Source organism: Gilliamella sp. B2889 (assembly GCF_026536885.1).
Taxonomy (GTDB): domain Bacteria; phylum Pseudomonadota; class Gammaproteobacteria; order Enterobacterales; family Orbaceae; genus Gilliamella; species Gilliamella apicola_E.
The window spans coordinates 230,686-288,356 of sequence record NZ_JAFNNF010000003.1 but is presented as its reverse complement, the minus strand read 5'-3'; the positions used below and the strand labels follow the sequence as shown (position 1 = coordinate 288,356).

45 protein-coding genes (1 of these 45 running past the window's edge) are annotated in these 57,671 nt (G+C 34.8%); 20 read left to right on the top strand and 25 right to left on the bottom strand.

Features of this window, described 5'->3' with window-relative positions; genetic code table 11:
* Positions 1-105 precede the first annotated feature (105 nt).
* Positions 106-729: an ADP-ribose diphosphatase gene (gene nudF, locus J3U09_RS06260; protein WP_267357553.1), complete on the bottom strand. Its 624-nt coding sequence runs from the start codon at positions 727-729 to the stop codon at positions 106-108.
* A 138-nt stretch (positions 730-867) separates the two neighbouring features.
* Here nudF and tolC point away from each other — a divergent pair, with 138 nt between their 5' ends.
* The gene (gene tolC / locus J3U09_RS06255) at positions 868-2,214 is read left to right on the top strand and encodes an outer membrane channel protein TolC (RefSeq protein WP_267357552.1); all 1,347 of its coding nucleotides are present in this window, start codon (positions 868-870) and stop codon (positions 2,212-2,214) included.
* A 62-nt stretch (positions 2,215-2,276) separates the two neighbouring features.
* Here the strand turns inward: tolC and J3U09_RS06250 are convergent, their stop codons facing one another.
* The gene (locus J3U09_RS06250) at positions 2,277-3,167 is read right to left on the bottom strand and encodes a LysR family transcriptional regulator (RefSeq protein ID WP_065734255.1); all 891 of its coding nucleotides are present in this window, start codon (positions 3,165-3,167) and stop codon (positions 2,277-2,279) included.
* A 215-nt stretch (positions 3,168-3,382) separates the two neighbouring features.
* Between J3U09_RS06250 and J3U09_RS06245 the strand changes: the two genes are divergently transcribed.
* Positions 3,383-4,210 carry an SDR family NAD(P)-dependent oxidoreductase gene (locus J3U09_RS06245; RefSeq protein ID WP_267357550.1) on the top strand — a complete coding sequence of 276 codons (828 nt, stop codon included), beginning with the start codon at positions 3,383-3,385 and terminating at the stop codon, positions 4,208-4,210.
* A gap of 196 nt (positions 4,211-4,406) precedes the next feature.
* Here the strand turns inward: J3U09_RS06245 and J3U09_RS06240 are convergent, their stop codons facing one another.
* Both J3U09_RS06240 and metG read right to left on the bottom strand, forming a co-directional pair.
* Positions 4,407-5,804, bottom strand: coding sequence for a hypothetical protein (locus J3U09_RS06240; protein WP_267357548.1), 1,398 nt, complete (start codon positions 5,802-5,804; stop codon positions 4,407-4,409).
* An 859-nt stretch (positions 5,805-6,663) separates the two neighbouring features.
* Positions 6,664-8,685 (bottom strand): methionine--tRNA ligase, encoded by a 2,022-nt coding sequence (gene metG / locus J3U09_RS06235; protein WP_220225077.1) that lies wholly within the window; start codon positions 8,683-8,685, stop codon positions 6,664-6,666.
* 244 nt (positions 8,686-8,929) lie between these two features.
* Between metG and apbC the strand changes: the two genes are divergently transcribed.
* Positions 8,930-9,997: an iron-sulfur cluster carrier protein ApbC gene (gene apbC / locus J3U09_RS06230; protein WP_267357547.1), complete on the top strand. Its 1,068-nt coding sequence runs from the start codon at positions 8,930-8,932 to the stop codon at positions 9,995-9,997.
* A gap of 63 nt (positions 9,998-10,060) precedes the next feature.
* Here apbC and J3U09_RS06225 read toward each other — a convergent pair whose 3' ends face one another.
* Positions 10,061-10,414, bottom strand: a complete 354-nt coding sequence (locus J3U09_RS06225) for a DMT family protein (protein WP_065734248.1) — start codon at positions 10,412-10,414, stop codon at positions 10,061-10,063.
* 170 nt (positions 10,415-10,584) lie between these two features.
* On the opposite strand from J3U09_RS06225, the gene J3U09_RS06220 reads away from it, so the two are divergent.
* Positions 10,585-11,748, top strand: coding sequence for a sugar transporter (locus J3U09_RS06220; RefSeq protein WP_267357545.1), 1,164 nt, complete (start codon positions 10,585-10,587; stop codon positions 11,746-11,748).
* Positions 11,749-11,769: 21 nt separating this feature from the next.
* On the opposite strand, the gene J3U09_RS06215 is transcribed toward J3U09_RS06220, so the two are convergent.
* Positions 11,770-13,668 carry an ABC transporter ATP-binding protein gene (locus J3U09_RS06215; protein ID WP_267357544.1) on the bottom strand — a complete coding sequence of 633 codons (1,899 nt, stop codon included), beginning with the start codon at positions 13,666-13,668 and terminating at the stop codon, positions 11,770-11,772.
* Positions 13,669-13,851: 183 nt separating this feature from the next.
* Here J3U09_RS06215 and J3U09_RS06210 point away from each other — a divergent pair, with 183 nt between their 5' ends.
* Complete coding sequence (locus tag J3U09_RS06210; protein ID WP_267357543.1) at positions 13,852-16,008, top strand: phage holin family protein; 2,157 nt, start codon at positions 13,852-13,854, stop codon at positions 16,006-16,008.
* A 41-nt stretch (positions 16,009-16,049) separates the two neighbouring features.
* Here the strand turns inward: J3U09_RS06210 and glyA are convergent, their stop codons facing one another.
* The gene (gene glyA, locus J3U09_RS06205; RefSeq protein WP_065562266.1) at positions 16,050-17,306 is read right to left on the bottom strand and encodes a serine hydroxymethyltransferase; all 1,257 of its coding nucleotides are present in this window, start codon (positions 17,304-17,306) and stop codon (positions 16,050-16,052) included.
* 291 nt (positions 17,307-17,597) lie between these two features.
* On the opposite strand from glyA, the gene J3U09_RS06200 reads away from it, so the two are divergent.
* Positions 17,598-18,005 (top strand): hypothetical protein, encoded by a 408-nt coding sequence (locus J3U09_RS06200; RefSeq protein ID WP_267357542.1) that lies wholly within the window; start codon positions 17,598-17,600, stop codon positions 18,003-18,005.
* Positions 18,006-18,238: 233 nt separating this feature from the next.
* Positions 18,239-19,165 (top strand): TIGR01212 family radical SAM protein, encoded by a 927-nt coding sequence (locus tag J3U09_RS06195; protein WP_267357541.1) that lies wholly within the window; start codon positions 18,239-18,241, stop codon positions 19,163-19,165.
* Between the two features lie 191 nt (positions 19,166-19,356).
* On the opposite strand, the gene J3U09_RS06190 is transcribed toward J3U09_RS06195, so the two are convergent.
* A complete protein-coding gene (locus J3U09_RS06190; protein WP_065562269.1) occupies positions 19,357-20,295 on the bottom strand; it encodes a DMT family transporter in 939 nt (312 codons plus the stop codon).
* 388 nt (positions 20,296-20,683) lie between these two features.
* Between J3U09_RS06190 and J3U09_RS06185 the strand changes: the two genes are divergently transcribed.
* The 3 genes from J3U09_RS06185 to J3U09_RS06175 are packed head-to-tail and all read left to right on the top strand — an operon-like array spanning position 20,684 to position 24,242.
* Complete coding sequence (locus tag J3U09_RS06185; protein ID WP_065734243.1) at positions 20,684-21,805, top strand: glycosyltransferase family 4 protein; 1,122 nt, start codon at positions 20,684-20,686, stop codon at positions 21,803-21,805.
* Entirely contained in the window at positions 21,798-22,601 is an 804-nt protein-coding gene (gene rfaP / locus J3U09_RS06180; RefSeq protein WP_267338224.1) for a lipopolysaccharide core heptose(I) kinase RfaP, read from the top strand. Before J3U09_RS06185 ends, rfaP begins: the two co-directional genes overlap by 8 nt.
* Before the next feature lie 15 nt (positions 22,602-22,616).
* Complete coding sequence (locus tag J3U09_RS06175) at positions 22,617-24,242, top strand: DUF2813 domain-containing protein (RefSeq protein WP_267357539.1); 1,626 nt, start codon at positions 22,617-22,619, stop codon at positions 24,240-24,242.
* A 61-nt stretch (positions 24,243-24,303) separates the two neighbouring features.
* On the opposite strand, the gene ettA is transcribed toward J3U09_RS06175, so the two are convergent.
* The gene (gene ettA / locus J3U09_RS06170; protein WP_267357537.1) at positions 24,304-25,971 is read right to left on the bottom strand and encodes an energy-dependent translational throttle protein EttA; all 1,668 of its coding nucleotides are present in this window, start codon (positions 25,969-25,971) and stop codon (positions 24,304-24,306) included.
* Between the two features lie 232 nt (positions 25,972-26,203).
* Between ettA and J3U09_RS06165 the strand changes: the two genes are divergently transcribed.
* Positions 26,204-27,055 carry a YcxB family protein gene (locus tag J3U09_RS06165; protein WP_065562274.1) on the top strand — a complete coding sequence of 284 codons (852 nt, stop codon included), beginning with the start codon at positions 26,204-26,206 and terminating at the stop codon, positions 27,053-27,055.
* Positions 27,056-27,108: 53 nt separating this feature from the next.
* Here J3U09_RS06165 and nfsB read toward each other — a convergent pair whose 3' ends face one another.
* A complete protein-coding gene (nfsB, locus tag J3U09_RS06160; RefSeq protein ID WP_065562275.1) occupies positions 27,109-27,753 on the bottom strand; it encodes an oxygen-insensitive NAD(P)H nitroreductase in 645 nt (214 codons plus the stop codon).
* Positions 27,754-28,333: 580 nt separating this feature from the next.
* Between nfsB and leuA the strand changes: the two genes are divergently transcribed.
* The 4 genes from leuA to leuD all read left to right on the top strand — a co-directional run bounded on the left by leuA (position 28,334) and on the right by leuD (position 33,110).
* Entirely contained in the window at positions 28,334-29,881 is a 1,548-nt protein-coding gene (leuA, locus tag J3U09_RS06155; protein ID WP_065734235.1) for a 2-isopropylmalate synthase, read from the top strand.
* A 61-nt stretch (positions 29,882-29,942) separates the two neighbouring features.
* Positions 29,943-31,022 (top strand): 3-isopropylmalate dehydrogenase, encoded by a 1,080-nt coding sequence (gene leuB, locus J3U09_RS06150; protein WP_065734234.1) that lies wholly within the window; start codon positions 29,943-29,945, stop codon positions 31,020-31,022.
* A 64-nt stretch (positions 31,023-31,086) separates the two neighbouring features.
* The gene (gene leuC / locus J3U09_RS06145; protein ID WP_267357534.1) at positions 31,087-32,496 is read left to right on the top strand and encodes a 3-isopropylmalate dehydratase large subunit; all 1,410 of its coding nucleotides are present in this window, start codon (positions 31,087-31,089) and stop codon (positions 32,494-32,496) included.
* Positions 32,497-32,507: 11 nt separating this feature from the next.
* Positions 32,508-33,110 (top strand): 3-isopropylmalate dehydratase small subunit, encoded by a 603-nt coding sequence (leuD, locus tag J3U09_RS06140; RefSeq protein ID WP_065562279.1) that lies wholly within the window; start codon positions 32,508-32,510, stop codon positions 33,108-33,110.
* A 215-nt stretch (positions 33,111-33,325) separates the two neighbouring features.
* Here leuD and J3U09_RS06135 read toward each other — a convergent pair whose 3' ends face one another.
* The 12 genes from J3U09_RS06135 to manD all read right to left on the bottom strand — a co-directional run bounded on the left by J3U09_RS06135 (position 33,326) and on the right by manD (position 49,217).
* Complete coding sequence (locus J3U09_RS06135) at positions 33,326-34,741, bottom strand: RNA polymerase factor sigma-54 (protein WP_416380049.1); 1,416 nt, start codon at positions 34,739-34,741, stop codon at positions 33,326-33,328.
* 6 nt (positions 34,742-34,747) lie between these two features.
* Entirely contained in the window at positions 34,748-35,473 is a 726-nt protein-coding gene (gene lptB, locus J3U09_RS06130) for an LPS export ABC transporter ATP-binding protein (RefSeq protein ID WP_065562280.1), read from the bottom strand.
* 1 nt (position 35,474) lies between these two features.
* The gene (gene lptA / locus J3U09_RS06125) at positions 35,475-36,029 is read right to left on the bottom strand and encodes a lipopolysaccharide transport periplasmic protein LptA (RefSeq protein ID WP_267330076.1); all 555 of its coding nucleotides are present in this window, start codon (positions 36,027-36,029) and stop codon (positions 35,475-35,477) included.
* 3 nt (positions 36,030-36,032) lie between these two features.
* Positions 36,033-36,599 (bottom strand): LPS export ABC transporter periplasmic protein LptC, encoded by a 567-nt coding sequence (gene lptC / locus J3U09_RS06120; RefSeq protein WP_267357530.1) that lies wholly within the window; start codon positions 36,597-36,599, stop codon positions 36,033-36,035.
* Between the two features lie 101 nt (positions 36,600-36,700).
* The gene (yccX, locus tag J3U09_RS06115) at positions 36,701-36,979 is read right to left on the bottom strand and encodes an acylphosphatase (RefSeq protein ID WP_267357528.1); all 279 of its coding nucleotides are present in this window, start codon (positions 36,977-36,979) and stop codon (positions 36,701-36,703) included.
* A gap of 318 nt (positions 36,980-37,297) precedes the next feature.
* Positions 37,298-40,465 (bottom strand): filamentous hemagglutinin N-terminal domain-containing protein, encoded by a 3,168-nt coding sequence (locus tag J3U09_RS06110; RefSeq protein WP_267357526.1) that lies wholly within the window; start codon positions 40,463-40,465, stop codon positions 37,298-37,300.
* A 775-nt stretch (positions 40,466-41,240) separates the two neighbouring features.
* Positions 41,241-42,935: a ShlB/FhaC/HecB family hemolysin secretion/activation protein gene (locus J3U09_RS06105; RefSeq protein ID WP_267357524.1), complete on the bottom strand. Its 1,695-nt coding sequence runs from the start codon at positions 42,933-42,935 to the stop codon at positions 41,241-41,243.
* Between the two features lie 315 nt (positions 42,936-43,250).
* Positions 43,251-43,934 (bottom strand): GntR family transcriptional regulator, encoded by a 684-nt coding sequence (locus tag J3U09_RS06100; protein ID WP_220225096.1) that lies wholly within the window; start codon positions 43,932-43,934, stop codon positions 43,251-43,253.
* A 132-nt stretch (positions 43,935-44,066) separates the two neighbouring features.
* Positions 44,067-45,548: a mannitol dehydrogenase family protein gene (locus J3U09_RS06095; RefSeq protein ID WP_267357522.1), complete on the bottom strand. Its 1,482-nt coding sequence runs from the start codon at positions 45,546-45,548 to the stop codon at positions 44,067-44,069.
* Between the two features lie 12 nt (positions 45,549-45,560).
* Positions 45,561-46,913, bottom strand: a complete 1,353-nt coding sequence (locus tag J3U09_RS06090; protein WP_220225098.1) for an MFS transporter — start codon at positions 46,911-46,913, stop codon at positions 45,561-45,563.
* A 57-nt stretch (positions 46,914-46,970) separates the two neighbouring features.
* Entirely contained in the window at positions 46,971-47,987 is a 1,017-nt protein-coding gene (locus tag J3U09_RS06085) for a Zn-dependent oxidoreductase (protein ID WP_267357520.1), read from the bottom strand.
* A 15-nt stretch (positions 47,988-48,002) separates the two neighbouring features.
* A complete protein-coding gene (manD, locus tag J3U09_RS06080) occupies positions 48,003-49,217 on the bottom strand; it encodes a D-mannonate dehydratase ManD (protein WP_220225100.1) in 1,215 nt (404 codons plus the stop codon).
* 424 nt (positions 49,218-49,641) lie between these two features.
* Between manD and J3U09_RS06075 the strand changes: the two genes are divergently transcribed.
* Entirely contained in the window at positions 49,642-50,208 is a 567-nt protein-coding gene (locus J3U09_RS06075; RefSeq protein WP_065734224.1) for an anthranilate synthase component II, read from the top strand.
* A 2-nt stretch (positions 50,209-50,210) separates the two neighbouring features.
* On the top strand, positions 50,211-51,947 hold the full coding sequence (pabB, locus tag J3U09_RS06070) for an aminodeoxychorismate synthase component I (protein ID WP_267357518.1): 1,737 nt from the start codon (positions 50,211-50,213) through the stop codon (positions 51,945-51,947).
* 58 nt (positions 51,948-52,005) lie between these two features.
* Here pabB and J3U09_RS06065 read toward each other — a convergent pair whose 3' ends face one another.
* The 3 genes from J3U09_RS06065 to J3U09_RS06055 are packed head-to-tail and all read right to left on the bottom strand — an operon-like array spanning position 52,006 to position 55,475.
* Positions 52,006-52,584, bottom strand: coding sequence for a PqiC family protein (locus J3U09_RS06065; protein WP_267357517.1), 579 nt, complete (start codon positions 52,582-52,584; stop codon positions 52,006-52,008).
* Entirely contained in the window at positions 52,584-54,221 is a 1,638-nt protein-coding gene (pqiB, locus tag J3U09_RS06060; RefSeq protein WP_267357516.1) for an intermembrane transport protein PqiB, read from the bottom strand. The genes J3U09_RS06065 and pqiB overlap by 1 nt, the downstream gene beginning before the upstream one ends.
* Before the next feature lie 15 nt (positions 54,222-54,236).
* On the bottom strand, positions 54,237-55,475 hold the full coding sequence (locus tag J3U09_RS06055) for a PqiA/YebS family transporter subunit (RefSeq protein WP_065562293.1): 1,239 nt from the start codon (positions 55,473-55,475) through the stop codon (positions 54,237-54,239).
* Between the two features lie 419 nt (positions 55,476-55,894).
* Here J3U09_RS06055 and recA point away from each other — a divergent pair, with 419 nt between their 5' ends.
* The 3 genes from recA to alaS all read left to right on the top strand — a co-directional run.
* Positions 55,895-56,941, top strand: a complete 1,047-nt coding sequence (recA, locus tag J3U09_RS06050; protein WP_065562294.1) for a recombinase RecA — start codon at positions 55,895-55,897, stop codon at positions 56,939-56,941.
* Positions 56,941-57,441: a regulatory protein RecX gene (locus tag J3U09_RS06045; protein WP_267357515.1), complete on the top strand. Its 501-nt coding sequence runs from the start codon at positions 56,941-56,943 to the stop codon at positions 57,439-57,441. Before recA ends, J3U09_RS06045 begins: the two co-directional genes overlap by 1 nt.
* A 196-nt stretch (positions 57,442-57,637) precedes the next feature.
* A protein-coding gene (alaS, locus tag J3U09_RS06040) for an alanine--tRNA ligase (RefSeq protein WP_220225106.1) crosses the window boundary here: on the top strand, positions 57,638-57,671 show its 5' portion. 2,600 nt of this gene lie beyond the right edge of the window; 34 of the gene's 2,634 nt are visible here — the first part of the coding sequence; it begins with the start codon at positions 57,638-57,640; its stop codon lies off the right edge, out of view.

Sequence of the window (57,671 nt, the reverse complement as noted above, 5' to 3'; positions counted from 1 at the left end):
ATCAACATCACAATTTTTTATTTTTAAATCATGATGTTATACTAAATTGTAAAATAAAATTTATTTTTAGGGAAGCAATAATTTCCTGAATTTAACAAAAATAGCTTATTTCCACTCATTTCTTAGTGTCGAATGATTAAGTTGTAACCATTGTAATGCAATAATTGATGCCGCATTATTAATTACGCCTTCTTCAACCCACTTATAAGCTTGCTCACGGCTGACTACATGAACCTTGATATCCTCGTTTTCTTCAGCTAAACCGTGCACGCCTTTAGCGGTTGAAGCATCAACCTGACCAACCAAAACATGTAACTTCTCAGTTAAACCACCTGGTGATGCAAGATAACTAATAATTGGCTTACATTGCCCAACAACAATACCCGCCTCTTCCAAGGCCTCTCGTTTTGCTACTTCTTCGATCGACTCATTCTCATGATCCATCATCCCGGCAATCAACTCTAACATCCAAGGCGAATCTTCTGTCTCAATTGCAGCTATTCGAATTTGCTCAATAAGCACAACTTCATCACGCTTATCATCATATGCTAAAAGCACCACAGCATGGCCACGCTCCAGAATTTCGCGACTCACCACCTCACTGACTGAACCATCAAATTTACGGTATTGAAAGCGGTATTCCAATAACGAAAAAAAGCCCTTATATAAAATGCGTTTAGTTAAATTAAAAACATCTTTCTTGTTATAAAGCACAGGTTTAAATTTCATATCAAATTCTCAATTTTAAGCTAAATTTTAATAAAAAGTGCGAATCACGAATAAGTATACTTTCTATATGCTAATTATCTGTTAAAATTATGCAATTGAAAATATTATTCTATTTTATTGCTTTTAAAGAGAAGATTAATGAAAAAAACTTTAACCTTTTTAATTGGCTTAGCATTAAGTCAATCTGTGTTTGCTGAAAACTTAGTACAGGTTTATGAACAAGCGAAACAAACCAACCCAGATCTACGCAGTTCATTAGCTGAAAAAGATAAAGCTTACTCAGCAATTTCAGGTTCTCGTGCAAGCTTACTTCCGCAAGTTGGCCTTAGTGCTTCTTATGGTGTAGCACATGGACGTCGAGACAATAGCGGTGTTAAAACTAAAAGCGGTAGCTTATACCAAGTTGGTGTATCACAAAGTATCTTTAATTTTTCTAATTGGAAAGCGTTAGATATCACCAAAAAACAAGCCACTATTGCGGATATCTCTTATCAATATCAAGGCCAAACATTAATTTTAAACACCTCAGTAGCCTACTTTAACGTATTAAAAGCTCTTGATGCATTAAGCTTTATCGATGCACAGAAAAAAGCAATTGGTCGTCAATTAGAACAAACTCGCCAACAACATCAAGTTGGGCTAGTTGCTATTACCGACGTACAAAATGCTCAAGCAAATTACGACTTAACTGTTGCACAACAAGTTAATGCATTAAATGATCTAAATAATGCGCTTGAAGCATTACGCCAAGTAAGTGGACGCTTCTATTCTCAACTTGCCAGCGTTGACACCAAAACCTTTAGAACTGAGCAACCAACTCAAATCAACACATTGTTAAAACAATCTGAAACCACTAATCTTAATTTATTAACAATGAAGTTAAACCAAGAGATTGCTCGCGACCAAATCAAAATGGCTCAATCCGGTTTTATGCCTACTGCTAGCTTAGAAGCATCAACAAACTTAAATAAAAGCGATAGTTATGGTAATACCAATTACGAGCGTCATACTGCCGGTAAAAAATATACTGGTGATAACAGAATTGGGGTTAGCGTAAGCTTACCACTATTCTCTGGTGGCGCAACAGTATCACAAGTACAACAAGCACAACACAGCTTCGTAAGCTCAAGTGAAAAACTTGAAAGTACTAATCGTAGTGTGATTAACCAAATCCGCTCATCTTACAACAACATCTCATCATCGATCAGTGCGATTAAAGCTTATCAACAAGCGGTTGTTTCAGCACAAAGCTCATTAGAAGCAACCTCTTCTGGATACCAAGTAGGAACTCGTACTATCGTTGACGTACTTAACGCAACAACACAACTGTATAGCTCAAAACGAAATCTTTCTGACGCTAAATACAACTATTTAACAAGTTTATTACAGTTAAAATATGCAGTTGGAACCTTAACGGCAAGTGATCTAGATTACCTAAACAATATGTTAGGTAAAGAAGTAAGCACACTTGCAACAATAAAATAATTCAATAAAAATTAATAAAAAAGCGATCATCAGATCGCTTTTTTTATTTATCCAAATACTTATTAAGTCATCGCATTAATAATAAAATCGATAAAAATATTGAGTTTAGGCAACCGTTGCTTATCGGCGGTATACAACAAATGGACTTCCCTCGCCGGCGGTAAAAAATTTTGTAAAACTGGGATTAATTTATTTTGTTTAATTGACTCTCTCAACGTCGACTCAGGTAACATCGTAATACCTAACCCTTCAAGGGCGGCCACAGCTAGTGCTGCCGTATTATTACTTTGAAATGATCCTGTAATTGGAACATTAATCAATTCACCATTTATCTTAAACGGCCACAAATTATCTTTTTTGTTTGAATTAACATATTGATAGATCAAACATTGATGTTTTTTCAAATCATCGGGTACCGCTGGCACACCATAACGAGCCAAATAACTTGGCGATGCAGCAAAAATAAGTTGCAAATCACTAAGCTTTCTCGCAATCAATCCCGAATCACTTAAAGAACCGATTCGAAACACCACATCAAAATCATCTTTAACTAAATCAACATAACGATCGTTTAACTGAATATCAATATTCACCTTCGGATAACATTTCATAAAATGGCTGATAACCGGAACCAAATTAAATTGACCATAACTCACCGGTGCACTAATTCTTAAACGACCTTTCGGCTCCTTACTATATGTTTGTGCTAATGTCTTAGTATTCTTAATCTCACTTAAAATAAATAGACATCGCTCATAATACTGCTTGCCAAACTCGGTCAAATTTTGCGATCGCGTCGTTCTATTTAACAACTTTAAGCCCAAATAATTTTCTAAAAACAAAATATACTTTGCGACCATTTGTGGAGAGGTATTTAAAGAGATTGAAGTTGCAGCAAACGATCCGGTCTTAACCGTTATCACAAAAGCTTCCATACACTTAACTAAATCCATATTATCAACCACCAGTTGTTAATAAATAAATTTTGACACTATTTATAGCCATTTTATATATAAATATAATACACATCCTTAATTAAAAAAAGAAAATACTCTAAACAAAAAATTGTTATCATATGTGCGAACTTTAATGTTCGCTAAACAATTTTAATGCGAGCGACTAAAATTGATTAATTAGAACATAGATACGGATATAAAAAGGATACGAAATGGAAATTGAAATAGAAATGGATATCGAAACAGAAACAGAAACTATTAACGCTGAAAAAAGATATACAGTCATCACAGGAGCTAGCTCAGGCATAGGTTACGCAACAGCAATCGCTTTTGCAAAAAGAAACAAAGACCTTATTATAATAGCAAGAAGAATAGAAAATTTAGAATCATTAAAAAACCAAATAGAAACAATCAACCCCGACATAGAAGTCATTATTAAAGTTTGTGATCTCACCGATATACAATCCATCTACACATTATTTAATGAACTAAGAAATTACTTTATCGAAACGTGGATCAACAATGCTGGTTTTGGACATTATGGTAGTGTAAGTACACAAGAGTTAACTAAAATTGAGTCAATGCTCCACCTAAACATAGAAGCATTAACCATCCTATCAACCCTTTATGTACGTAAATACCATAATCACGTCAACACACAACTGATTAACATCTCATCACGAGGTGGTTATACCATTGTACCTAACGCGGTAACCTATTGCGCCACCAAATTTTACGTCAGTGCCTTTACAGAAGGGCTTGCTCAAGAATTAATACAGACTAACGCAAAACTAAGAGCCAAAGTACTCGCCCCAGCAGCAACGCAAACTGAATTTGGCAAAAAAGCCAACAATGTCAGTGAATATAATTATGACAAAAGTTTTGCCAAATATCATTCTGCCGACCAAATGGCTGAATTCTTACTAGCGCTCTATGACAGTGATAAAACCGTTGGGGAAGTTGATACTAAAGATTTCTCATTCCAACTAAAAGACAGCCATTTTCCATATTCAGGCAACCCAGCAGAAAATCAAAAATAAAAAGTTGAATATGGAAGGAACAATAAAAGGATTTTGGGGTTCAAAAACCCCGTTCCTCAACTTTTTTTTACCGTATAACCTCATTTTAATAAATCCGCCCCAATTGAGGCGGATAGCTTAAACTTCGACACCACAAAATCGCTTTTTAATTGCCTGTACATCAACGATTCCCTAACCGAAGAAAAACAACTAAAAGCTAATCTGTCACACACATGCCAAATGGTGGAAGATTAGGATCATTCCAAAATATATTGCCATAATGCGAATTCACTACAAACTGACCACTAGCATGGCGATCACTAGTCCAATACCAAGCACCTCTAAAACTACCTCCAGAGTGTTGGTACAAATAGCCCCACTCAGTAAAAAACCCGGCACCAATACTACGCTGATAAAAATTACTCGGTGACGCAGGTGTTGCACCAACTGAACCTTGACAGTGAGAACCGGAATTAGTCCCTCGACAAGAAGCATTAGTTAAATCTTTAACCGCAGGCAGACGATAACCTATATCATCACACCAAGCTATTTGATTACTTAGAATCTTATTCACGTGCCCACGGTTAACGAACCATTGCTTTAACACAAAACCATACTTAACAACATCATTACCTTCACTATCCCGCCCGACTAACTCAAAAGTCTGAGGTAAAGCTGGTCTAAGCACACTTCCTGGATTATCTGAACTCCATTGAGACGATGTTGCAACGGGACCAGATAATGTAACACGGACACTTGTAGGTGATGAATCTGTCATCGTAGCAGTGATACCGCTATGAGAAACAGGAGCCCAAAGCAATGCTTGATTACTACCACCAATATCTAAATCAAAATACAAACCATCAGCCCCGGTTGTCGGAAAATTTAAATCATAAGATGATGGTGTAGCTGATTGAGTAAGAAACCCTTTATCAGGGTCCCAAATCAAAGCTGAACCACGGAAGTCGTGAGATTTACCATCTTCATTAAGATTACCAACGTGCAAGTTAGGCTTAGCAAAACAAATAACCGGCGACGCCTTAGGATTGACAAAGTAAGTCACATCACTTGCATTAAAATGACTACTGCGAGGAACACCATAACGTGTCATTAATGTGCCTTCAGTACTGGTTAATTTAATCTGATAAGGCGCATTACACATCGTTAACACAGTTTCACGTGATACCGACTGATTGTCCCTATCAACGATAGACAAACTTAAACTACCAGTCGCAGAAATATCACCATCGCCATCATCATCCCCCCAAAAATTATAAGGTGAACCGATAAGTGTACTCAGCGAGGCTGAATTAGTATCAACTGGCAGCATCATACCAATATCAGCAAAACTTTGACCAACTGCGGGTAACTCGATTGGCGTAATTGATGAAATGTTCGTTGAAGGCGTGTATTGAATACCATTAGATAACGTGATCCCAAGCAAACCATCAGTATTAACTGCACGGGTTTGCCCCCCGTCGAACGTCAAATACGGAACACTACCATAAATAACATTACTAGTTTTCGATGTTAATGCATGACTAAAAAAAGGGATAGACAGTAAAAGAACCAGAAAGATCTGCCGAAATAAATTGGATCGATAAAAAGATCCCACGAAGATCCGTAAAAGTCTAATAAACCTCGTGAAATAATGAATTTTAGAGAAAAATAAAAGTTGGAAGCTTAACTTTGACGAATTTAAATTATAGGTTGCCTGTTGCCTGTTGCCTGTTGAAAATTATAATGCATTTTAGACTACCTTGTCAAGTAATTTTTTGATTAATTTACAATTTTATGCTTTTCTATCAAATTTTAGCCTAGTAGCTAAAACCGTGTAAAAAGTATAGTGATTGGAAAAACACGATGCAACACTTTTTTTCGCTCATTTACGTTAACTTTTGTAAATTGGATCTAAAAATGATCTAAGCTATAATTATTTAACTATTGTTTTAATAGAATATATCACATTTGCAAATCTTTAAAATTAGAGCGATCGATCCTCAAAAATTTTATTTTAGGGCTTTGAATTAGAAATTTAGTAATTTTGATCATTTAATAATTTTTAAGTGACATTTAAAACCTCAAAAACCCCACTCCTCAACTTTTTTTGGTGAAAAAAACGGCTACTAAAAAGCGCCACAGTTTAAAGCGGAATTATTTATTAGAGGCAATATTTCAAAGCAGAATTTTAAACCCCAAAAACCCCGCTCCTCAACTTTTTTTGATGGAAAAACACAGCTACTAAAAAGCGCCACAGTTAAAGCGGAATTATTTATTTGGGACAATATTTCAAAACAGAATTTAGAACCCCAAAAACCCCACTCCTCAACTTTTTTTTGATATAAAACACCACAAAAGCCTTTTAAGTTGAGAGTTGAGTTGTTTATGCTGGGAGCCAATTTTACAATGCCAATATTATCCTAAATACATCTTAACAAGCATTTAACTTGTTAAGATGTCGATAATTCAGAGGATTACGAAATTCGCATTCCCGGTTTTGCCCCGCTATCTGGTGATAATAGGTAAACACCTTCACTATCATCTTTACCGCTTGCACAAAGTACCATGCCTTCTGAGATACCAAAGCGCATTTTACGCGGCGCTAAGTTAGCGATCATTATGGTTAGTTTACCGACTAAAACCGCAGGATCAGGATAGAACTGTTTGATGCCGGAAAATACGTTGCGAGTTTCATCGCCAATATCCAGTGTTAACTGCAATAATTTATCCGACCCTTCAACCACCGTGGCATTTTTAATTAACGCAACACGCATATCAACTTTGGCAAAGTCATCAAAATTGATAGTATCAGCAATAGGTTCTGCCACTTTTTCTTTGGCAGGTGTTGCTAAAACGCTTTTGGTTTCTTCAATCATAGCAGTAATTTTATCCATATCTATACGGTTAAACAGGGCTTTGAATTGGTTGATCGTGTGCCCAGTTAATGGTTTATCAATCGTGTCCCAGATTAATTGGCTGTTTAAAAACGCCTCACTGCGCTCCGCTAATGACGGCACGACTGGTTTTAAATAGGTCATTAAAATGCGGAATAGATGAATACCCATAGAACAAATATCTTGTAATGCTTGATCTTGTCCCTCTTGTTTAGCCACCACCCATGGCGCTTTTTCATCGATATAACGATTTGCTTCATCAGCCAATGCCATAATTTCACGAATTGCTTTACCGGATTCACGTTGTTCAAAATAATCAGCGATGACTTTTGATTTTTCAACGAATAAAGCATAAAGTTCCGGCTCTGCAAGATTGGCGGATAATTTACCACCAAAACGTTTACTGATAAAACCAGCCGAACGGGATGCAATATTCACCACTTTGTTAACTAAATCACTATTCACCCGTTGCACAAAATCTTCTAAATTTAAATCGATATCATCGATATGTGGCGAGAGTTTGGCTGCATAATAGTAACGCAAACAGTCAGGATCTAAATGTTTCAAATAGGTACTTGCTTGAATAAAGGTACCACGTGATTTTGACATCTTCGCCCCGTCGACAGTGACATAGCCATGCACAAAAATATTAGAAGGTTTACGATGTTCGCTACCGTCTAACATTGCCGGCCAAAACAGGCTATGGAAGTAGACAATATCTTTACCGATAAAATGGTAAAGTTCAGTGGTTGAATCTTTATTCCAAAACTGATCAAAAATCGGTTTGTTGTGTTTATTACAGTAATTGAGGAATGATCCCATATAACCGATTGGCGCATCTAACCAAACATAAAAATATTTGCCCGGTGCATCGGGAATTTCAAAACCAAAATATGGCGCATCGCGACTGATATCCCATGGTTGTAGGCCTGCTTCAAACCACTCTTGCATTTTGTTAGCCACTTGATCTTGCAATGTTCCTGATCGGATCCACGCTTGTAACATATCGGAAAACGCAGGCAAGTCAAAAAAGAAGTGCTCTGAATCTTTCATGATCGGCGTTGCACCCGATACCACTGATTGCGGATTAATTAAATCAATCGGATTATAAGTTGCACCACAAACTTCACAGTTATCGCCATATTGGTCTGGTGATTTACAGCGAGGGCAAGTCCCTTTAACAAAACGATCCGGTAAAAACATCTTTTTTTCGGGATCGAATAGTTGTGATATTACTTTGGTTTTAATATAGCCATTAGCCTTTAATCGTTTATAGATCTTTTCAGATATTTCCCGATTTTCAGGGCTATGGGTTGAGTGGTAATTATCGTAACTAATATTGAAACCGGCAAAATCACGTTGATGCTCAATTTTAACTTCATCTATCATCTGTTCCGGGGTGATGCCTAATTGCTGTGCTTTAAGCATAATTGGCGTACCATGAGCATCATCAGCGCAAATAAAATAGATCTCATTGCCACGCATACGTTGATAGCGTACCCATACATCTGCTTGAATATGTTCGAGCATATGACCTAAGTGAATTGCACCATTTGCATAAGGAAGCGCACAAGTTACTAATATTTTGCGTTGAGTTGTCATATCGAATTAATACCTTTTATTACATAATGGCGGAAATAGTACATCAATCGTGGGATTATCGCCAGATTTATGCCATAATTTGATAAAAATTCTTTATATACTTTGAGCGATATTGTGCAGGGAATGGTTATCATTCTATCAGAAAGAGTGATCACTCTTATCAAGTTAAAACAATATCGATAATCATATCTATTTGAAGCAATATGAGTATAAAACTTGTTGATAACAGTTAAGGCTAATAACCATGGAAGCAAAAAAAATTCTAGAGAATTTTACTCATCCCACTTTATCCAAAAATTTGATTGAGCTTGGCGCAATTACTCAATGTGAACAGGCTAACCAAGAACTGCTAATTAGCTTAGTGATGCCTTTTGCTTGGCAAACTGGCTTTGAAGACCTGAAAACAACAGTTACACCTCTGTTACTTAAGTTGGATGGGGTTGAAAAGGTTAATTGGAAGATTAACTATAATATTGCGACGTTAAAGCGGGCGAATAATAATCATCCTATCAATAATGTTAAAAATATTATTGCGGTAAGTTCGGGCAAAGGTGGAGTTGGTAAATCATCAACCGCGGTTAATTTAGCTTTAGCATTACAAAAGCAAGGGGCTAAAGTGGGGATTTTAGATGCGGATATTTATGGTCCTTCTATTCCTACCATGCTCGGCACCGAAAAAGAGCAACCAGTAACACCGGATAATAAACATATGTCACCAATTATGGCCTATGGTCTTGCGAGTAATTCTATTGGTTATTTGGTTGAGCCTGATAATGCTATGGTGTGGCGTGGACCAATGGCAAGTAAAGCATTGTGTCAGATTTTGGAAGATACGCTTTGGCCTGAACTTGATTATTTGATTATGGATATGCCACCTGGGACAGGAGATATTCAATTAACTCTAGCCCAAAATATTCCGGTTACTGCTGCTGTGATTGTGACGACGCCACAAGATATTGCTTTAATTGATGCCCAAAAAGGGATTGTGATGTTTAATAAGGTTAACATCCCTACCCTTGGTATTATCGAAAATATGAGTTATCACATCTGTGAAAATTGTGGGCATCACGAAGCGATTTTTGGTGAGGAGGGGGCTAAGCATTTGGCTGAAAAATATCATACGAAATTACTGGGTCAGATTCCTCTTCACCGTTTATTACGTCAAGATTTAGATTCCGGCAAGCCGACGGTTATTAGTCATCCTGATAGTGAGTTTACCCAGCTATATTGTCATATTGCCGCACAAGTTGCTAGTCAGCTTTATTGGCAAGGTGAAACCATTTTACCGGATATTTCATTTAAGGCGTTATAGTCGAAATGATATTGGTTGTTAGGCGTTAACAACCAATATCATCATGCGTGCTGTAGATTGGTTTTATGCTAAAATTTTATCTTTAAACATAAAAAAAACTGCACCAAGTAGACATAGCCCCGCCCAGATGTAATCAGTTTTGAATGGTTCTTTTAATATGTAAATTGAAAACGGAATAAATACAGATAGGCTAATCACTTCTTGAATAATTTTCAATTGCCCAGCACTGGCTACTTGAAAGCCGATACGGTTTGCAGGTACTTGTAGCAAATACTCAAATAATGCTATCCCCCAACTAACCAATACAGCCACAATCCAAGCTTGATTATGCAAAAAGCGTAAATGCCCATACCAAGCAAAAGTCATAAAAATATTACTACAGGTTAATAGACAAACTGTGATAAGAATTTGATTCATGATAGTTAATCGAAGAATGATTTAGGTGGTAATATTATAATCCATTAAAGCAGTACTGTGGTTAAATGATTTAATTTGATCTTATTATTTATTTGCTTTCTCTGTTTAATCGTAAAACATATTCAGCTATAATTACACTATTAAATATCAATCCCTTCTTAAAACTAATCATGATAAAAGTTAACCACCGGTCTCGAATCTGGTCATCGATCTTTTGCCTTGCTTTTGCTGCATTTATATTTAATACAACAGAATTTGTACCGGTTGGGTTGCTACCCAATATTGCCGAAAGTTTTTCGATGGATGTTGCTCATGCTGGGTTGTTATTAACGATTTATGCTTGGGCTGTATCGTTGTTGTCTTTGCCGTTAACGATTTTAACGTCAAGAATGGATCGCCGAAAACTTTTGATTTTTCTGTTTTGTTTGTTTATTAGTAGCCATATCCTTGCTGGCTTTGCTTGGAGTTTTTACAGTTTAATGGTTGCGAGGATTGGTATTGCCTGCGCTCATGCTGTGTTTTGGGCTATTACTACACCTTTAGCGGTTCGGTTAGCGCCAAATGGTAAAAAAGCTAAAGCCATGGGCTTTATTGTGGTTGGTACTTCAATGGCAACTGTTTTAGGTATTCCAATTGGAACCATGATTGGGCAACTGGTTGGCTGGCGTGTAACTTTTTTATGTATCGGTTTTATTGCTTTTTGTGTCATGTTATCGTTGCTCTACTTGTTACCCTCTGTACCAAGTTTGAACAAGATTTTAGTCAAAGATATTCCTAAAGTTCTTAAACGCCCTGTATTGCTAAATATTTATTTGTTAACGGCAATTATGATTACTGGTCATTTTACGGCTTATACTTATATTACGCCGTTTATGATTAATGTTGGCGGTTTTGATGAGCACGTGATAGTTAACTTGTTATTAGCCGTTGGTTTTTCAGGGATGATTGGTAGCGTTATTTTTGCTAGGTATGCTGATGCCCACCCTGTTGCGATATTTGTTGTTCCTGCACTACTATTAATAATCTGTCTATTATCGCTTTATGTTTGTTCGTTCAGCCTCATCACCGCAATATTACAAGGGATGGTCTGGGGGCTTTCGATTACCGTTATTAGTATGGTGATGCAAAGTAAAGTGATTGATGCGGCACCTGATGCTGCCGATATTGCAACTTCGGTTTATTCCGGTATTTATAATATCGGTATTGGTGGAGGCGCTTTTGTTGGTAGCCAAGTATTAGTTTATTTGTCTACCCATTACATTGGCTTTGTCGGTGCTATTTTTGTGATTTTGACACTTCTGCTTTTTTACTTTATTTCAAGAAAGACTTGGTAAATTAGCGCTCATAGTGAGCGCTTATTGTGTTAATGCTTCTAATTGTTCCCAACGTTCGAACACGGCTTCAAGTTCCGCTTCTTTATCGGCTAAAGATTGTAATATTGGGCTGGTGACTTCATGAGGTTGATTGAAGAAGTCACTATGGCCAATTTGTGCTTGTAAATCAGCAATCGCTGTTTCAAGTTCTTCAATTTTATTGGGTAACTGTGCCAATTCTCGTTGTTCGTTATAGCTTAATTTTACCTTCTTTTTTTCCGTTTTTGCTGGGTCATTTTTAACCGATTCATGACTTTTGCTATTAGTAACTTGTGCACTCATTGATTGTGCTTGCTGTTGTAATGCGTCAGTGTAACCACCAGCATATATTCCAATTCGCCCTTGTTCTTCAAAAAACCAACATTGAGTCACCACGTTATCAACAAATTGTCTGTCGTGGCTAACAAGTAAAACCGTTCCTTGATAATCATTAACCAATTCTTCTAATAACTCTAACGTTTCAATATCAAGATCATTGGTTGGTTCGTCAAGTACTAATAAGTTACTTGGTTTCAAAAAGAGTTTTGCGAGTAATAGACGATTGCGCTCTCCACCAGATAGTGCTCGTACTGGGGTTCTAGCACGTTTTGGCGGAAAGAGGAAATCTTGTAAATAACCAAGCACATGTCTTAAACGACCATTTACCATCACTTCTTGCTTACCTTCTGCAAGGTTATCCATCACAGTTTTTTCGGGATCGAGTTCTAGTCGATACTGGTCAAAGTAAGCAACTTCGAGTTTGGTTCCACAGTGCACACTTCCTGATGTTGGTGCTAGGCTGCCTAACATTAGTTTTAATAATGTCGTTTTACCAATACCGTTCGGTCCAATTAAAGCGATCTTATCGCCTCGTAATACTTGCACGGAAAAGTCATTAACCAGTCGTTTATCTTCAATTTGATAAGTGACATTTTCCAGCTCGAATACAATTTTTCCTGAACGTAATGCTTCTTCGATTTGCATTTTAGCGCTACCCATAACTTGGCGACGCTGTGAATATTCTTGCCTCATGGCTTTTAGTGCTCGAACGCGTCCTTCATTACGTGTTCGACGGGCCTTGATTCCTTGGCGGATCCAGACTTCTTCTTGTGCTAATTTTTTATCAAATTCCGCATTTTGCAGCTCTTCGACGCGTAATGCCTCTTCTTTACCAAGCAAATAACTATCATAATTGCCACCCCAAGAGGCGACTTTACCGCGATCCAAATCGATAATCCGAGTCGCCATCTGCCGAATAAAAGATCGGTCATGCGATATAAACACAATGCTACCATTAAAGCTTTTTAAGAACTCTTCGAGCCATTTAATGGTTTCGATATCTAAATGGTTGGTTGGCTCGTCTAGTAATAGAACTGAAGGTTGGCAAACGAGTGCTTTTGCCAACGCCGCTTTACGTAGCCAACCACCTGATAATGATGATAATAAGTCGTCGCCATCTAACGATAGTGAAGAAATAACATTACGAATACGATTATCCAGTTGCCAACCGTTTTGGTGATCAAGCTGTTCTTGCATTTTAGCTAACTTAGATAGATTACTTTCACTTGGATCCGTTTCAACCAAATGTGATAATGCATAATAATCTTTCAATAATTGAGCTTGCTCTTTTAATCCTTCAGCTACAAAGTCAAAAACATTACCTTGAATATCTCGAGGCGGATCTTGTTGTAATCGAGAGACAACAACGTTACTTTCATAAACGATCTGCCCCTCATCCAATGGGATTTCTTTGTTAAGTACTTTTAGCAGTGTTGATTTACCTGCACCGTTACGACCAACAAGACAGACTCGTTCATTGATTTCAATCGACATATCAATATGGTCAAGTAGTGGTGCATCACTAAATGACAGATAAGCATTGGTAAGATTTATTAATGACATATTTTTTATTTGGATATTAAATAATAAGGCGTTATTCTATCATAAAGTTGCAATTGGCAATCAATTATCAAAGATATATTACAGCTCTTAAATATGAGCATTCCTTTTCTCTTCTAAAAATAAATACTGCTATACTTATTAATAAATTGAATAAATTAATAATATTTCAGTATGGAGGTGATTATGAGTCATACTTGGACATTTCAGCGTGTTGGTGGTTTAGATCAAGTCGTTTTAAAAAATGCCAATGACATTATCAATTTGCCCAATTTAGATCCAAAATTATGGGTTGCACTAAGTTGCCCGACTACCGGTTTAGATTTTGATCAAAGAACATTAGAGTTATTAGATTCTGATAAAGATGGACGCATCCGTATTCCTGATATTTTAGATGCGATTAGTTGGGTAAAAGATAAAATCGTCTCTTTCGATACTATTATTCAATCATCCGAAACTTTGTCGTTATCACAAATTGATGATTCAACCGAGCAAGGTAAAAAATTATTAGTTACAGCGCATAGTATTTTGGCCAATTTAAATAAAAGCCAAGCCGATTATTTGACTCAAGATGATGTCCAACAATCACTAAAAATTAATTCCAGCAAGCTCTACAATGGTGATTTGATTTTTCCACCTTCTGCTGAGTTATCGCCTGAAATGCAAAGCTTTATCCAAACAGCCATTAAGACTACTGGCGGGCAAAAAGATATGAGTGGGCAAGATGGGATAAATCTGGAAATAGCCCATACTTTTGTTAAAAATCTAAAAAGTTGGCAAGCGTGGCAAACTAATATCAGCAATACCCAAACACCTTTTGGGGAAAATCGCTCAGAAATATGGAAATTAGTTCAAGAGCTCAAACCCAAAATTGATGATTATTTTCTTCGTGTTGAATTAGCTCAATATGCGCCTCAAGCACAAACGGCATTAAATGTTGATGAGAAATATATTGTCCCTTCTCAAAATGGATTACTTTCAGATGAAGCACTTTCTGAACTGCCTTTATCAAAGATTGATACTAATAATTCATTGGATCTCGTTAATGGGCTTAATCCACTTTGGAAAAGTAAAATCACTCGATTTAGGGCTTTAGTGGCTTCTCACTTATCCGATCCAAATCATTTAACACAACAAGAGTGGCAAAATATTCAAACTAGTCTTGATGCCTACGCGACATTAATTAGTTCTAAACCCGATATAGAGCAGTTAAGTGTTGCAACTAAACCAACGGCGAGTATTGAGGATATTCCTGCCGATCAGATCACTCATTTTATCAATGATAATTTATTAGATGAATTTGAGAAAATGGTCGAACAAGATAATAAAACGCCTATTTCAGCTTCGGATGTTTTTGTGTTAGAAAAGTTAGTACTTTTTCAAAAACATCTTTATCGTTTATTGATTAACTTTGCTTCATTTGCCGAGTTCTTCTCACTTGACCATTATGCCGCTTTTCAATTAGGCAAGCTTTATATTGATGGTCGCTGTGCTACGCTTTGTGTTGCCGTTGAAAACATCGCTAAACATTCAACAATGGCAAATTATTCAGAGCTATGTTTACTGTATTGTGAATGTACAAGGCTAGGTCAGAAACAGACGATTGTCGCTGCCATAACCGCCGGACAAGGTGATTTATTAATGGAAGGCCGTAATGGGGTGTTTATTGATAATGCTGGTAATGATTGGGATGCTAATGTGGTCAAAATGATTAGTAAGCCAATTAGTATTCAACAAGCAATTTGGGCACCTTATCAACGTATTGGTCGATTAATCACGGAACAGATCAATAAATGGGCAAGCAATAAAGACGCAGATATTGAAAAGACCAGTACCCAAGCTGTGCAAAGTCCAGAAAATAAATTTGATATTGGTAAGAGTGTTGGCATATTTGCTGCGATTGGCTTAGCAATAGGCGCGATTGGTACTGCACTAGCTACCATTTTTCAGGCTATTTTTTCTCTTTCCTGGTGGCAATTTCCATTGGTGATTTTAGGTTTATTCTTAATTATATCTGGGCCATCAGTCATTTTAGCTTGGTTAAAATTAAGAAGAAGAACATTAGGTCCATTGCTCGAAGCTTCAGGTTGGGCAATCAATGGACAAGTAAAAATCAATTTACTCCTTGGTGGGCTACTGACCAGTAAGGCCGAATTACCAGCCAATGCTAAACGAAACTTAAGTGATCCTTTAAGAAAACGTAATAAAAAAGCACGGATAATATTTTGGTCAGCTATCTTAGTTGGTGTATTACTTGTTGGCAGTGCAGTATGGTTTAAAGATGATATTGCCAATTATGTTAAGCAGCAACAACAAATGACTCAAAAAACAACTCAAAACTAATATTTTATAATAATTTCGCCGACATAACGTCGGCGAGAATATTAATGTTGATAAACGGGTAATCGATGACAAATTGCCAAAACTTTTTGTTTAACTGCTTGAATCGCTTGTTCATCATCAATGTTATCTAATACATCACAAATCCAGTTGGCTAATTCACGAGATTCTTCTTCTTTAAAACCTCGACGAGTTATGGCTGGTGTACCAATTCGAACGCCAGATGTCACAAATGGACTTTGTGGATCATTAGGTACGCTATTTTTATTGACGGTGATATTAGCACTACCTAAAGCGGCATCAGCCTCTTTACCGGTTATCTTTTTATCAACCAAATCAATTAAGAATAAGTGATTTTTTGTTTCGCCAGACACGACTTTGTAGCCACGTTTGATAATTACATCAACCATCGCCTGAGCATTTTTAACAACTTGTTTTTGATATTCTTGATATGCTGGTTCCATCGCTTCTTTTAATGCAACTGCTTTGGCAGCAATGACATGCATTAATGGACCACCCTGTGCGCCAGGGAATACAGCTGAATTTAATTTTTTATAAAGTTCTTCACTGCCACCTTTGGCCAAAATAAGTCCACCACGAGGTCCGCCAAGCGTTTTGTGCGTTGTGGTTGTCACTACATGTGCAAATGGCACAGGATTTGGATAAACCCCTGCTGCTACTAAGCCGGCCACGTGTGCCATGTCTACAAATAAGAAAGCGCCTACACTATCAGCAATCTCACGCATACGCTTCCAATCAACCACGCCTGAGTAAGCTGAAAAACCACCGATGATCATTTTCGGTTTTGACTCTAAGGCCGTTTTCGCTAATTGGTCATAATCAATATGTCCAGTTTCGTCAACGCCATAAGCAACCACATTATAGAGTTTACCGGAAAAACTAACTGGTGAACCATGAGTTAAATGACCACCTTGCGACAAATTCATACCTAACACAGTATCGCCTGGTTTTAACAATGCCATATAAACGGCAAAATTCGCTTGTGATCCTGAATGTGGTTGTACATTGGCATAATCTGCACCAAATAACGCTTTGGCTCGTTCAATCGCTAATTGCTCAACAATATCAACATATTCACAACCGCCATAATAACGCTTACCTGGATAGCCTTCAGCATATTTGTTAGTTAATTGAGTACCCTGTGCCTGCATCACTCTTGGGCTGGTATAGTTTTCGGAGGCAATTAATTCGAGATGATCTTCTTGACGTTGCTCTTCACCCTTAATGGCGTCCCATAATTCCTTATCATAATCGGCAATAGTCATTTCTTTACTAAACATATTGACTCCTTGTTTTTGGATTACATTGACTTTTTGACTTAATTATTGTTTTCAAGTATGGAAAACAGCATAACGAATATCCTTACTTAATCAGCCAACGATTTCAATCCTTTTTTTGAATTATAAAAAATATTTATAGTAAAGCAGAAGATCGCAATTATTGTTTTTTAGCCAGTTAATAAAAAATCAAACGACTTGTAAAAGTATCAGGACTAGACAAAAAAACGCTTTTTTTTTAATTAAATTTTTTGAATAATATTGGAAATTTGTCTTACCGAGTCTATTAACGCTATGAAAACGATTTGCCGCATAATAAGTTTTATTATTTGTATTTTATTCAGTCAGATAGCTACTGCCTCTTTCCAAAATCTCTGTTTGCTAACCGGGACATTATTAGAAGATCCACAACAGAGTATTTTTTCTATTGGCGAAGGCGAACAGGAACATGAAAAAAGTGTATTTGATATCAAGGTGTTAATTACCAAATCGGAAAAGAGGGGGCGCGCAGATCATGGTTGTTTTTTACCCAATGATAAACCTTACGAGTTAGAAGTAGGATTAGAAAAAGCCTTTCAATTACGCAATTATAAAAAAGGTGATCAGGTCGAATTAATACAATATGAAAGAGATATCCAAGATTGGAAAGATGATAGTAAGGTAGAAACTGAAACATCTTATTTTCTAGGTACAGAAAAATAAAAAGATTAGATTACTCGTATAATTTTCTCAGTATTAAGCTTTGAAAATATTGCGATTCTAAAAATCATCAATAAAACTTATTACGGCATAATATGTTACACCATAGTGTTCGTTTCAAAACATCTTAAAGAAAAGCCGACTAAAGTTACGTCAATTGTATATAAAAATTTATCATCGGTTGAATTTAACTCTTTCGCTTCGTAAAATAGGCAAAATTTTATTTTTGGCTGATTATGCAACTTCATTTAGTGGTCAATACGTTTGGTGCTGACCTGCAACGCCGTTATGGCGAAAAAATCTATAAACTCACCTTACATGGCGGTTTTAGCTGTCCTAATCGGGACGGCACTATCGGTGTAGGTGGTTGCACCTTTTGTAATGTCGCATCGATTATCGATGAGTCGATTCAAGTCAAAACCATTTCACAGCAACTTGCCCAACAGGCGCATCAGATGAAAAAATCTAAGCGCTATCTTGCTTATTTTCAGGCTTATACCAGTACTTATGCCGAAGTCGAAATACTCAAAAATATGTATGAAGAAGCACTTAATAATGCCGATATTGTTGGACTTTGTGTTGGTACTCGCCCTGATTGTGTGCCGGATGAAGCGCTGGATTTACTTGCCAGTTATCATGCCAAAGGTTTTGAAGTTTGGCTGGAGCTTGGCTTACAAACCGCTCATGATAAAACCTTACACAGTATTAATCGTGGACATACGTTCGATGTTTATCATCAAACCGTTCAAAAGGCGCGTAGACTTGGTATAAAAGTTTGTACTCACTTAATTATTGGTCTACCTAAAGAAACTAAGCAAGATAATTTAATTACGCTAGATAGTGTTTTAAATAGCGGTGTTGATGGTTTAAAACTACATCCACTACATATTGTAGAAGGTAGTATTATGGCTAAAGCATGGCGTGCGGGTCGGCTTGATGTATTGTCCTTAGAGCAGTATGTCGATATTGCTGGTGATATTATTCGGCAAACCCCTGCCAATATTTTATACCACCGCATCTCCGCCAATGCCCGCAAACCCACCCTACTTGCCCCTGATTGGTGCGAAAACCATTGGCAATCGATGAATGCGGTTGATAATAATTTACGCCAATTTGGTGCGCAAGGTAGTGCAATTAATGACACTTATCGCTTTGAGTTATAATATTGCTATAGCTTAACTTTGCTATCAATCATTTAGTTGCAACTTGCTATAGATTAGTTACCTAAAAAGTTTTGATAAAACAGGATTCAATCATAGTAGATAAGGATTGACTTTGATAAGTGTTAAAACCATTCAAAGTCAATCGATGTCTGAATCAAAAAATCAAGTTAACCTTTTGTTGAAGTAACGATTTATTGATTGTCTCTATTTTTGTCGCTCTTTATCCACTTTTTAAAAACATTGACAGGTAATTTTGTTATAGCAAACCCACACAACATAATGATTGTACAAATGATGAAGTTAGTTGAAATGATTTTATGCTCATAAATCGATGAAATAAAAATAGCAACGACCGGGAAAATAATAAAAATAAATGACAATACTACCGGGCTCATTCGTTTTAATAAAAAGAAATAAGCAATAAAGCCAAATACGGATGCAAAAATACCGAGATAAATTAATGCTAACCAGCTATTTAACGAGATAGTTTGAAAATTATTTTCTTCAAAAGTAAAACTCAACAAACAAAGTGCGATACCCGCAACGCCTATCGGTAGAGTATTGAAGGTAAATACATTTATACCTTCGCCAGCTTTTTTGGAGTAAACATATAAAAAACCATGCATCAATGCCGCTAACAGTATTGATATTACGCCCCAAAAATCACTATAGGAAAGAATAAAACCTTCAGAGATTAAAATGTACATCAAACATAAAAATCCCACTGTAATACCTATTACCTGATTTATATATATTTTATCTTTTAAGATTATCTTAGCGAAAATAATTGAAAAAATCGGCATGGTGCTAAATAACAATGAGGTTAAACCTGACGATACATATTGTTCACCAAAACTAATTAAATAATAAGGAATGGTAAAATAAAATAACGTTAATAGTAGAAAAAAATGGAATGATTTTCGAGGAAACAATATTGGTGATTTAGCAATAATTGTAATTAATACTAAAAAAGGAAATGCGATAACAAAGCGCAGACCAGCTGCTAACAGTGGGTTAACAGTTTCAACGGCAATTTTTATTCCAATCCATGTCGTTCCCCATGTGAAGCACACAACGAGAAAGAGAAATAAAATAACATATTTGTTATTAAAAAAAATGTCCTTATTCATACTAATCTTCTCTTATCCATTAATAAAAACTAAGTTTGCTAATATAATATAAAATATAGGTTTTTGTAAGCTTATAAAAAATATTGTTAGATTCTCTTCAGAAAAATAGTTTTAGCTATGAATTTACTTTGATATAAAGTGCTTTGAACATGTCTAAAACAATCATTTATTTTTTAGTTTTTTTAATATTGTTAATAAGAAATGAAAAGATAATTATTTGCGATTCTAACCGTTAAAATCGCTTTTAGATTCTATTTAGTTTTTACTATTTCACTCTTAAATACTGGAATTTATAAATAGTCTTAACCATCCTTGTAGGCAAAATCAAGCTTTGCGCATCAATCAAGAGTGAGTATATAATATTCCTTTCTGACTTGAGGCAATCTAGATGCAACTAGCTTTTTGTATTTATAAATATTTCCCTTTTGGCGGGTTACAACGTGATTTCTTGCAAATTGCTACCGCTTGCCAAGCTCGTGGACATCAGATCCGTGTTTATGTATTGGACTGGCAAGGTGATAAACCAGCTGGGATTGATATTATTATCGTGCCCCAAAAAGGATTCTCTAACCATAGCCGAAATCAAGCCTATTATCATTGGGTGAAGGCTCACTTACAAGCTAATCCAGTAAACTGTGTGGTGGGTTTTAATAAAATGCCTGATTTGGATGTCTATTTTGCTGGAGATACTTGTTTTGCTGAAAAAGCCGCTCATAAAGGCTTTTTTTATAGATTATCGAAACGTTGCAAGCACTATTTAGCATTTGAAAATTCAGTATTTTCGCGAAGTTCACAAACTAAAATCATGGTGCTAACTAAGCAACAAATTCAAGATTTTAAGAATCACTATCATACCCAAGATGAGCGATTTTTTTTATTACCGCCAGGGATTGCTTTAGATCGAAAATATTGTGCTGATAGCCCCAAAAAACGTGAACAATTTCGACAAGCTAATCAAATTAGCTTAGATGATTTTGTAATTGTGCAAATTGGGTCAGATTTTAAACGTAAGGGGGTTGACCGTTCTTTGAGAGCTATTGCAGCTTTACCCGATGCGCTTAGGCAGAAAGTTAGCTATCTGGTCGTAGGACAGGATAATCCTGAACCTTATCAGAAGTTAGCCGATGACTTAGGCATTAGTAAACAAGTGCGTTTTTTCTCCGGTCGTAATGATATTCCTGATTTTCTATTTTCAGCCGATCTCTTGTTGCATCCGGCAAGGCAAGAAGCCGCAGGCATGGTATTGATTGAAGCTTTAGCGGCTGGGGTACCGGTGATTGTGTCGGGTATTTCTGGGTATGCTTATCATATCAGCCAAGCTAATGCCGGCATTGTGCTGCCAGAACCTTATGATCAAAGCACATTGAATCAAGCGTTAGAACGGTCTATTAGTGATAAGGAGCAATGGGGTAATTGGCATAATCATGCGATTGCTTATGGTGATAGTGAAGATTTATATCATCTAGCACAACGCGCAGCAGACATTATTTTAGGATGTCGTTATGAATGAAATCAAACTAAAATCACCCTTTAAAGAGTTATGGTTAGGTAAAGATCCATTCACTGAAGTTGAATTAATTTCAGGTAAAGTTTATCGTGCGGTTAAACAAAGAAAAACCCTTAATTTTGAGTTGGATGGTGAATCTTATTTTATTAAAATTCATCGTGGCAGCACGGTTAAAGAGATTGTAAAAAACCTTATTTCTTTACGTTTGCCAGTTCTAGATGCTAAACAAGAGTGGGATGCAATTCATCGTTTAGAGCAAGTTGGTGTTAATACGATGGATGGGCGAGCTTTTGGGCGCAAGGGATTAAATCCGCTTACTCGGCATTCGTTTATTATTACTAAAGATCTTAATCCAACCATTAGTTTAGAGGATTTTACTCGACCATGGTTAAACAATCCACCTAGCTATCATTTAAAACGTTCGTTAACTATTTATTTAGCTAATATGACCGCTAAAATGCACGGCGCGGGTGTCAATCACCGTGATTGTTATTTGTGTCATTTTTTGTTGGATTTACCGTTATATGAAAATAGTGAAGAAATAAAACTTTCTGTAATTGATCTTCATCGAGCACAAACACGTGATAAAGTCCCGACGCGTTGGCGTGATAAAGATTTAATTGGGCTTTACTTTTCATCAATTAATATTGGACTAACTCAGCGAGATATTTGGCGTTTTTTAAGAACCTATTTTAATAAACCCATTAAAGCCATTGTACGTGATGAGCATAAGTTAATTGATAGTGCTAAGCGTAAAGCTGAGCGCATTGCGAAACGAACTGAAAAGTACCAACTTTAACCATAAGGATATGTCATGTTTATTGAACAAATTGATATCAAAGGGTTTAGAGGAATTAAGCAACTTTCGTTAAAACTTAACGCTAAATCCAGCGTTTTAATTGGTGAAAATCAATGGGGGAAATCAAGTTTACTTAGTGCGTTAAAGTTGCTAACTCTAGATAATAAGTTTTATCAGTTTGTCGATTCAGATTTCTATTATGATAATGATAATGATGGTAATCATATCTCAATAAATGTTGTCTATTGTGAATCCTATCCAAATCAATTAAATGAACAAGCTTATCAACCTTTGCAAGCCGTTAGCTATAGCTCGCAGTTAGATAATTTATATCGAATTACTTACCAAATGAGTGCTCAAAAAAGTGGTGATAGTATTATCACTGAGCATCATTTGTTAAATGAGCACGGACAGTTGTTAAAATTAGATGATTCTAAGTTATTAATTGCTATTTTAATTAATTTGAATCCAGTGATGCCGCTTAAAAATTCGATTAATGCTAAAGATTTACCTGTTACTAATCAACCTTTATCACAACACTTTATTGACCAGCTTTCCGAACAGTTAAAAGCCCACTCAGAGCAATTGAGCCAAGCTGAACTTAATCGAGGATTACAAGCTGCTCGTTCATTATTAGAATACTATTTTGTTGATTATCAACAACGTTCTAATTATAAAAAAATGGCGCAAAAAAATAGTCCAAAAATAGAAGATTGGAATTCTCTCGAGCGCATCAATAATATTTTGGATGATTTGGATAATGATTATCTACGTACTGCCCTTTTAGGTATATTTGGTTCTATTGTTAATGCTAAGGGTGATAATCCACTATCACACAGTTCAGTCCCTATTTTAATTTTGGAAGAGCCAGAAAGTCAGCTACATCCAATTATTTTATCGGTTGGCTTTCGATTATTGAAAAATTTACCCGCTCAAAAAATTATTACCTCTAATTCAAGTGATTTGGTGTCGTTATTTCCTTTGGAGAGTATTTATCGATTAATCCGACTTCCAGATCAAATTGTCACTAAGTACATTTCACCTCATTCATTGAGTGTTGCCGATAGTCGACGCATTTTGTTCCATGTCCTTTATCGACGCCCTACAGCCCTATTTGCCCGTTGTTGGTTACTGGTTGAGGGTGAAACTGAAGTGTGGTTATTAAGAGAGCTCGCAGAACAAAGTGGTTATCACTTAAGTTCGGAAGGAATTCAATTGTTAGAATTTGCGCAATGTGGTTTAAAACCATTAATCCATTATGCAAATAAAATGGGCATTCGTTGGTACGTGATTACTGATGGTGATATGGCAGGTAAAAAATATGCCGAAACCGTGCAATCACAATGTGCTCCAGGTGAAAATCTAAACGATTATATTACTGTATTACCCGCGCGTGATATTGAAAACTTTTTATTCAAGCATGGTTTTAGTCATGTTTATAAATTAGCTGCTTATAATACTGTTACTCATATTGATATGTCGGTACCCAAAATTATTCAAAAGGCGATCCACAAAAGCTCAAAACCGGATTTGGCTATTGCAGTGTGTGATGATGCTAAAGCTCGAGGCATTATAGCAATTCCAAGATTGTTAACCGATACTTTTGCTAAGTTGGTTAAGACATCTAAATCCTTGCTTTAAATTTTTATTGATTAGACATTGATAAATCCGCCGATAACTTTCGGCGGAATAATTTATGAAGTTATTTTGTAATTCGTTTATATTTGGCTCGTTTAGGTTCAAGTGCCTCCGCACCTAAAGTGCGTTTTTTCCACTCTTCATATTCGGTAAAGTTACCTTCAAAGAACTCAACATGCCCTTCGTCTTGGTAATCGAGAATATGAGTTGCAATGCGGTCTAAGAACCAACGGTCATGCGAAATGACTAATGCACAGCCCGGAAACTCTAATAACGCATTTTCAAGCGCTCGCAGTGTTTCAACATCTAGGTCATTGGTTGGCTCATCGAGTAATAGTACGTTTCCACCAACTTGTAATAATTTGGCTAAGTGGACACGTCCTCGTTCTCCACCAGACAACTCACCAACCCGTTTTTGCTGATCAACGCCTTTAAAATTAAAGCGACCAACATAGGCACGGCTTGGGATTTCAAAATTACCAATACGCATAATATCTTGTCCGTTGGATATTTCGTCCCAAACGGTCTTTTTATCATCCATACTGTCACGGAACTGATCGACCGATGCCAATTGCACGGTATCTCCTAACGTAATCGTACCGCTATCGGGTTGCTCTTTGCCTGATAGCATTCTAAATAGTGTTGATTTACCCGCACCATTTGGACCAATGATCCCAACAATTGCCCCTTTAGGAATACTAAAAGAAAGATTATCGATTAATACTCGATCGCCATATGATTTAGTTAAATTAGCGACTTCGATGACTTTATCCCCTAAACGTTGCCCAGGCGGAATAAAGAGTTCGTTAGTTTCATTACGTTTTTGGTAATCGTTGCTATTAAGCTCTTCAAAACGGGCTAAACGAGCTTTGCTTTTTGCTTGTCGCCCTTTCGGATTTTGACGCACCCATTCAAGCTCTTTTTCAATCGACTTACGGCGAGCGGATTCGGTTGCCGCTTCTTGCGCTAATCGCTGATCTTTCTGTTCAAGCCAAGAAGAGTAATTACCTTCCCATGGAATACCTTCACCACGGTCTAGCTCTAAAATCCAACCAGCAACATTGTCTAAGAAGTAACGGTCATGGGTTACAGCGACCACCGTGCCTTCATAGTCATGTAAAAAGCGTTCTAACCATGCGACAGATTCAGCATCTAAATGGTTAGTCGGTTCGTCAATTAATAACATGTCTGGTTTTTCCAGCAATAACTGACAAATAGCAACACGGCGACGCTCACCACCGGATAAATTTTCGATTTTTGCATCCCAATCCGGTAGACGCAAGGCGTCAGCTGCTCGCTCTAGTTGGTTATCTAAATTATGCGCATCTTGCGATTGTATGATTGCTTCAAGTTCCGCTTGTTCTTTGGCTAATTTGTCAAAATCAGCATCTGGATCAGCATAAGCCGCATACACTTCATCTAAACGAGCCAAAGCTTTTTTGGCATCACCAACGGCTTGCTCAATAGCTTCACGTACAGTTTGCTTAGGATCAAGTTTAGGTTCTTGCGGTAAATAACCTATTTTAATGTCCGGCTGTGGACGAGCTTCACCTTCAATTTCGGTATCCACTCCAGCCATAATTCGTAGTAATGTCGATTTACCTGCCCCATTTAAGCCAAGAACACCAATTTTGGCACCGGGGAAAAAACTTAATGAGATATCTTTTAAAATATAACGTTTAGGAGGAACAATCTTCCCAACACGATTCATGGTATAAACATATTGCGCCATAAAACATCATCCGTTTGTTAAATTAATCATAGCTAAGTTAATTTTACTTGCTATAAAAGTCATGCCGTATATTGTAACGTTTCTGTCAATGGGGTCTAGGGTTATTTGTCGAATTGATTAGATTTATTCACTGTCGGTTTTGTTTTTTACATGCAATTTAATCGGTTTCATATATAATCAATAACCTATTAAATTGACAGTATGAGTGATAAAGACCATTTTAGGAGCAAGTATGAGTAACATCACCGTTCATTGCCATATTGATCGACAATATTTAGTCGATACTTATTACGCGCTGCAAGGTTGTTTGGATGATAATTTTACACAAAAATTAGATGATTCAATTGCTGATAATATGCGTAATTTTACCTTCACCTTCGATAATGAAAAAATAGTACGGCTAAATAACGATAAGAACGAAGTCAGTACTTTCTATTACTCAGATCTGTATCAAATACATGAAGCTAAAACTGGGTTATTTTTTTTTAGTAATAAGATTATTTTTGAATTTGTTCGTTATGATCTGTTTCAACCGGATGAGTTAGAGCGCCTAAAAGATTATCTGGCGCCTTATTTGAGCAAAAACCAAGAATCCAAAATAGCAATGATTAATTATCAATTTGACTGTCAACGTGTATATGCGTTTATTTGTCATCAATTTCGAAATTCAAGAAAAAGGATGTTTATTTTATCTACTATCCTTTTATTTTTGAGTTTGTTGCTATTTCCAAAAAATCCTACTTTATCAGTACTAATTTTCATACTGCCTATTTTATTACTTACCTTATTTTTGGCTAATTTTAAAAAACAATCAAAAAAGCAGGTTTTAACATTGAATGAACGCTTTGGCAGTATGACCTGTATTTTTTATGATGATCATCTAACCTTCAGTTACATAAAAAAAGTGGGAGTTTCTAATATCAACTATGCTGAATTTTATAAAATAGAGAAAACATCAAAAGGTTATGTGTTTTTCATACAAGAGAGTTCGGGGTATTACTTTTTTTATAACGAGTTTAGTTTAGAACAACAACAAGCGCTGGAAGAGAAACTGAAACACTATAGCAATTATTCAGAGAAGTAATATTATACCCTTTTTACTCATCCCACCTAATACGAGGTGGGATGTTAATCAGATTATAAGAAGGTGAAGATTTGATCTTTCGGCAGACGTGATTTTGGACGATGCGCATTACCATCATCTTGAGCACGATAACCTAACGTTGCAACCACAATGCTTTTCAATCCTTTGCTTTTAAGATCTAAAATTTCATCCATTTTAGCAGAATCGTAACCCTCTATTGCAGTAGAATCAACACCAATTGCCGCAGCGGCAAAAAGCAATTGCCCTAATGCAATATAGGCTTGTTTACCTTCCCAGCACTGTTGTGATTCAGGTGTTTTGCTATTTAAATTTACAAAATAACGTCGGCCCTGATCTTGAGACGCCTTTAATTCCGCCGAAGGTAAACGACCGTCTTTCTCTTCTTGATTAAGTAGATTAACTAAATGGGCTTCATCCAATGGGGTTTTAATGCAAAAAACAATAGTATGTGATGAGCCGGTGACACGTGGTTGATTAAAATCAGCTATTGCCGGCAAAATTTTATTTTTAGCCGCTTCATTATCAATAACATAAAAATGCCACGGTTGAGAGTTGACCGATGACGGACTGTTTCTTAAAACAGTTAATAACTGCTCAATCTTATCTTGGGGAATCTTTTTCGTTTTGTCATAATGTTTGGTGGTATAACGTTTTTGTGAAATTTCGACAATATTCATAATGGCTCCAATAATTGATAATTAATTCTGAAATAGCGTTACTTGTGTAAAACTATTTTTTAGAGCAAAAAATGATACATAAATAATGAACATTCTTATTTTTGAAATGATTATTTTGAATCTATTGAAAAGTACTTATCAGGCACCTTATCGCTTATGCCCTTAAACTCCTACCATTTTGCATACTATTAAACTATTTTTCAATTCAATTCTTGACGTTCTTTATTATGCATCATCAATAAATCAAAATAAAAGCTTAATAGTTAGACAAATTTTAACTAATGTTTTATCAAGTAAAAGGGTAAAATTTAAACATCTTTCTTGACATGCGTGAAGATTTTTGATAAAAAATGCAATAATATTTAATAAGTAATATAACAATTGAGAAGTTAATGATTAAATTTACTAGCCTCCTACTCAGCCTCCTCCTCGCATCAGTTTGCGCGGATAGCTTGTGTGTGGAGTAAAAGTGATTTAATACTTAACTCGACAAATTAACAAGAACCCGCGCTAAAGTGCGGGTTTTTTGTTTTCTTAACTTGAAATACCGAGATAGCACCAAAATATAAAGGAAATAACAATGAGCGATCAGATTATTATTTTTGACACAACATTACGTGATGGTGAGCAAGCGTTACAAGCAAGTTTAAGTGTTAAAGAAAAATTACAAATAGCTTTAGCATTAGAAAGAATGCGGGTTGATGTGATGGAAGTTGGTTTTCCTATCTCATCGCCTGGTGATTTTGAATCAGTACAAACTATCGCTAAAACCATTAAGAATAGTCGTGTATGTGCGTTGTCTCGTTGTATTGACAAAGATATTGATGTTGCCGCTGAAGCGCTAAAAGTAGCCGATCAATTTCGTATTCATACCTTTATGGCGACATCAACCTTACATGTTAAAGATAAATTAAAAATGACATTTGAAGATGTCGTTGAACGAGCGGTGCACTGTGTTAAACGTGCACGTAATTATACAGATGATGTGGAGTTTTCTTGTGAAGATGCAGGCCGTACCCCAATTGATAACTTATGTCGGATTGTTGAAGCAGCAATTCAAGCAGGGGCAACAACGATCAATATTCCGGATACTGTCGGTTATACTGTCCCTTATCAATTTGGTGGCATTATTCGTACCTTATTTGAACGTGTCCCGAACATTGATAAAGCGATTATCTCTGTTCATTGTCATGATGACTTGGGCATGTCGGTGGCTAACTCGATTAGCGCGATTCAGGAAGGTGCTCGGCAGATTGAAGGCGCGATGAATGGTTTAGGTGAACGAGCCGGTAATACTGCTTTAGAAGAAGTGATTATGGCGATCAAAGTTCGTCAAAATATCTTAAACGTTCACACTAATATCAATCATCAAGAAATCTACCGTACCAGCCAAATTGTAAGCCAAATTACTAATACACCAATACCGTCTAACAAGGCGGTTATTGGTAGCAATGCTTTTGCCCACTCTTCAGGAATACATCAAGATGGTGTATTAAAAAACCGTGAAACTTATGAAATCATGACACCAGAGTCGATCGGTTTAAATCAAATCCAATTAAATTTAACTTCACGCTCTGGTCGAGCAGCTGTTAAACATCGCCTAGAAGAATTGGGTTACCACGATAACGATTATAATTTAGATCAAGTTTATGAAGCTTTTTTAGAGCTTGCTGATAAAAAAGGCCAAGTTTTTGATTATGATTTAGAAGCTTTGATATTTATTAATCAACTTAAAGATGATCAAGAGCATTATGTTTTAGATTATTTTAATGTTCAATCAGGCTCTACTGTCGTTTCAACTGCGTCAGTAAGTTTGATTATTGGCGATCAAAAATATTCAGATGCGGCAACGGGTAATGGTCCAGTTGATGCAGTTTATCAAGCAATAAATCGTATTACCGGTGAACCAATTACCATTGTAAAATATCAATTAGCTTCTAAAGGTCAAGGTGAAAATGCCTTAGGTCAAGTTGATATCGTTGCCGAATATAAAGGGCGCAAATTCCACGGTGTTGGGCTTGCGACTGATATTGTTCATTCATCCGCATTAGCATTAATTAATGTTTTAAATAATGTTTATAGAGCTAATCAAGTTGCTGAGCAAAAACAAAAATTGCACCACGATTAAAAAATAGATGCGATTTCGTTATTTATTGACGAAATGCTTAAATTAATTATAAGGAATAGATATGTCTCAAAATTACCATATTGCAGTATTACCTGGCGACGGTATTGGTCCAGAAGTGATGAAACAGGCTTATAAAGTGCTTGAAGTCATTCGTCAAAAATATAACCTTGCAATTACGACTAGTGAATATGATGTCGGTGGTGCAGCAATTGATATTCATGGTTGTCCATTACCTAAAGAAACACTAGAAGGTTGTGAAAAAGCCGATGCTATTTTGTTTGGCTCAGTTGGTGGTCCAAAATGGACAAACTTACCTCCAGATCAACAACCTGAACGCGGAGCTTTATTACCATTACGAAAACATTTTAAATTATTTGCGAATATGCGCCCTGCTAGTTTATATCAAGGTTTAGAAGAATTATGTCCTTTACGTGAAGATATTGCTAAGCGTGGTTTTGATATTTTATGTATGCGTGAGCTAACTGGTGGTATCTATTTTGGTTTACCTAAAGGTCGTGAAGGTTCTGGCCCTCAAGAACGAGCTTTTGATACTGAAGTTTATCACCGTTTTGAAATTGAGCGTATAGCTAAAATGGCATTTGAAGCTGCAAAAATTCGTCGTAAAAAAGTCACTTCTGTTGATAAAGCTAATGTATTACAAACATCAATATTGTGGCGTGAAGTTGTAAACGAAGTCGCTAAACAATATCCAGATGTCGCACTTGAACATATGTATATTGATAATGCAACCATGCAACTTGTTAAAGATCCTTCTCAATTTGATGTATTATTATGTTCTAATTTATTTGGTGATATTCTATCTGATGAGTGCGCTATGATTACCGGTTCAATGGGAATGCTACCGTCTGCTAGCTTGAATGAAGATGGATTTGGATTATATGAACCAGCTGGCGGTAGTGCACCAGATATTGCTGGTAAAAATATTGCTAATCCAGCGGCACAAATTTTATCTTTAGCATTATTAGTGCGTTATAGTTTAAAACGTGATGATATCGCCAAAGCTATTGAAAATGCAGTTAATAAAGCTTTAGAACAAGGGACCCGCACTATCGATCTTGCTCGTGGTGGTAGTTATGTTTCAACCGATGAAATGGGTGATACCATTTGTCGTTTAATTTAATTTTTAGACTAAGGGTTAAGCTATCATATTAACCCTTTTAAAGAATATTAAAGGAATATAAGCAATGTCTACAAAACCAAAAACATTGTATCAAAAATTATATGATGCACATGTTGTCTATGAAGCACCGAATGAGACCCCTATTTTGTATATCGATCGCCATTTGGTTCATGAAGTAACCTCTCCTCAAGCCTTTGATGGCTTACGAGCGATGAATCGTAAAGTCCGCCAACCTCATAAAACATTTGCTACGATGGATCACAATACTTCAACGAAAAGCAATGATTTAAGTGCTTGTAGCGAGATGGCTAGAATCCAATTAACTGAATTAGCTAAGAATGCTGAAGAATTTGGCGTATCTTTATATGGTTTACAAAGTCCATTACGAGGTATCGTTCATGTTGTTGGACCTGAACAAGGCATGACATTGCCTGGTATGACCATTGTGTGTGGTGACTCACATACTGCAACGCATGGTGCTTTTGGTGCATTAGCTTTTGGTATTGGGACATCAGAAGTTGAACATGTTTTAGCTACCCAAACCTTAAAACAAGGTCGGGCTAAAACCATGAAAATTGAAGTAAAAGGCAAAGTAGCCAGTGGCATAACTGCTAAAGATATTATTTTAGCCATCATTGGCAAAACAACGAGCGCTGGTGGTACTGGCCATGTAGTTGAATTTTGCGGGGAAGCAATTACATCTTTGTCAATGGAAGGTCGAATGACATTATGTAACATGGCGATTGAAATGGGTGCCAAAGCTGGACTAGTTGCACCGGATGAAATCACATTTGAATATTTAAAAGGTCGACAATTTTCGCCTAAAGGGGCAGATTTTGAGCAAGCAGTCGCTTATTGGAAAACCTTAAAAACAGATGAAGGTGCACATTTCGATACGATTGTAACTTTGGAAGCTAAAGATATTGCTCCACAAGTAACTTGGGGAACTAACCCTGGTCAAGTCACTGCTATTGATAAGCAAGTTCCAAATCCACAAGATTTTTCTGATCCGATTGAAAAACAGTCTGCTGAACGTGCGTTAGTTTATATGGGTTTAACTGCTGGTACTAAGATGTCTGATATTAAGATCAATAAAGTGTTTATCGGCTCTTGCACGAATTCTCGTATCGAAGATATTCGTGCTGCGGCAGAAGTCGCCAAAGGACGCAAAGTAGCTGATGGCGTTCAAGCTTTGGTTGTTCCAGGTTCTGGGCCTGTACGTGAACAAGCGGAAGCTGAAGGATTAGACAAAATTTTCATCGATGCAGGTTTTGAATGGCGTTTACCAGGATGTTCAATGTGTTTAGCGATGAATGATGATAAGTTAGCTCCTGGCGATCGCTGTGCATCAACCAGTAATCGTAATTTCGAAGGACGACAAGGACGTGATGCCAGAACACATTTAGTTAGCCCTGCAATGGCTGCTGCTGCTGCCATTACTGGTCATTTTACTGATATTCGCAAACCATTTTAAGGAGACTTGTCATGGCGAAATTTACAAAACATACTGGATTAGTCGTTCCTTTAGATGCTGCAAATGTGGATACTGATGCCATTATTCCTAAACAATTCTTACAGAAAGTTACTCGTACAGGATTTGGACAACATGCATTTCATGAATGGCGATTTTTAGATGATGCCGGTAAACAACCAAACCCTGAATTTGTGTTAAATAAACCTCGTTATAAGGGTGCGAGTATTTTATTAGCTCGTGAAAACTTTGGCTGTGGATCTTCTCGTGAACACGCTCCATGGGCATTAACAGATTATGGTTTTAAAACTATTATAGGATCGAGTTTTGCCGATATTTTTTATAATAACTCGTTCAATAATCAACTATTGTTAGTGAATCTACCTGAAGAAGATGTTGATGAGCTTTTCAAGATTGTAGAAGCCAACGAAGGCATTGAGTTTACTATTGATTTGGTTAATGAAGTTGTCATTGCTGGAGATAAACAATATCCTTTTAAAATTGATGCTTTTAAACGCCATTGTTTGTTAAATGGACTAGATAATATCGGTTTAACACTTCAACATGAAGATGCAATCAGTGCCTTTGAACATAAGATTCCAACATTTTTAGCTTAAAATCTTTATGAAAATATCATCGCTTATTGTTGTTTAAGCGATGATATCTCACTACTTCTTAAATAAACTTTCAACTACACTTCATATAAATAACTAACCAAAGCTATACTTGTAATCACTGAGTTTTATATTAATAAATTCAATTAGATAAATGGTTTATTGCTTATCAGTTAAGTTATCACTTAAGGTGTGATGACTAAATATTAAGAATTAAGTTAAAGTTGTTTTCGATGGCTTGATGGAGGTATTGATAACGCTTCACGATATTTGGCCACTGTACGCCGAGCAATTATGATACCTTGATTTTCAAGGAGTGAGACTAATTTACTATCACTCAGAGGTTTTTTAGAATCTTCATCTGAAATATATTTTTTAATTAATGCCCGAATTGCTGTGGAAGAGGCTTCCCCACCGGATTGAGTGTTAACATGACTTGAGAAAAAGAATTTTAACTCAAAAATACCGGTTGGGCATTGTAAATATTTTTGCGTTGTCACTCGTGAAATAGTCGATTCATGCATATCTATAGCTTCAGCAACATCAGATAAAATCATTGGCTTCATATATTCAGCGCCATTTTCAAAAAAGTCTTGTTGATGCTCAACAATAAATTGACTAACTTTTAATAACGTCTCGTTACGATTCTCGACACTTTTTATAAACCAATTAGCGTCTTGTAAATGTGAGCGAATATATTGGCTGTCATGTTCATTGCTGACTTTTTCCATCGCAGCATAGTGTTGATTAATACGTAGCGTTGGAACAGTATCATTATTTAATTCTGCTATCCATTTACCATCAATTTTTTTCACTACAACGTCCGGAATAACATAATCAGGTGGCGTGGTATTAACAGAATCCCCCGGATAAGGCTGTAAATGTTGAATAAAGTTAATAGCTTCTTTTAGTTGCTCATCAGAAGCATTTAATCGTTTTTTCAGTGTCCGGTAATCATGACTTGCTAATAAATCTAAATAGTCATTGATGATCTCTTTTACTAACGCCGGTGGTGTTACATGTTGGATTTGAATAGATAAACATTCTTGTAATGTTCTTGCTCCAACCCCGATGGGATCAAAATGCCAAATTCGCTTTAATACAGCTTCAACCTCGTCAAGCTCAATTTCATTATTACCTTGTTCCTCTAAAATTTCTTCAGTTGAAACAGTCAGGTAACCTCTTTCGTCTATTGCTTCAATAATGGATAGCGCAATTGCACGATCTACCTCACTAAAAGGTGTTAAATCTAATTGCCAATTTAAATAATCATGCAAGGTTTCGTGTGTTTCACCTTGATAGATGGGTAACTCATCATTACGATAATCAGAATAGGTTCCTGATGGTGTGCCTGCAGTATAGATATCATCTAAAGTTGCATCTAAAGGAATATCCTCTGGGATTTCTTGACTATCGAATGCTTCACGAGTATCAATATTTTCGCTAGGCTCATGCTCTTCAACATTGATCTCATCGTATTGATCTGCAACCTCTAATAGTGGATTGTTTTCAAGTGCGGTTTGAATTTCTTGTCGTAATTCTAATGTAGACAATTGCAACATTCGAATCGCCAGTTGCAATTGTGGCGTCATTGACAACTGTTGCGATACCTTCAGTTGTAACCCTTGTTTCATCATAATCTATAATCTGAATTCATGTCCTAAGTAAACACGTTTTACATATTCATTATTTAATATGCTATCTGGCGTACCTTCAGCAATTAAATGTCCCTTATTTACTATATAGGCACGTTCACAAACATCAAGCGTTTCGCGGACATTATGATCTGTAATTAATACTCCTAACCCACGATCTCGTAGATGTTTAATGATATTTTTGATATCAATAACAGAAATCGGATCAACCCCAGCGAATGGTTCATCAAGTAAAATAAATTTTGGATTAGCAGCCAAAGCTCGAGCAATTTCAACTCTTCGTCTTTCACCGCCTGATAAAGATTGGCCTATATTGTCTCGAATATGTGTGATATGAAATTCTTCAAGTAACTCTTCTGCTCGATTTAATTTTTCATTTTTGTCAATATCTTGGCGTGTTTCTAAAATAGCCATAATATTGTCTATAACAGATAATTTTCTAAATATTGAGGCTTCTTGAGGTAGATAACCAATACCTTTTTGAGCACGCTCATGTAATGGTAAAATACTGATATCATGATCATCAAGATAGATTCTTCCTGCATTTAAAGTCACAATGCCAACTACCATATAAAAAGTAGTAGTTTTACCCGCACCGTTAGGACCAAGTAAACCAACAATTTCACCAGAATTGACGGTGAGACTTACATCTTCAACAACACGTCGTTTTTTATAAACTTTTGCGAGGTTTTCAGCTTTTAAAATTGACATTTTATTTATTCATCTCTTTAACTTGACTTGGGATGATAGTAGATTTCACCCGTCCTGAATTACCCGGCTGCGCAAGTATTCGTTGTTTTTTGACATCATAAGTAATGATCGGACTTTTTATACGGTTATCTTGCTGAATAAGCTCCGCATCACCTTGTAGTACAATATTACTTTCTTTCACATCATAAATAACTTGTGATGAATGACCTGTTACAACTTTATTATTTTTAGGCATAATTTGCTTATATCTTACAGGGTTACCATATCCAGTAATTTTTTGTTTGGTAGAGTCTTGCATATCGGTTATAACAACCTTATCAGCCCAAATGGTAAGACCTTCCTGAACAATCTGTACATTACCACTAAAGGTAATAATATTTTTTTCAATATCGATTTGTTGGTTATCTGCATCAATTGTAATAGGTTTATCATTAACAACCATCTTTTGATCTTTTTGAGGGGAAGACGCTTCAAAATTAGGCTCATTTGCAAAACAAGCAAATGATACATATAACATAAAAAATAATGGATAAATTGCTTGTTTTCTCAATCTCATTTTTTATTGTGCCTCAGTATTATAATAGGTTTTTATATTCTCAAGTATATTTGCCGTCTTTTCTCTTAAATCGCCAACTAACCCTGTCCCCGTCGATAAAAAGCCAATCCCTTTTATTTTTACAGGATCATTTGATGTGACAAGTTGTGTTTTTAAATCGACCACTGCGTTATCTGTCAATACTTGCTGTAATTGTGAATCAGGTGATAAATTTGTTAATTGTACATCTTGATAAAGGTAGATTAATTTATCATTAGTCAATGTTGCACGTTTTGCTTGAATATGCCAAGTCGCGGCATGTTCCTGATCGTAAAGCGTGACATTAGGTAAATCAAAATCTGTATTTTCATTGCTATCAAAATGTTTTACTTTGCTTGATGCAATTTTATATACCATAGTGCCTGATAAATCATAGATATTGGTTATCATCTCATCACTTTGATAAATGGGTGTATCAGGCGAATTTGCGTTTGATGGTGCGACCGAAACACTATCTTCTGTTTGGTAAACAGAATAAATACCAATTATCAGAATAAGTAGTAGGATACAGATTAAATTTTTTTTATTCATAGTTTACGTTAATTATGTAAATAAAGTTAATCACTAATAAAAGTAGACCTTTATTACAAATCACCCAAAATTTGCCTTATTTTACTTTATTTTTTAGTAAATTAATATCTAACATTAAAAGAAGTTAAATCATTTTGGGGTACCATTTGAATAATTTTAATATTTGAAATTTTTGCTGAAGTTGGTCCTCCAGAATTAAGCCAATTGACTAGTGAATCTATCTGTTTACTTTCGCCAAGTGCGATAATTTCAACATCACCATTATCTAAATTTTTGACGTAACCTGATAAATTAAGTTTTTTTGCTTCCTGATAAGTAAAAAATCGAAATCCAACACCTTGAACTCTTCCACTAACCTGTATTTTAATTTGTTTTATCATCATATAACCTAAATAATTCAAGTTTACCTATTAGCCTAAATCAGTTATCGTTTTAATTAAACACTAATATTAATATTTTGGTTAAAATTTATTAAATTATTTAAAACATTAGTAATCTATCAGGCTGATTTTCTTTTGAGTGAAATTGATAATATGGCTTCTAGTTTATTTAATTTTCAACCATCAATACTAATTAAGTAAAAGTAAGGTTGCATAAAACACATAAAAAAGATCCTAGATTATTTTGCCTTAAAACAGGATAAATAAACTAGGATCTTATTTTATTTAAGTAATGTTTTTGAAATTCAATTAAAATGATTAATTTTCAATTATTGTATTTTGATTGTTATCAACAAAATCGCCTTGCATATAGCCTTTATTGATAAATTCAACCATATTGCCATGTATTGTTTCTGTAATCATACTACCCTGACTTGAATTTTCAAATTTATCACCTGATAATCTAATATGTATGTTTGATTTCAATTTGCCATCATTTTTGATGTTTTTACCATTAATATTAATAGCGTGATTAGCTAAAATTGATCCTTCATTGTGTATTTGATTTCCCTTTATATCAATTTGCCAATTTGAGCTTAATTCACCTGATCTGTAATTTTTGACATTGTTTGAATCAAATCTTAGATAGTTAGCTGAATATAATTTGTTATGATTCTCAACATCGGTTGAACTAATATCGAAATTATGAAGAGCATTTGCATTACCATAATTTTCAAATTTATCACCTGCTATGGAAATATCAGCACCCTTAATTACGCCAAGCCAATCATTTTTGAAGTTTTTTGCATTAATAACAGCCTTGATAGTATCTATCAAACCATTATTTAGGATATTATCACCTCTCAAATCAATTTGCTTATCGGATTTTAAAATACCTGTTGAGTTGTTTGTAAAATTGGTAGAGTTAATTGTAAGGTATTCTCTAGATAACAAATTTGAAGCATTCATAACATCAGTTGAATTAATATAGAAATTATGTTCTGCTCGTGCACTACCATAATTATCGAATTTATTACCACTTATCGTAATATCACCACCTTTAATTACTCCATACCAATCATTTTTGAAACTATCTCCAAAAATGATAGCTTTTTTAGACGCTATTATTTCACCAGTATTGACACCACTTTCAGTATTAATTTTGATATCACCACTATTGAGTGTACCAATCACTTTAGTGCCATCTTCTGTAGTATAACGTCTATTGTTAAACTCTTTCTTGGCTTTAATTTCAATAAGATCAGCTGATTTTATTTGTGAACGATTTTGGAAATCATGTGCTTGAATTTTAACAATATGGTCGGATTCAATTGATGAACCATGATCATTATTTAAATATTCCGTATTCAAGTTAACTTGATTTTTTGCAAAAATTTTGGCGTAGTTATCAATTTTTTTAAACGCAAGGTCCAATACATTTTCTGCACGAATTTGACCTTTATTATCTAAAGTATCACCTTCTAAATTAACATTTCTACCTTCTATAGTAGCTCCATCTCTATTGTGTAGTGTTAATACATAGCCTTTTAAGTCTTGTTTTGCCTGTAATTTTCCAATATTTTCAAGGTAATCGACTTCTAATTCCAGATTTTCAATTGGCTCAATTTTTCCATAATTAATTAATTTAATTGCATTAATATCAGCATTGTTTGCAACTATATTTCCGTACCAATCATTTATTAATGATTCAGATTTTATGTTTAATTGATTGCCGGCAATTATATCTTTTTGGTTTCCAAATTCATGAGTCAAAATATTCAAATTATTATTTGAGTATATCACGCCTTTATTAACCAGTTTATCAGCTTTAAATTGAACATTCTCACCCTTAACAAGACCAGCTGAATTATTGGTTTCAAAAATATTACTTACTACTGATACTTGCTTGTCGCTCGAAAGTTCTCCTGAATTGGTAACATCTAACACGTGAACAGTAAGGTCTTCTGAAGCATGAGCTTTACTTCTGTTAAATAATTTATCACCTTGTAAAAGTATGTGTTTGGCTGAAATAGAACCACCGTAATCGTTTATAATTTCTTTACTAGCAATATGAACTTCATTATCAGCTGACATATTACCTTGATTTTGGGTAAGTTCAGACTTAATATCAATTCTATTTTTTACTTTCATATCACCAGTATTTTTAGTTACATAACTTGTAACATCAACATCTTGAGCGTCAATTGTTGCCCCAAAACCATTATTAAATTCATTACCTTGAGCTGTTACCGTTTTACCTGCAGTAATTACACCATTATTACCAGTCCAACTCCCTGATGAAAAATTAACATTTTCTCTTGCCTGTAATGTGCCATTATTTTTGATTTCGTGATAACTAGCTAATGATATATTCTTATTTAAACTTTTTATTTTTCCATTATTTTCGATAGCATTACCTTTACTTCTCAAACTTACATCACCAACAGCATCTATTATATTTTCATTAACAACTTTACCATCAGTAGTAATATTGATAGAACCAGCGTTGGTATATATTTTACCTTGATTACGTACACCTACACCATTTTCTGTACCTACCATAGTAATTTTACCGGCATACATTCCACCTAATGCGGAAACATCAAGCGCAAATTCAGGTTTATCTGAATTAGAATCCGCACCTTGTCTTTCAACCTTACTTAAATCAGCACTGACTTTATTTTTGCCTGTTACAATATTGACTTCATTATCTGCCCATAACTTTGCATTAATTGAAACTGAACGAGAAATTAAATCAGTATAATTTTGACCGCCACTACGTAAACCATCACCTTGGATTTCAATTTTACCTTGTCGGACATCGTAACCTTTTAATTCGCCATCTTCCATGATCGGCTTACCTGTAGTTAATGTTGTACGATCAGCATTAATAAAACCGCAACCATTACAAGTAATACCCGCAGCATTAGCAATAACCACTTGAGCTTTTTGACCCGCTACTTCAATAGAGCCAAGTAGTTGACTTGGATTATTAGAATTTACTTCATTTAAAATGACTCTTGCATTATTTTTTAATCCTTTATTCCCATTAATATTTCCTGCTAACTCGGTATTTGTATCGGTGAGTGAGTTATTAAGAATCAAACCATCTTTTGATACATCAAATTGTGTAAATTTGTTATGTGATATACCGCCTTTAGTTGGAGATACGATATCAACTTGTGTCGTACCATTATTTAATTCTTGAACATTAGGTCTTTGATTTTTTCCTGCACTAGGATCTACAACGACACCACCTGCATAACTATTACTAACAACACTTACCATACCTAAAACAACATAAGATAAGAAAACTATAGGTTTTAAAACTGCTTTTTTCTTACCTATAATATCCGCTTGAGTATTCGTATCTTTTTTTCTTTGACTCTTACCTGAAATAGCTTGATGTGATTTAACAATTTCAGACACCACAATAAATAATCCACGAGCTTGATTAAAAATAATCCGATAAAAATTTTTATTCATAGTATTTCGCCTTTCATCTTATTTTGTTATTCAAATGTCTAAACAAAAAGTTATTATTTCCAATAAAAACGATTTATTTACAACGATTAATATCTACCACAAAATAAATTGCAAATAATTAGTTATTTACAACTTATAACAATATGATTTATTTATCTTTTATAACCAATAAATAAAACTATATTTTTAGAGAACTACTTTTACTACAAACTTAACTTTAACTATAAAATATAATCCATTTTCCTAGCTACCATTAAATCCAATTTATTGTTATGAAAGAGTTATTTAAATTATCTATAAGATATTCAAAGAAAAACCAAAGCATCAAATGTACTTACTTTATTTAAAAAGGGGAAAGGATATGTAGCATCCAAACAGGCAAATTAAAAATTAATAGCCATTTATTGAAGACAAATTAAATGTGATCAATAAAAAGTCTCCTTTTTAATATTACTCATACCATAAAACCATATTACTAAGTTGTATTACGTTACTGACATTAATAAATATTAAAAATCACAAAAACTTTTTACTACAAAATGATAATTAAAAACTCAATTAATTCTTGATAAATTGTGGTGTATCTCTTAACAAAAGCTTATAAAGCTATTGCTTATATTATAATAATACTCAATATAACATAAGATAAAAGATTTTTTCATTATTTATATACATAATTTTTATTTGTTTTCTAACTAATCCTTAGTTTATCAACAATTTTTTATTATAGAGTTTTTTTTGGTAAAAATTTATTACAAATAAAGAAACTGAAATACTAGTAAGTCCAATTTAAATAAAAGGCAACTGTTAAATGATTTGTTTTAAAATTATTCGGTTTGTGCAATGGCACTCCAGCAAATACATCATAATAGACATTAAATTGTTGCCCCCGTATACCAAGTGCTGAACCAACAAGCCGTTTACCGCTCAACCGTTCTGAATTTCGCCCACTTACTTGCCCAGCATCTAAGCCAAAATATAATTGTTGCCTTATAGGCATTTGCCAAATCAAATCATTACGCAGATACCAGCCATTATCAGCCGTCAACATTTGCTCGCCATCAAATCCTCTAACAGTCCAACGACTTCCGATCGAAAATCGATCAGGCGGTGTTAATTTATTACCTCGTGTCATTTGACCATTATAATCAACACTATAAGCAAAATTCTGATTACCTAGATTAAATGGAGCATAAAATGAAATATCAAACTTGAAAATATTAGTCAACGCACTAGCTATATTTATTTCTTCTTCTCGAGCTTTTTCTGCACCGAACCAACGAACTCCTTTTTGATACCAGACATCAACATCTAAAGTCATATCGTTAATATAATGACGATGTTGTAACCCTAATTTCCAATTAGTTGTTTTCCGGCGCTGATTTTCAAGTTCAAGGTCATTCATAAAGTTGTGAGATTGTCTTAAATTAATACCATAACTTAATGTTGTTTTTTGTGTTGAACTACGGTGCAATACCCGGCTAACTTTAAAATTATAATTTTTACTTCGACCTTTATATTGATAATCTACAATACCGGGGATATTTTGGTGATAAGTATTGCCATAAATTAAAGCATCAAACATCCAATATCCATAGGGGATTGAATATGAAAAATAATAATCCCGGTTGCCATATTTGTCTTTATTTTCAAGATCATGGTCACCAGAAACATAAAATGAGTCGCTAAATCCAAGAGGATTATCTAGATAGAAAGTTAATCCACCTAAATAACGTCCCGTATCTTTAGTGCCTGAGTTATCTACAGACATTCCTACCCGCCAAAACTTTGATTGATTGCGTTTTATAACAATTTCGGTTTCCCCTTCTTTAGCACCAGGGATTAACTCGATTTTAGCATCTACAGTAGGAATTCTTTGTAAATTCTCTAAACCTTGTTCAAGTGATCGTAAATTAAGTAATTCACCACTTCTTAAAGGAATACTGGTATACAAATTTGCATAGGTATCACTATCTTTTGAATAGTGTATACTTTTTACTGACCCCTTTAAGATTAATAGAGTGAAAGTACCCTGTGATAAATCTTGTTGTGGAGCAACCACACGAGTAGTAATAAAGCCATAATTAATAAGTTGGTTTTGCAATTCGGTCATCAATAAATTCAGACCTTGAGTACCTAAACAACGCCCTTCGGCTTGCTTTGTTAAAGGACTTAATGGAACATAAAAAGGTAAAGTTTCTTTTTCTAATAACTTAACATGAGCAATCGGGAAACATAATTTTTCTTCTGGAAAATCAATATTATTAATTTTCTTTAATGGGGATAATAAATTAACATCAGGCGTTTTGGGGGATAGCGCTTCTTCCGCTGCTTTTTGCCGTTCCTGTTGATAAATTAGCTGTTTGTCACTAACTTTTTGATTTTGATTGGTTACTTGCGAATCTGCCTCAACATAACCAACAAGAATAAAGCCTACTACAATAACTGATAACTTCCTGACATTCATCATTTTCTTTACCAAAATTATAATATTTATGCTTTTGTGCTGTCATATGTTAAAACGATTACATGATTTAGTCTATAAAAAGAATTAATCAAAAATTATGATACAAAAAAATAAAGTTTAAAAACATCAATTCATCAATAAGAAAAGTTAAATAACTCTTCTTTTTTGAGGCAATCAGCGATATTTAGATATATAAAAACATTGATGAATATTTCTTAAATTAGCACACAATGAAAAAAACTAAATTTTATTTATTTTTATTTAAGAAAAAATGATAATGAAAATATATAATGTTTATCGCCTTTGAAATATAAAAAATTAATCAACAAACCATTCATTATGCTGTTGTGATACTATTTTTATCGTTTTTAATATAGTTGATAAATGCTCATGAAGTGCAAGTATTGCCATTTCTGGATCATGCTTTTTTAATGCAATAACAATTTTTTCATGCTGTTTAACTAGATCTTCTGGTGGGGATATATCTTCTAAAGTAAGGTATCTGACCCTGTCCATCATTGCTTTGATATTTTCGACGGTGTCCCATGCCATGGGACAATCAACAACATTCATTATAATCTGATGAAATTCATCATCTTTTTCAAGAAAATAACCAATATCTTTATGTTTGTTAGCTTCAATTTGTTCTTTTAAATTTTTTTCAAGTAATAAAAGATCTGAATCATTAATTTCTTGTGCTGCGCGTTTAATAATTGCACACTCAACAGCATCACGAATAAATTGACCATCAATTACTTTTTTAACAGATATTTTACTTACAAAGGTGCCACGTTGTGGAAGAATTTGGACCAATCCAGCTTCTGCTAGTTTAATAAAAGCTTCACGAACTGGTTGGCGTGAAACATTAAATTGACCCGAAATGTCTTTTTCAGACAATAAAACACCTGGTAATACTCGGCAAGTGATAATGGCCTTTCTTAATTGGCGATATATTTGTTGATTAACAGGTTCTGAGATAGTTAACGCTTCAGATTTGAACATATATTACTTTCAAAAAACAAATTACAAGAAAAGAGAATATAGGGGATTTTTGAATATAAGAAAAGTTTTTTATTTAATAATAAAAGTGCAATCATCTAAAGATGATTGCACTTTGCTTATTAATTAGTGGAATTAAAAATTTTGAGTTATTTGTTTAACTGTCTCTTTCGCTCCTATGTCTCTTAAAGAATGATAAGCTTTAGTTACCTGTGCAATAAACAATGGATTTTGGGGTAGATCCTCTCCAAAAACATGTTTTAAAGATAACAGCGCATTAACTCGATCTTGATTATCAGAACTATTTAAAACCAACTCTTTTAATTTCTCAGCTGCTGGATCGCAAACTTCAATAACGTTACCACTATCATCCACGCCACTAACATAACGCATCCAAGCTGCAATACCTAAAGCTAAACAATCAAATGGTGTACCATTAGCCAAATGATATCTAACAGAATCAAGCATACGTTGAGGAAGCTTTAATGTTCCATCCATTGCGATTTGCCATGTACGATGTTTTAAACCGGTGTTGCGATATCGATCTAGTAATGAATCAGCATAAGCTGACAAATCAACATTTTTCACCCGTAATGTAGTTGCTTGCTCATTTAACATTAAATGCCTAGCTGCTTTAACATAATTAGGATCTTGCATACATTCATCAATATGCATATAACCAGCTAAATAACCTAAATAAGCGAAAAATGAATGGCTACCATTTAACATACGCAATTTCATCTCTTCATAAGGCAGTACATCATTAACTAATTCTGCTCCTGCTTTTTGCCACTCTGGACGACCAGCCACAAAATTATCTTCAATCACCCATTGTCTAAATGGTTCACCAGCAATACCTGCCGGATCATCAATACCACCAAGTTGTTTTTTTATTTTAGCCATTGTTTCTGGCGTTGCAGCGGGTACAATTCGATCAACCATTGTTGATGGGAAAGTAACATTTTCCTCAATCCATTGCGCTAAACTTTCATCGCGCTGCTTAGCCAAGGCTAACACAACATTACGAGTAACATGTCCATTTTCTGGCATATTGTCACAAGACATAACTGTAAAAGGTTTTAAACCTTGCTCTTTACGTAAACGTAGGGCTTCTACAATGACACCAGGAACAGATTTGGGTGTATGTGGATTAGTTATATCATGAATAATCAATGGATTATTAGTATCAATTGATGCCGTTGATGGTAGATAGCAATAACCTTTTTCGGTTACAGTGATTGACACAATTGCAATTTCTGGACGAGTCATCACATCTAAGACTTTCTGAATTCCATCAACATCTGCATGTAATGCTTCTTTTGCAATACCTACAACACGAGTATTCCAGTTGTCATAAGACATTTCACACACACTAAATAAACAATCTTGTTGTTTTAAATCTTGAATTTGTGCTTCACCACCTATCAAGTTAACTTCACAATATCCCCAATCGCTATCATATTGTGCAGCCAATATATCTGCATAAATAGCTTGATGAGCACGATGAAATGCCCCAAAACCAAGATGAACAATTTTGGTTTTAATTTTGCTTCTATCATAAGTTGGAACAACTACCTCTTTAGGTAGTTGTGATAAAGTTTGATTCGATAATCTCATTATTTCTTCCGTTTAATTTTTACTATCTGCCGCATCATGTAAGTCAGCTAAATCACGATCTTTTACCTCAGGCATAAGAATAGCCGAGATAAGACCAATACATGAGTAAACAATAATCATAGCCACAATTGGCCACCAATCATTTACCATTTTACAGAAAATTCCAGCCAGAATTGGGCCAAATCCTACGGCAATTAAACCACCTGCTTCTTTAGATATTGCCATTTGGGTGAATCGATTTCGAGCACCGAACATTTCGGCCATGGTGATGTTTTCTAGGGCAAATAAACCTAAAACTGCAATATTATGAATGAGAATCAAACATAATGTAATAGTATTTACAGAATGATTTATATCTACAATGATAGATAACATTGGGTATGCTAGTATAATTGCAGACAATGTTAGTATTATATAAGGAATTTTTCGACCAATCTTATCTGATAACCAACCTAAGAAAGGAATAGTCAAGAAGCCGACAATTGAACTAAACATAATTGCATCAGTTGGAATACTTTTATTAAATAATAATGCTTGCACTAAATATCCCGCTAAGAAAGTTTGGATTAGCCCAGAATTTCCTGCTTGACCAAAACGTAATCCTGTAGCTAACCAAAATGATTTACTTTTAAACATTTCAAGTAATGAGATATGTTTTGTAACATCATTATCATTTTTTAGCGTATTAGTATCATTAACCTCATCAAATACAGGGCTTTCTTTTAAATTCATTCTTAACCAAATTGCAAAAATCATAACAATAACACTTGCTATAAATGGAATGCGCCAACCCCATGCAACTAATTGATCTTTATCTAATAAAAAGAACATAAATGCCCATATTGCTGTTGCACTTAATGTCCCACAGTTAGTTCCCATTGCAACTAATGAAGAAATTACTCCTCTTTTCCCTTTCGGTGCATATTCAGCGAGCATTGTTCCTGCACCAGAAATTTCAGCACCGGCACCTAATCCTTGAATTATACGTAAAATAACCAACATCAATGGCGCTAAAATACCTACTTGAGCATAAGTTGGTAGTACACCAATTAACGTAGTACATACCCCCATCATGGTAATAGTAATGAATAGAACTTTTTTACGACCGATAGCATCACCCATGCGACCAAAAACGAAGGCACCAATGATTCGTGCAACATAACCAGCACCATAAGTACCCATTGCTAAAATCAACGCCATAATAGCAGATTGTTCTGGAAAGAAAATTTCATGAAAAACTAAAGCAGCACCTAAAGAATATAATTGAAAATCCATAAATTCTAAAGCTGTTCCTAACCAACCTGATACTGCAGCTTTAACTAAATCCGAAGTATCCCTCTCACACTTATTTCCTATATTATTCATACTGTTCTCTCTTTTAATATTTTATCTAAAAAGGTTTTTCACAAGACTTTTTTAGTGCTAATTAAAGGTCAATAAAACTTTGCAGCAATGTTTCTGATCTTTTTCAAAAGTTTCAATCGCTTGAATTACTTGGGTATAATCAAATTGATGTGTGATTAACTTTTTGGGGTCGATTAATTTTTTCTTTAACCAATCGATAACAACTGGAAACTTATTCGCATTTAATCGAGAAGAAAAAATAGATAACTCTTTACTGGTTATCCCTTGTTGAGTAATTACACAAGGATCACTTGAAAAGCCCATGATTAGGATCCTTGCTGCAGGGGAGGCAATAGAAATTGCTTCTGGCAAAATCGAAGGATGACATGCAGCGTCAATTATAATTGTCGGTTTAATATTAAGTTTTTCTAATTCATTTTTCAGTGATAGATTAGTATTATTGATAACTTTATCTGCACCGCTGGTTTGTGCCATAGCCAACCGTTCATCAATTCGATCGACAACGATAACTTGTTTAACTTTATAAACATTTTTTAGCGCTTGTACTGATGTTAGTCCCATTGGACCTGCACCATAAATTAAAGCAACATCATTTTCAGCTGGTTTCAAATGACTAGTAGCATTCGCTGCAATAGTAAACGGTTCAATCATTACAGCAAATTCATTACTAATGTCATCTGGAATCGGATAGGCATTTTTGCTTGGCACTGTTGTATATTGACTAAATCCACCATCACGGTGAACGCCTAAAACAGTCAAAGATGTACAAACATTGGGACGGCCAACTGAACAAGGATAACAACAACCACAGCTAATGACGGGATCGACAGAAACACGTTCACCAATTCTTGATCGATCTACTCCTTCACCTACTTCATCAATAACACCAAAAAATTCATGTCCTATAACTCTTGGGTATTTTGCAAATGGGTTGTGCCCTCGATAAATATGACTATCTGAACCACAGATGCCAGCTAGTTTAACTTTGACTCTTACATCACCTTTAGCTGGTTGAGGAAGTTCACGTTCCTCGATTTCCAGTTCATTAGGTTTTTTTACAACGATACTTTTCATATAAGCTCCCTCAATTTACCAATTCCACAACGTGCCATCTTCTAAACGAGCAATTGGCAAATAAGCGGGGTTGTATGGATATTTAGCTGCTAGTTTTTCATCAAAATCGATCCCTAAACCTGGTTTGTCACTTGGGTGCATATAACCATCAGTAAAGGTCCAGTTTGGTGAAAAGACTTCTAGCATTTGCTCTGAGTAACCCATAAATTCTTGAACACCAAAGTTAGGTACCCACATATCAAAATGAAGTGCAGCTGCATGACAGATTGGTGATAAATCTGAGGGGCCATGAGAGCCTGTTCTAACTTGATAAAGCGACGCAAAATCAGCTATTCGACGCATATGAGTTATACCGCCTGCATGGGTTATTGTGGTTCGGATATAGTCAATAAGCTGTTCTTCAATTAACTGTTTACAGTCCCAAATACTGTTAAATACTTCACCTACGGCAATTGGTGTTACGGTGTGTTGGCGAATTAAGCGGAAACATTCTTGATTTTCAGCTGGTGTTGGGTCTTCCATCCAAAATAGGCGATAGTCTTCAACACTTTTACCAAATCGAGCTGCTTCAATTGGTGTTAAACGATGGTGCATGTCATGCAATAAATGTTCGTTAAAACCAAATTTATTTCTCACTGCCTCAAATAATTTTGGTGTGAAATCAAGATATTTGTCTGTTGCCCAAAACTGTTCTTCTGGATAGTTACCTCGTGTTGCTGGTTCGTAAGCTAAGTTTTTACCTTTACTTTGACCGTAAGTGGTTTTCATTCCTGGTATGCCACACTGTACTCGAATGGCCTTAAAGCCCATTTCTTTATGTTTAGCATAATCATCTAAGGCTTCTTCAATATCTTTACCTGTGGTGTGGCAATACACCATTACACCGGTACGAGAAGCTCCACCTAATAATTGATAAAGTGGCATATTGGCAACTTTACCTTTGATATCCCATAACGCCATATCTATGGCTGATATCGCTGACATTGTCACAGGTCCACGACGCCAATAGGCACCTTTATAGAAATATTGGAAAATATCTTCTATTTGACTGGCATCTCGCCCTATTAATTGTGGGCAAAGATGATCTTTAAGATATGATGCGACGGAAAGTTCACGTCCATTGAGCGTTGCATCACCTACTCCATATACGCCGTCATCTGTCGTTATTTTTAGTGTGACAAAATTCCTTCCTGGACTACAAACAAAAACTTCTGCTTTTACAATTTTCATTGAATACCTCATAAATAATTTCTGTAGCAACAAATTAATTTATTAAATACTACCATACAAGTAGATTAGTATATTTTTGTGAGTAAGATCACATTAAGAAAAAATATGACAAAGAAAAAAGTGTTTTTAATATGCTTTTTAAAAGAAACGTTTAAGTAGGGATATGTTATGCTTTGAGCATTATTGACGGTGGAATATCATTTATTTTATATACCATCCAATGTTATAGATGGTTTCGATCCCCTAAATTTTTACTTAAATTGTATTGAGAAAATACGTTCCTCAAAATTTCAAAAAAAGTTGAGGAACGGGGTTTTTGAAAGCTTATATATAAACTGCTTTATGTGATATCCCTTTTTATAATAGAATCATCTGTCACATTTCAAACCTTCATTTTTTAAAATAATTAGTATTGGATATAATTTTGATTCTTCTGATTGATAACTACGATTCATTTACATTTAATATATATGATTACCTGTGCCGTGCTGGCGCGAAGGTTATGGTCATTAAAAATGATGAAAAATCTATTGATGAATTAAAACGATTGTCGTTTTCTAAAATGGTAATTTCCCCAGGGCCAGGTACGCCAGATAATGCTGGGATATCGTTGTCAGCAATTCAGGCTTTTGAGAATAAATGTCCAATACTTGGTATCTGTTTAGGCCATCAAGCGATTGCTCAATATTTTGGATTCTCGATTATTAAAGCACCTGTACCCATGCATGGAAAAATTGATGAGATCATTCATGATGAAAAGGGATTATTTTCTGGAATTAAAAATCCTCTGTCTGTTGTAAGATATCATTCGTTAATTGTACAAAATTCGTCAAATGAGTCACCTTTAACAATCACTGCTACTAATAAACAAGGGTTGATTATGGGGTTACGTCATAAAACATTACCTATCGAATCAGTACAATTCCACCCTGAAGCGATCAAGACTGAATTTGGTTTAAAAATGATAAGCAATTTTGTTAGTGAGCAATAAGCATGAAAATTTATATCGATTTTGAGGGGCAACGTAAATATTTTTGTGATCCAATAAAGATTATAAAGTCATCTGATTATCACTCAATAAAAAAACATATTGATGAGATAGAAGAGTTTATACAACAAGGTTATTTTGCCTGCGGTTATCTTGCTTATGAAAGCGCTATGGGTTTTAATGAGTCAAATAAGACCAAAATAGTCACAAAGTCAGACCAGGATTTACCTTTACTTTTTTTTGGTATTTTTGAGAGCTATACAACAATAGTTCATACTGAGTGTGCTTCACCCGAGTATTTTGAATTGTCTTGTGACACAAATATTGACGAATATCAGCAGAAAATTAGTTATATTCGATCACAAATTGAATTAGGCAATACTTATCAAACTAACTATACCATTCAATTTAACGCTCCATTCAATGGTGATCCTTTAGATTATTATCATTTTCTACAAAAAAATAATCAGGCAAATTATTGTGCCTATATTGAATTTGAAAATTATCATATTTTATCTATCTCCCCTGAGCTATTTTTTAAATTAGAAAATAGAACCATTACAACTAAACCGATGAAAGGAACAGCAGCACGAGGTTTAAATTCTGACCAAGATAAACAACAAGTGGCCTTGTTGAAGTCAGAAAAAAATCTTGCTGAAAATATGATGATTGTTGATTTACTTCGTAATGATTTAAGCAAAATATCAGTGCCAGGTTCAGTAACCGTTCCACATTTATTTACAGCAGAAAAGTATCCGACTGTCTGGCAACTCACTTCAACTATTCAAGCAACCGTAAAAGAAAATATAAGTTTGTATCAGCTATTTCAAGCGCTGTTCCCGTGTGGTTCAATTACTGGTGCGCCCAAATCAAGTACCATGCAAATCATTAGTGATATTGAAAACTCGGCCCGTGGGGTTTACTGTGGCACAATTGGTTATGTAGAACCTTTAATGAAAAAGGCAGTATTTAATATTCCAATACGAACTTTAACCATACATAATCAACAGTTGAATTATGGTGTTGGTGGTGGCATTACATGGGATTCAACTGCTGATGATGAATATCATGAGATTTTAGCTAAAACAGCTATCTTAAATCGAACGCTGACTATTCCTGAATATATTATTGAAACATTATTGCTTAAAGATGGCGAGTTGGTTTTGTTTGATATGCACTTAGATAGGTTGATAAATTCAACGAGTTATTTTGATTTTGAATGTGATATTCAAACAATTAAACAGACATTAACTAATTTAGCAAAAACTCATTCATCAGGAAGATATAAAATTAGGCTTCTGCAACCTAAATATGGCCAAGCAAAAATAAGTCTCGATAAACTTACTCATTCAATGGTAATTGATAAGCTTGATTTTGCACCCAAATGTGTCGATAAGGAAAACACTTTTCTCTATCATAAAACGACTAATCGACAACACTTTCACGAATTAGCAGTTGGGCAAGAATATATCAATTATAATCAATATGATGAAATCACTGAGTTTGTTAATGGTAATATTGCGTTGTTGATTAATGAAAAGTGGGTAACACCAACTATTACTTCGGGTTTACTTGCTGGTACTATGCGACAGTATTATTTGGATAATCATCAATTAACCGAGCAAAAGATTGTCAAACAAGATATTTTGCAAGCCGAGAAAATAGCATTTATTAATAGTGTGCGAGGATGGGTTGAAATTAAAGACCAGATATTAGATAAATTAAAAGCACAGTTTTCATGATCTGAAATTAAGAGCAGAGAACATTCCGTCATCATATTGACGGAATGTTTAGTAAGTATTAATGTTTAATTGAATTTGCAAAGTCTAATTCTTCATTTTGCCAGCCTTCGGATAAGGCTTTTACCAAAGCATCATAACCATTTGTTGCAAGTGGAACATGACGTTCAATAGCTTTAGTAACGATTTTACCTTTCTTATCTGTCACTACCCAGCGTCCTTTTATGATTGCATCGCCATTATAACCGCCATGGAAACCATCAATAAAAAGTTTAACTGTAAGAGATGGTGTGGTAATTGATTTAGTTGACACCAAATAATTAGGTAAAATTTGAGTTAAGTCTTGTGATAATCGATCGGCAAGTTGTTGAGACAGCGTTGATGCCCATAAATGATTAGTTGCTGTGACATATTTTATGTCCTGTGTTTGCAGAACAATACCGGGTTTGTTTAAGAAACTAGCTACCTCAATGGACTCAATCCAAATAAAATGATCTGTAGTTTGTGTCATTCTTGAGCCAGTCAAATTACTAGTTAATTGAAAATAACTTTTACTCGGTGCATTTGATGAACAACCAATTATAGTTCCTAATAATGTCACCAATATCGTAACTTTTAGCGTTCGAATTAATTTAACCATTATTTCTTACCTCTGGCTTTGGGTTCTTGGTCTTTTTTATTTGGCGCTGAGAAAATCAATGCATTACTTTTATTATTTAATGTATTAAGTAAAGGGGTCAGCTCGTCCATCATTAGTTGAATTTTCTGTAAACTTTCGATCATTTGCGTGTTAAGTTCAGATCCCGGTTGCAACCCTTTCATGGTCTCGTGTAATGAACGAATTGCCTTTTGTAAATCCTTAGGCATAGCTTGCATCTCTTTACTCGCCATAATTTGATTTAATGAATTCATTAGTTTTTCACTTGATTCTAATGATTTATTAAATTGTGTCATCGTGTTATTCAACGGTAAACTGTTAAAGTTGTCGAGTAATTGCAATATTTTTGCTTGAATTTGAGCAAATCCTGTTGATGTTGTTTCGATAGTATCGTAACCATATTGGTTAGCTAATTTTATATTGTATTTATTTTTTAAATCAGGATAAAAATCTAGATCAATATAAAGCGCACCAGTAAACATATTGGACGTTTTTAATGATGCTCTTAGTCCATTTTTTTGTTCATCTTTTATCAAAGCTGCTATATCGATCTTATCATCAACTAATTCTGATAGACGATCAGGCTCTATTCTGATTAATACTGGTACTTTTTGGTTGAGAATTGATCTTTCTTTTAACATTTCTGTGGTATAAAACGGTACTTTACTCACTGTACCCAATCTTATACCATGATATTCCACTGGCGCACCTTCGGTTAATCCCGATATGGAATCAGTAATCATAATTAGAAATTCTTTATATTCAGTGTACTGTGAATCTTGAATCGATTTTCTATCTTCATATAATTTATAGACATCATGTTGCTTCGCCGGTTCACCTAGTTTTGCGCCATCTGGTAAATCAAAGCTGATTCCACCAGACATTAGAACATCTAACGAAGGAACTTCAAGACTTGCTCCACGTGATGATAAAGATAAATTGATACCACCCTCTTTCCAAAAGCGTACATTTTCGGTAACTAATGCATCATAGGGTTTGGTTATAAAAACTTGATATTTCATTTTACGAGCATCGACATCAAATAAGGACGTTTCAACATTACCGACTTGATAACCACGGAACATCACTTTTGCACCACGAGGTACTACACCACTTTGGTCACTTTCTAAATTTAAGCGAATTCCTTTTATACTTGGATCAGATAACGGTGGTGTATCAGATAGAATAAATGGGTTATTTTTGAAACTATGCGTATCGTTGCCTGAGACCAGTTCAATATATACACCAGATAAAATAGTGCCAAGTCCTGTCACACCATCACGGCCAATTTCAGGTTTAACTACCCAAAAAATTGAGTCATTTTTTAACAATGGTTCCATATCATTATAAATTCGACCTTTTATGACGACTTTCTTGTAGTCATCAGATAATGTCACTTCATCAACTATACCAACGTCAACACTACGATTTTTGATTACTGTCTTACCTGCAATAATGCCATTTGCATCATTGGCTAATAAGGTAAAAGATGTGCCTCTATCAGCAAAGTGGGCATAGATAATCCATAATCCAACAACGGCGGTTACTATGGGAATAATCCATATTGCAGAAATTGCTCGGATTTTAATTATTTTTGCTATTTTTCTTGAGGTTGCCATATTATTCCTATTATTCTATTTTCGATTTCGATCCCAAAGTAAGCGTGGATCAAATTTTTGGGATGCAATCATAGTAATGATGACGACGGTTGCGAAAAAAGTAACACCAATATCAGGATAAACTCCCATCATTTGTTGGTTTCTAACTAAAGAACAAACTACAGAAACAACAAAGATATCTATCATTGACCATTTACCAATAAATTCTACCGCATTATATAATTTCTTCATTTTTAAGCAATTATGTTTATTTTTATCTTTCACGGCTAAAGCAAAATAACATAACCAGCTGAGTGAAATAATCTTTAAAATTGGAATAACCACACTTGCGGAAAAGATAACTAATGCCACTGGTACATCCCCTGACTGCCACATATAGATAACACCATCCATAATAGTTGAGGTCGACGCTGAGCCAAATACAACTGTGATCATAATTCCGAATAAATTAGCGGGAATATAAATTATTAATGAAGTTACCAATAATGCAATTGTCCATTGTATTTTATCTCGCCCTCTTACTTGGCTTTTTTGTTTACATCTTGGGCATTTGGCATACTCAACAGGGACGATTGCATGGCAACATTGACACAATTTTATATTTTGAGAAATTCCCGTCTCACCAACTTCTAGTGCTTTTATTGAAAAATTACTTCGATGAATTTCATTCCAGATTTTACCCGGAGTGAAGATAACTAAAGCTTTAATATAAAAGAATACGAATAAACAAAATGCCCAAAATGTGCTAGTGACACCAATATTGCCATAACTCATTAATTTAACGAAACTAACTAATATGCCTGTTAAAAATATTTCAGGCATACACCAATGTTGGAATTTTTCATAAACAATAAGTAAATCTCTTTTCCGATATTTGGTTAAATTAATATTTGAACAAAGTAAGGCAATAATAGATAAATTGAGTAATGGAAAGACTAATACGAAAAAAATAAATAATGCTGAAATATAACTATATTTATCAATAAAAAGTATTCTTGGAATGTCTAGCACACTTACGCCATTGACATTACCAACTAAATTGATATCAATAAAAACAAAACCACAAGCAACAATGAGCATAATTAGAGAGCAAATTGCATACATTGCCGCTCTAAACTTCATATTGACATTGTTTTTAAATAATATTGTATTACATCGTGGACAAACAGCTTTGTGGCCAACTGCAACATCAGCTAATTCGATGACCAAATCACAATGAGAACACAATACATAGTCTTGACTATCAGTGGTCATTATTTTCCTTTATTTATGTTTTAAGCTATAAAGATGTTTTTGATTAGCATAACATTTAGGTATAAAAATCTTCAATGATTATAATATGTTGAGGCAATTAATTTAATACATCAATAACGACTAAAATTTATTTCTATCATCATACCAAATGGTCTTTTTTTATGAAAGTATTACCTAATTAAATTACCTTAATTTGATTATTCTCATTTTTTAAAAGCTCTATTTTTTAGTCGCCTTTTTAAATAATTCAATATCTTTTTCAGCACTAGATCATAAACAAATTCTGCAAAAAATTAATAAATTTTGTGACCAATTTCACAGAGTTAACTAATTTATGAATGTTTATAAAAAAAACTTGATACTGTATAACAATACAGTATAATGTACCCCAATATCCTTACTTATTGGAATTTTATTATATGAATGAAAACAAACAACGTGCACTTTCTGCAGCATTAAGCCAAATCGAGAAACAATTTGGTAAAGGTTCAATAATGCGTTTAGGTGATACTCAGACACTAGACGTAGATGCGGTTTCAACAGGTTCTTTAGGGTTAGATATTGCATTAGGTATCGGCGGCTTGCCAATGGGAAGAATTGTTGAAATTTTTGGGCCGGAGTCATCAGGGAAAACAACATTAACATTATCTGTTATTGCTCAAGCACAAAAAGAAGGTAAAACCTGTGCATTTATCGATGCTGAACATGCTTTAGATCCTATCTATGCAGCTAAGTTAGGTGTTCAAGTCGATGATTTATTAGTTTCTCAACCTGATACAGGAGAGCAAGCTCTTGAAATTTGTGATGCATTAGTTCGTTCTGGTGCAGTTGATGTGATTATTGTGGACTCGGTTGCAGCATTAACACCAAAAGCAGAAATTGAAGGTGAAATGGGCGATTCTCACATGGGGTTACAAGCACGCTTAATGTCTCAAGCATTACGTAAATTAACCGCTAATATCAAAAATGCAAATTGTCTTGTCGTTTTCATTAACCAAATTCGTATGAAAATTGGTGTAATGTTTGGAAATCCAGAAACCACTACCGGTGGTAATGCCTTAAAATTCTATGCATCTGTTCGTTTAGATATTCGTCGTACTGGTGCGGTAAAAGAAGGCGAAGATGTTATTGGTAGTGATACGCGTGTAAAAGTAGTTAAAAATAAAGTAGCTGCGCCGTTTAGACAAGCTGAATTCCAAATCCTTTATGGATGTGGTATCTCTAAAGAAGGTGAATTGATTGATTTAGGTGTTAAACATAAATTAGTCGATAAGGCTGGAGCTTGGTATAGCTACAACGGTGAGAAAGTAGGTCAAGGTAAAGCAAATTCAATTAAGTTTTTACAAGAACATCCTGAAATTGCCAAAGAACTTGAAACTAAATTACGCGATTTATTGTTAAACAGTCCTGCTGTTTTCTCTGCTGATGATGAAGACGTTTCGGCAGATGATGAAAGCTTTGAGTAATGGAAAAAAAACTCAATAAATTAATCTTAAATAAAGCTGTGCAATTACTTGCACAGCGTGATCACTCATCATGCGAACTTAGCCGAAAATTAACATTATTTTTTAGCAAAAAAATTACTTGCTCAAAAGATGATTATCCAGAACAACTAAATAAGTTAAAAACAGAAATAGGACATGTAATTGCACACTGTACTAATCAACATTGGATGGATGATAAGCAGTATATTGAAAAGTATATCTTTATGCGTGCTCATAAAGGTTATGGAAAATATAAAATAAGCTTGGAATTAAAACAGCGAGGTTTGTCATCAGATCTTAGTAGAGAGTTATTACTTTTAGCTGATATTGATTGGTCAAAAATTGCACATCATCAATTATTAAAAAAGTTCAAACTTATCGACCCCCAGAATAATCAACAAAAACAAAAAGTAATACAATTTTTAAAAGCTCGAGGATTTACACAACTTGATATAAAAACTGCGTATAGTTTGTTGACTTAAATTATTATAGTCCCTACAATATTACTTAGATAATACCCATTACGTAAAAAGCTCTCAAGATCTTTTAATTTTATTCCTTATTACTTATTAATAGTAACTAGATCAATCGTTGTACTAAGAATATTTACTTTTCAACTTAAGTTGTAACGGGTATATTACTATGTCTAAAAATTTATCGTTTAATATGGAAGCATAAATGAAAAGCACTGCAGAAATTCGTCAAAGTTTTC

What these genes read in the sequence shown, in the direction of transcription:
- tolC (WP_267357552.1), top strand. Translation starts at nt 868, where the DNA reads ATGAAAAAAACTTTAACCTTTTTAATTGGCTTAGCATTAAGTCAATCT.
- J3U09_RS06095 (WP_267357522.1), bottom strand. Translation starts at nt 45,548, where the DNA reads ATGAGATTATCGAATCAAACTTTATCACAACTACCTAAAGAGGTAGTT.
- nudF (WP_267357553.1), bottom strand. Translation starts at nt 729, where the DNA reads ATGAAATTTAAACCTGTGCTTTATAACAAGAAAGATGTTTTTAATTTA.
- apbC (WP_267357547.1), top strand. Translation starts at nt 8,930, where the DNA reads ATGGAAGCAAAAAAAATTCTAGAGAATTTTACTCATCCCACTTTATCC.
- J3U09_RS06195 (WP_267357541.1), top strand. Translation starts at nt 18,239, where the DNA reads ATGCAACTTCATTTAGTGGTCAATACGTTTGGTGCTGACCTGCAACGC.
- ettA (WP_267357537.1), bottom strand. Translation starts at nt 25,971, where the DNA reads ATGGCGCAATATGTTTATACCATGAATCGTGTTGGGAAGATTGTTCCT.
- J3U09_RS06090 (WP_220225098.1), bottom strand. Translation starts at nt 46,913, where the DNA reads ATGAATAATATAGGAAATAAGTGTGAGAGGGATACTTCGGATTTAGTT.
- J3U09_RS06175 (WP_267357539.1), top strand. Translation starts at nt 22,617, where the DNA reads ATGTTTATTGAACAAATTGATATCAAAGGGTTTAGAGGAATTAAGCAA.
- yccX (WP_267357528.1), bottom strand. Translation starts at nt 36,979, where the DNA reads ATGATAAAACAAATTAAAATACAGGTTAGTGGAAGAGTTCAAGGTGTT.
- J3U09_RS06215 (WP_267357544.1), bottom strand. Translation starts at nt 13,668, where the DNA reads ATGTCATTAATAAATCTTACCAATGCTTATCTGTCATTTAGTGATGCA.
- rfaP (WP_267338224.1), top strand. Translation starts at nt 21,798, where the DNA reads ATGAATGAAATCAAACTAAAATCACCCTTTAAAGAGTTATGGTTAGGT.
- J3U09_RS06045 (WP_267357515.1), top strand. Translation starts at nt 56,941, where the DNA reads ATGGAAAAAAAACTCAATAAATTAATCTTAAATAAAGCTGTGCAATTA.
- J3U09_RS06055 (WP_065562293.1), bottom strand. Translation starts at nt 55,475, where the DNA reads ATGACCACTGATAGTCAAGACTATGTATTGTGTTCTCATTGTGATTTG.
- J3U09_RS06165 (WP_065562274.1), top strand. Translation starts at nt 26,204, where the DNA reads ATGAGTAACATCACCGTTCATTGCCATATTGATCGACAATATTTAGTC.
- leuB (WP_065734234.1), top strand. Translation starts at nt 29,943, where the DNA reads ATGTCTCAAAATTACCATATTGCAGTATTACCTGGCGACGGTATTGGT.
- J3U09_RS06065 (WP_267357517.1), bottom strand. Translation starts at nt 52,584, where the DNA reads ATGGTTAAATTAATTCGAACGCTAAAAGTTACGATATTGGTGACATTA.
- lptB (WP_065562280.1), bottom strand. Translation starts at nt 35,473, where the DNA reads ATGTCAATTTTAAAAGCTGAAAACCTCGCAAAAGTTTATAAAAAACGA.
- lptA (WP_267330076.1), bottom strand. Translation starts at nt 36,029, where the DNA reads ATGAGATTGAGAAAACAAGCAATTTATCCATTATTTTTTATGTTATAT.
- nfsB (WP_065562275.1), bottom strand. Translation starts at nt 27,753, where the DNA reads ATGAATATTGTCGAAATTTCACAAAAACGTTATACCACCAAACATTAT.
- lptC (WP_267357530.1), bottom strand. Translation starts at nt 36,599, where the DNA reads ATGAATAAAAAAAATTTAATCTGTATCCTACTACTTATTCTGATAATT.
- J3U09_RS06210 (WP_267357543.1), top strand. Translation starts at nt 13,852, where the DNA reads ATGAGTCATACTTGGACATTTCAGCGTGTTGGTGGTTTAGATCAAGTC.
- J3U09_RS06245 (WP_267357550.1), top strand. Translation starts at nt 3,383, where the DNA reads ATGGAAATTGAAATAGAAATGGATATCGAAACAGAAACAGAAACTATT.
- J3U09_RS06100 (WP_220225096.1), bottom strand. Translation starts at nt 43,934, where the DNA reads ATGTTCAAATCTGAAGCGTTAACTATCTCAGAACCTGTTAATCAACAA.
- J3U09_RS06250 (WP_065734255.1), bottom strand. Translation starts at nt 3,167, where the DNA reads ATGGATTTAGTTAAGTGTATGGAAGCTTTTGTGATAACGGTTAAGACC.
- recA (WP_065562294.1), top strand. Translation starts at nt 55,895, where the DNA reads ATGAATGAAAACAAACAACGTGCACTTTCTGCAGCATTAAGCCAAATC.
- manD (WP_220225100.1), bottom strand. Translation starts at nt 49,217, where the DNA reads ATGAAAATTGTAAAAGCAGAAGTTTTTGTTTGTAGTCCAGGAAGGAAT.
- pabB (WP_267357518.1), top strand. Translation starts at nt 50,211, where the DNA reads ATGAAAATTTATATCGATTTTGAGGGGCAACGTAAATATTTTTGTGAT.
- J3U09_RS06200 (WP_267357542.1), top strand. Translation starts at nt 17,598, where the DNA reads ATGAAAACGATTTGCCGCATAATAAGTTTTATTATTTGTATTTTATTC.
- J3U09_RS06225 (WP_065734248.1), bottom strand. Translation starts at nt 10,414, where the DNA reads ATGAATCAAATTCTTATCACAGTTTGTCTATTAACCTGTAGTAATATT.
- J3U09_RS06105 (WP_267357524.1), bottom strand. Translation starts at nt 42,935, where the DNA reads ATGATGAATGTCAGGAAGTTATCAGTTATTGTAGTAGGCTTTATTCTT.
- pqiB (WP_267357516.1), bottom strand. Translation starts at nt 54,221, where the DNA reads ATGGCAACCTCAAGAAAAATAGCAAAAATAATTAAAATCCGAGCAATT.
- J3U09_RS06190 (WP_065562269.1), bottom strand. Translation starts at nt 20,295, where the DNA reads ATGAATAAGGACATTTTTTTTAATAACAAATATGTTATTTTATTTCTC.
- leuC (WP_267357534.1), top strand. Translation starts at nt 31,087, where the DNA reads ATGTCTACAAAACCAAAAACATTGTATCAAAAATTATATGATGCACAT.
- J3U09_RS06185 (WP_065734243.1), top strand. Translation starts at nt 20,684, where the DNA reads ATGCAACTAGCTTTTTGTATTTATAAATATTTCCCTTTTGGCGGGTTA.
- J3U09_RS06135 (WP_416380049.1), bottom strand. Translation starts at nt 34,741, where the DNA reads ATGAAACAAGGGTTACAACTGAAGGTATCGCAACAGTTGTCAATGACG.
- J3U09_RS06110 (WP_267357526.1), bottom strand. Translation starts at nt 40,465, where the DNA reads ATGAATAAAAATTTTTATCGGATTATTTTTAATCAAGCTCGTGGATTA.
- leuA (WP_065734235.1), top strand. Translation starts at nt 28,334, where the DNA reads ATGAGCGATCAGATTATTATTTTTGACACAACATTACGTGATGGTGAG.
- leuD (WP_065562279.1), top strand. Translation starts at nt 32,508, where the DNA reads ATGGCGAAATTTACAAAACATACTGGATTAGTCGTTCCTTTAGATGCT.
- J3U09_RS06085 (WP_267357520.1), bottom strand. Translation starts at nt 47,987, where the DNA reads ATGAAAAGTATCGTTGTAAAAAAACCTAATGAACTGGAAATCGAGGAA.
- J3U09_RS06220 (WP_267357545.1), top strand. Translation starts at nt 10,585, where the DNA reads ATGATAAAAGTTAACCACCGGTCTCGAATCTGGTCATCGATCTTTTGC.
- glyA (WP_065562266.1), bottom strand. Translation starts at nt 17,306, where the DNA reads ATGTTTAGTAAAGAAATGACTATTGCCGATTATGATAAGGAATTATGG.
- metG (WP_220225077.1), bottom strand. Translation starts at nt 8,685, where the DNA reads ATGACAACTCAACGCAAAATATTAGTAACTTGTGCGCTTCCTTATGCA.